The following is a 57,671-nucleotide window of genomic DNA, read 5'->3' on the forward strand; positions in this document are numbered from 1 at the left end:
CAGCGTCGGCGATCATGGTCGCGTTACGTCGACGTGCCCGATTTTCACAGTGAGATCAGTCCTGCCCCCGGCCGCCCGACGCGGCTTGTCCGGCCGGTCGGAGCCCGCCTAACCTGGTCCGGCGCTCACGGCCCTTCGGGGTGTGTCGGGGCGCGTCGGCGTTCGGCGGGTGAGCACCGTGGAGCTGAGTGCGGAGTGGCCGGCTCACCCCGTTGCGGCGCGTGACGTCGTGCCACGCCCGCGCGGCGGGGTGCCGGAGCTGTCCGCTCCTCCGCCGGACGGCCGAGGGTCAGGGCCGGGTAGTTGCGGACCCGGTCCTGACCCGCCCCGCGAATCGTTCGACACTGCCGAGCGGGGCACACCGCGCGTCGGTTCGACTGTCAGGATGGCGGCATGAAGCGCAGATCTCTCCTCCTCGGCGCGGCGGCCGGTCTGGCCGCCCCGGCCGTGCTCACCCCGGCCGCGCCCGCGCTCGGCGCGAGCGGGCCGCTGCGGCCGGGCTGGGGCACGGTCCCGATGCCGCGACCGTGGCCGGGGCGGCGCCAGAACCGGGCCAGCGAGTTGACCACGCTGCCGGCGGAGACGAAGCAGGTGATCATCGTCGGCGCCAGCAGCTACACCACCACCTACGCCACGCTGGAGGCGTACGTGCGGACCTGGAACGGCTGGCACCCCGCGTCGGCGTCGTTGCCCGCCCGGATCGGCTCGAAGGGCTTCAGCGACAACCACGTGGAGGGGGTGCCGACCACGCCGACAGGCGTCTACTCGATCGGCCCCACCATGTACGGCATCGCCGCCAACCCGGGCGTGCGATTCCCCTACCACCGGCTGGTCAGCGGTGACTGGTGGAACGAGAACCCGTCGTCGGCGTTGTACAACACCTTCCAACACAGTGCGACCAACCCGGGTGGGGCCAGCGAGGCACTGTGGAAGGAGGTCCCCGCGTACACGCACTTCGGGGTGATCACCTACAACATGGCGCCGAACGTGCCGAAGCCGGTGCCGAACGCGGGCAGCGGAATCTTCCTGCACCAGTTCAGCACCAGCGCCGGCAACGCCACCGCTGGCTGCGTCTCCCTCGCACACGGTCACCTGGTCGACGTGCTCACCTGGCTGGACCCGGCCCTGTCACCGCGCATCGTGCTCAGCCCGTACGCCCAGCTCGGCCGATACTGACAAGCGCTGCGGCTCAGCCGGCCTCGCGCCGGACGATCGCCACCGCCACCCGGCAGAACTCGTCCATGTCCGGGTTGAACCCGGCGGCGATGTCGGGATGCAACCCGGAGCGGGTCTCCTCCAACAGTCGCTGGCAGACCTGCTCGACAGGTTCGCCGGCGTAGTCGGCGCCGACCCGGTCGATGGCCGCCTGAAGCGCCGAGGTCAGCTGCTCCTCCAGCGGGCCGCGCAGCTTCTGCTGCACAGGGTCGAGCCCGCGGGGGTCGAGCGTGACATGTGGCTCCGACATCGGTGCTCCCTTCGTCGGCGTCCGCGATACCCCACCGCGGACGTCGGTCAAACCCCGGTCGGCACGGCGGCGACCCGCACCTGGTACGAGAACTCCTCGGCCGGTTCCTCGTGGTACGACAACCGGCGGATCTGCCGGTCGTCGTCGTAGAGGGCGACGTCCACCAGCACGCCGAGGTGCGCGAGGCCGATGGTCGACACCCGCTTCTTGTCCTGCAACACCGCGCAGACGCCGCCGAGCAGGGTGCTGGCGTCGGACGTACGGTGCCCGGGCGGGCAGCGCAACACCAGGTCCACCTCGATCGGCCCGGGCAACGGCGTCCAGCCGGTGCGCTGGGCCGCGGCGAGGGCGGCCTGGAGCAAAGTGCGGACCCTCGTCGCCTGCCGATGCCCGGCGGCGAAGATGGACAACGCTTCGGTTTTGACCGGTGGCAGGCCGCTCACCTCGAACGTCAGGGCGAGAGCGCGGGTGTCCTGCACGACGGCACCTCCTCGTTGGGACGATCCTGCCGAACCGAGGGAGCGGCGGTGGGACGTTCCCGCGATTACCAACCGATCGGACAGGCATGGGGTCGGCCGGAGGCGTGTCGACGGCAGCGGCGAACGCGCCGGCTACGGCGCTACGAAAACGCTAGCCGACGACGCCCGCGCTCGGTAGTCGGTCGTTCACCCGGTGGGGCGTGGTGCGAAGGCGCAGAACTCGTTGCCCTCCGGGTCGGCCAGCACCCACCACCAGTGCGCTTCGTCGAACGGCTCCCGCAGCAGTGTCGCGCCCGCCGCGATCAGCGCCATCGGCTCCGGGTCGACCAGGTCGACGTCCCAGTGCAGGCGATTCTTGACCGTCTTGGGCTCGGGCACCCCGACGAACACCCAGTAGTCCCAGGGGAACCCGGACGCGCCGACCACCGACGAGGTGGTCGACCCGTGCTCGACGGTGCCGCCGACCACCCCCGCCCACCAGGTCGCCTGCGCCGCCGGGTCGGTCGACTCGACGACCAGCGCGAACGGGCCGGGCTGGGTGCCCTCGCGGGCCGGGAACGCGCAGAACTCGTTGCCCTCCGGGTCGTCCAACACCCACCAGGTCCCGTCGCTGGCCGGCTCGCGGACCAGTCGGGCGCCGTCCGCGAGCAGCGCCGCCGGGTCCGCGTCGGCCAACCGCAGATCCAGGTGTACGCGGGTCTTGCCGACCCGCGGCTCCGGCACCTTGTTCACCCAGATCGACTCGGCGTTGGAGCGCGCCGAGCGCGGGTCCACCCGGGTGTCGTCGTCACCGGCATCGGCCACGTCAGCGTCGAGCATCCGGGCCCAGAAGGCGCCGAGCGCGAGCGGGTCGGTGGCGTCCAGACAGAGGTCCTTGAAACGCGCGATCATCGTCCCAGCATGCCTGGTCCGAGCGGGCCGCCCGTGGAACGAGCGCCGCGTGGCGGAGTCAGTGCCGCTCGGCGCCTGGTCGATCATGGAGTTGTGGTGGGCGACAAAGTCCGCGCCAAATCTGGCACCATAACTCCATGATCGGCCGGACCCGGCCGGTCGGGGCGTGTCTTCTCCGAGTTCCGCGTTCAGTGCTGTTTGGCGTACTCGACGAATGCCTTCCAGGCCGTCGGGTTGACGTGCAGGGTGCCGCCGTCGCGGTCCTTGGTGTCGCGTACCAGCACCACGCTCGGCAGGTTGTCGGCGACCTCGACGCAGGACCCGCCGTTGCCGCCGGACCGGGTCGACTTCCGCCACTGTGGGGTCAGCATGCCCATGACTTCGCCACTTCCTTGATCAGCTCGGTTGACTGCCGGCGGGGGAGCGCCTCGTTCCGCACGATCTCCCACGTCTTCGCCAGCTTAGCGACGTCGGTCGGCGCATCGACGAACTGCGCGGTGAGCTGGTTGTCGGCGTGAGCCACCCGCTCACCGTCCGGCATCTCGGCGATGATGAACTGACCGGCCAGCCCCAGGTACATCCCAGCATCCGTCGGGACGATGTGCACCTGGATATGCTCTGCCGCCGCCAACTCGGCCAGGTGCTCGCACTGCTCGACCATGAGGCCCGGCTGGTCGAGCACCGGCCGGCGCAGCACCGCCTCGTCCAGGACGGCGATGAGCTGCGGCGGGCGCGGGCGTTGCAGGATCGCCTGCCGCTCCAGCCGGGAGGCGACGATCCGGTCCACGTCCTCGGCGTCGAACCGGCCACCGGCCAGCGTCGCGCGGGCGTACCGCTCGGTCTGGAGCAGGCCCGGCACGTAGGCCAACTCCAACCAGCGCAGCCGGCCAAGCTCGCCCTGCTGACGGAGTACCGGACCAGCCGACCGCACTGCTGATCTACCTCGGCACTCTGATGCACGAGGCGACGAACCAGCTCACCCAGCTCCACCCGGATCATCCGCCGGCCCGGATGACCGAGCGCTTCCTCTCCTGGGCGAGGGCCCGGAGCTGACGCTCGGCCCGCCGTCGTTCATCCCGGAAAGTGGATCAGTGGCACCCCGTCGGAGTATCCGGGCCCCTCACTGGTCAGCACCGCGGCGTCGTGGGTCAGGCCCGCCACGGCGGCTGCGGCCAGGTCGAAACGGCGGGTCCTGCGCTGCCAGAAGGTCAGCTCCGGTAGATCCTCCGCCTGCTCGGGCAGCAGCGCGCAGGAAGTCAAGGCCAGCAGCTTGTGCAGCAGGGCCAGGTCCTTGCCGGTTGCCATGGTCAGCGCCTCAGTCGCTGCCACCACCGGCACTCCGAACTGCACCCCGTCCTCGATCACCTCGTGGACGGGCTCACCCACGTGCACGGTCCGGAGGACGGCGTATCCCAGCAGGGCCGACCGGTCCAGGATGAGCCGGACTGGTGGTGTTGTCGGCGATGTCATGCGGCGTCGGCGCGGGGTGCCGTGTCATCACCGTTCATCTCGGCCTCCATGGCGGCGCGGATCTTGGCGCGCTCCGCCTCGAACCGCTCCGAGGGCCACTCGGCCTCCACCGCCAGGCGGCGGGCTCGAGCCTCGGCGACACCCTGGTCAGTGACGTGAATGCCGGAGGCGAGCAACAACTCCTTGTGCTGTTCCACCCGCCTGCGCCGACGCACCGATTCGGTGACGTAGGCACTGGCCATGCGGTTGCCCTGACTCTCCAGGATCTGACTCACGTCCGGGGGGACGGAGATCGTGAAGCGACGCTGAGGCTCTGTCATACGGGCAGCTTATCCCTGTCATACTGTTGCCGTCGTCGGGGCTTGCGGTCACGCCTCCTCCAGGGGCGGCCAGACCAGGAGAGCGAGTCGATCACGCGCGTGGCGTCGGCGCAGGCGAAGGCGGCCGGTTGCTGCGCGCTCCCGTTGTGACGGCCAGGTTTCGCGGCTTCACGGGTGGGGCAGAGTAGCCGCTACAGAGCATCCGGGCCGGAGTTTCCGCAGCTTGCCGGCTCGGAATCGTCTCGCCGTGCGCCGGGGCACGGATGCCCTCCCCGGTCTTTCGCCGAGGAGAGGGGGAGGGCGATGACGGACCCCGAAACGGCTCGACACCGACGCCGGCCGGTTGTTCGGCTGGGGGCGGCGGCTGCCACGCTGGCGCTGGTCGCACCGCTGGCCGCGTGCGGCGCGGACGACGCTGGTGGCCCACCGACGATCAACCTGTACTACCCGCCCGAGCAGAACCTGCAGAAGGTCGTCGACGACTGCAACGCGCAGGCCCAGGGACGGTACGAGATCGCCTACCGGGTGCTGCCCCGGCAGGCCGACGACCAGCGGGTGCAGATGGTGCGCCGGCTGGCCGCCGAGGACAGCGGGATGGATCTGCTCGGGCTGGACGTCACTTGGACCCAGGAGTTCGCCAGCGCCGACTGGATTCGCGAGTGGACCGGTCAGGACAAGGCCGAGGTCGAGCAGGGCACCCTCGCCGGGCCGTTGGACACCGCCCGGTACGAGGACAAGTTGTACGCGGCGCCGAAGAACACGAACGTCCAGTTGCTCTGGTACCGCAAGGACCTGGTGCCGCAGCCGCCGACCACCTGGGACCAGATGATCGGCGCGGCCCAGCAGCTCAAGGACCAGGGTAAGCCGTACCAGGTGCTCACCATGGGCGCCCAGTACGAGGGCCTGGTCGTCCTCTACAACACGCTGGCCGAGAGCGCCGGTGGGAAGATCCTCAGCGACGACGGCAAGAAGGCCGTGATGGACGACGGCACGGTCCGGGCGTTGGAGCAGCTGAAGAAGTTCGCCACGTCGGGCGTGACCTCGCCGTCGTTCAGCAACGCCACCGAGGACCCGGTCCGGTTGGAGTTCCAGTCCGGCTCCGGCGCGTTCCAGGTGAACTGGCCGTTCGTCTACCCGGCACTGCAGGAGGCGAACCCGGAGCTGGCCAAGCAGGTCGGCTGGGCTCGAATCCCGGGCATCGACGAGGGCACCCCCAGCAAGGTCACCATCGGTGGGGTCAACCTGGCGGTCAGCTCCTACTCCAAGCACCCGGAGCAGACCTTCGAGGCGGCCCGGTGCATCCGCAGCGCCGAGCACCAGAAGTTCTCCGCCATCAACGACGGCGTGCCACCCACCATCGAGGCGGTCTTCGACGACCCGGAGATGACCGAGGCGTACCCGATGAAGGACACCATCCTGGAGGAGCTGAAGGAGCCGGCGACGCGTCCGCTGACCCCCGCCTACCAGAGCATCTCCACAGTGATGTCGGCGATCCTGTCGCCGCCGTCCGGGATCCGTCCGCAGCAGACCGCCGACGAGCTGCGCGGCGCCATCGCCGACGCCCTCCAGTCGAAGGGGGTCCTGCCATGACCCGGCCCGCCACCACCGAGACACCTGAGCAGACCGACGGCCAGCGCGCCACCGTGCCCACCCAGCGCGGCGGCCGGCGCAAGCCCCCACTGAGTGAGAACAAGAAGGCCGAACGCAAGCTCGGTCTGCTGCTGTGCGCGCCGGCGGCGCTGGTCATGATCGCGGTGACCGCGTACCCGATCATCTATTCGGTCTGGCTGTCGTTGCAGCGTTTCGACCTGCGCTTCCCCGACCAGCGTGAGTTCATCGGGTTGGAGAACTACGTCACAGTGCTCACCAACGAGTTCTGGTGGACGGCGTTCGGGGTGACCATGCTGATCACGGTGGTCACCGTGGCCGTCGAGCTGGTCCTCGGCATGGGCCTGGCGATCATCATGCACCGCACCATCATCGGCCGCGGCCTGGTCCGGACCTCGGCGCTCATCCCGTACGGGATCGTCACAGTGGTCGCCGCGTTCTCGTGGCGGTACGCCTGGACGCCCGGCACGGGCTACCTGGCCGACCTGTTCAGTGACGGCGCGCCGCTGACCGAGCGGGCCAGTTCCCTGGCGATCATCATGCTGGCGGAGATCTGGAAGACCACGCCGTTCATGGCGCTGCTGCTGATGGCCGGGCTGGCGCTGGTGCCGGAGGACCTGCTCAAGGCGGCCTCCACCGACGGCGCGACCGCCTGGCAGAAGTTCACGAAGGTGATGCTGCCGGTGATGAAGCCGGCGATCCTTGTCGCGTTGCTGTTCCGCACCCTGGACGCGTTCCGGGTCTTCGACAACATCTTCGTGTTGACCGCCGGCGGCAACGAGACGTCGTCGGTGTCGATGCTCGCCTACAACAACCTGATCCGGGGTCTCAACCTCGGCATCGGTTCGACGATGTCGGTGCTGATCTTCATCACCGTGGCGATCATCGCCTTCGTCTTCGTGAAGCTGTTCGGCACCGCTGCTCCGGGCAGCGACGACGGAGAGAGGCGCTGACATGGCTGTCGAAACCACTACCAGGGCAAAGCTGCGCTGGGGTCTGCTCGACGTCCTCGTGGTCGTCTTCGCACTGGTCCCGGTGCTGTGGATCGCGTCGCTGTCGTTCAAGACGCCGGCCACCCTCACCGACGGGAACTTCATCCCGCGGGAGTGGACGCTTGACAACTACCGGACCATCTTCGACACCGACCAGTTCGTCCGGGCACTGGTCAACTCGATCGGCGTCGCGCTGATCGCCACGCTGGTCGCTGTGGTGCTCGGCGCGATGGCCGCGTACGCGATCAGCCGGCTGGACTTCCCGGGCAAGAAGCTGCTGGTCGGCGTCTCCCTGCTGATCGCGATGTTCCCGCAGGTGTCACTTGTGTCGCCGCTGTTCGAGATCGAGCGTCAGCTCAAGATCTTCGACACCTGGCTCGGGTTGATCCTGCCGTACATCACCTTCGCGCTGCCGCTGGCGATCTACACGCTGTCGGCGTTCTTCAAGCAGATCCCGTGGGATCTGGAGAAGGCCGCGAAGATGGACGGCGCCACCCAGGGGCAGGCGTTCCGGCGGGTGATCGCGCCACTGGCCGCGCCGGGGCTGTTCACCACGGCGATCCTGGTCTTCATCTTCTGCTGGAACGACTTCCTGTTCGCCATCTCGCTGACCTCGACCGAGCGGTCCCGCACGGTGCCGGCGGCGTTGTCGTTCTTCACCGGCGCGTCGCAGTTCGAGGACCCCACCGGGGCGATCTGCGCCGCCGCCGTGGTGATCACCGTGCCGATCATCCTGTTCGTCCTCTTCTTCCAGCGTCGCATCGTGTCCGGTCTGACCTCCGGCGCAGTCAAGGGATAGGTGAGTAGTCATGGCTGACATCGTGCTGGACAAGGTGAGCAAGAGCTTCCCGGACGGGACCGTCGCCGTGCAGGACGTCGACCTGGAGATCGCCGACGGCGAGTTCGTGATCCTGGTCGGGCCCTCGGGCTGCGGAAAGTCCACCACCCTCAACATGATCGCCGGGCTGGAGGACATCAGCTCCGGTGAGCTGCGCATCGCCGGGCAGCGGGTCAACGACAAGGCCCCCCGGGACCGGGACATCGCCATGGTGTTCCAGTCGTACGCGCTGTACCCGAACATGACAGTGCGGGAGAACATGGCGTTCCCGTTGCGGCTGGCGAAGCTCGACAAGGAGACCATCGAGCGCAAGGTCGACGAGGCGGCGAAGGTGCTGGAGCTGACCTCGTTGCTGGACCGCAAGCCGGCGAACCTCTCCGGTGGCCAGCGTCAGCGGGTGGCGATGGGCCGGGCGATCGTCCGCCAGCCGAAGGCGTTCCTGATGGACGAGCCGTTGTCCAACCTCGACGCCAAGCTGCGGGTGCAGATGCGCACTGTGGTGTCCCGTCTGCAGAAGCAGCTCGGCACCACCACCGTCTACGTCACCCACGACCAGACCGAGGCGATGACCCTCGGCGACCGCGTGGTGATCATGCGCGGGGGCGCGGTGCAGCAGGTCGGGCCGCCGCAGGAGCTGTACGACCACCCGAAGAACCTCTTCGTGGCCGGCTTCATCGGCTCACCGTCGATGAACTTCCTGCATGCCGCCGTGCAGGACGGCGAGCTGCACACCGCCCTGGGCACGGTGCCGATCGGTGACCGGGTCCGCCGGGAGTTGGAGGCGGCCGACGCGCCCCGTGAGCTGATCCTCGGCATCCGCCCCGAGCACTTCGAGGACGCCGAACTGGTCGACGACGACACCCGTCGGCGGGGCATGGAGTTCGAGGCGCCGGTGGACATCGTCGAGTCGATGGGTTCGGACAAGTACGTCTACTTCACCGTCGAGGGTGAGAAGGCCAGCGCCGCCGAGTTGGAGGAGTTGGCCGCCGACGCGGGCGCCGCCGACTTCGCCGGCGCCGGCGGCAACCTGGTGACCCGGCTGTCCGCCGAGTCCCCGGTCGCCGAGGGGCAGACGCGCCGAGTCTGGTTCAACCTGGAGAAGATCCACCTGTTCGACCCGGCGAACGGTCGAAACCTGACCCTGCACGAGGGTCGGGCCGCCGGCGCGCTCGCCGACTGACAGCCCATTTCGCGCCGATCTTGCACTTTCGGTTGTCGACATGGGATGGATTGCCCCTTGTGTCGGGACAGAAAGTGCAAGATCGGCGCGGCGGGGGCGCGGGGGTGCGTGCCCTGCGGCGTGCGGGCGGGCGTGGCAGGGTGGTTGCAGGTTTCGTCGTGAAGCGGGGGGCCGGATGAACCGACGATTGGCCGCGCTGGCCAACGCGCACGGTGTTTCCACCTGGTACGAGGACTGGCGGCACCGCCGCGTCGCTGTCGCGCCGGAGACCGTGGTGGGCGTGCTGGGGCTGCTCGGCGTTGACGCCACCAGCCCGACGGCCATCGCCGACGCGCTCGCCGCCGCCCGCGCGGTCGACCGGGACGCGCTGCCGGAGACGGTCGTGCTCACCCACGGCCGCAGCCGGGCGCTACCCGGCCCGGGTGTGGTGACCCTGGAGGACGGTGGCCGCCGCGCGGTCGACGGTGAGCTACCGGCGGACCTGCCGCTGGGTTGGCACCGGCTGGCCTGCGCCGACCGGGAGGTGACACTGGTGGTGGTGCCGCGCCGGCTGCCGGTGCCGCCGCGGACCTGGGGGTGGATGCTCCAGCTCTACGCGCTCACCTCGGAGCGTTCCTGGGGCATGGGCGATCTCGGTGACCTCGCCGAGTTCACCGGGTGGGCCGGTGCCAACGGGGCGGGGCTGGTGCTGCTCAACCCGCTGCACGCGGTCGGGCCGGCGCACCCGGTGGCCACCTCCCCGTATTCGCCCGCCAGTCGACGCTTCGTCAACCCGCTCTACCTGCGGGTCGGTGACACCGCTGCCTATCGGGCGGCGGACCCGGCGACCCGTGCGGTGGTCGACGCGTTGCGTCCCGACCGTGGTCCCCTGATCGACTACGACGAGGTGTGGGCCGCCAAACGGCACGCCCTGGAGTTGCTGCACCCGTACGCCCAGCCGGTGGATCTCGCCGCGGACCCGGCGCTGACCAGCTTCGCGACCTGGTGCGCGCTCGCCGAACGGCACGGCAACGACTGGCGTGCCTGGCCGGCGGAGCTGCACCACCCCGACGCCCCGGCGGTCGCCGAGCAGCGTCGGCAGCTCGCCGACCGGGTCAGCTTCTACGCCTGGCTGCAACACCTCTGCGACGAGCAGCTCGACGCCGTCACGGCGGCGGCCCGCTCGGCGGGGATGCCGGTCGGTGTCGTGCACGACCTGGCCGTCGGCATCGACCCGGGCGGCGCGGACGGGTGGCAGCTCGCCGACGTGCTGGCCCAGGGCGTGCGGGTCGGCGCGCCACCTGACGACTTCAACCAGCTCGGCCAGGACTGGGGGCTCGCCGCGTGGCGCCCGGACCGGCTCGCCGCCACCGGCTACGCCGCCTACCGGGACATGCTGCGCCGGGCCCTGCGGCACGCGGGTGGCCTGCGGGTCGACCACGTCGCCGGCCTGTGGCGACTGTGGTGGGTGCCGCCGGGCGGCGGCGCGGCCGAGGGCACCTACGTGCGCTACGACGCCGAGGCGATGCTCGGCATCCTGGCCTTGGAGGCGCACCGGGCCGGCGCGGTGGTGGTCGGTGAGGATCTCGGCACGGTCCAACCGGCGGTGACCCGAGGGTTGCGGGGGCGCAACATGCTCGGCTCGACAGTGCTGTGGTTCGCGCGTGACGAGGCCGGGGACTTCGTTTCGCCGGCCCGGTGGCCGCGTAACGCCCTCGCCACGATCTCCACCCACGACCTGCCCACTGCTCCGGGCTTCCTGACCGGTGAGCACGTGCGGGTGCGTGACGAGTTGAAACTGCTGGGCACCGACGTGGCGGTGGAGCGGGCCCGCGCGGCTGCCGATCGGGACCGGCTGCTCACGATGTTGCGCGCCGAGAACCTGCTGCCCGAGCCGGCTGCGGGGTCTGAGTCGGCTGAACCGGCGGAGACGCCCGACGACGGCGAGGTGGTGGTGGCGATGCACGCCGCGCTCGCGGCCAGCCCGACCCGACTGCTCGGCGTCTCCCTCTACGACGTGCTCGGCGAGGTGCGCCAGCCCAACATGCCGGGCACTGTGGACGAGTACCCGAACTGGCGGCTGCCGCTGCCGGCCGGTGTGGCGCAGATCCGCGCGGACCCCCGGGTGACCCGGGTCGTCGACCTGCTCAGCGCCGCCCGCCCCCGGCCGGCCAACCGGAGACCGGCCGCCGAGGAGTGACGCGACCCGGTCAGGTCAGCCAGTCGAAGCGGGCCGGCAGCCCGAGGAAGTCGGCGTAGCGCCCGAGCGCCTGCTCCACCCGGGCCCGCGCGCCGACGTCGAGCGTCGTGAGCGGCTGGACCCTCACGGTGACGGCGGTGCGGCCGATCTTGCGCTTCCACACGCCCACCACCCGGCCGGCGCGCACCACTGTGGCCTGGAAGATGCCGTTGTTGCCCGGCACCACGGCCGCCTGGTGGGCGGGGTCGAGCATCAACGTGCGATCGCGGAAGCCGAGCAGGTATTCGTCGAAGCCGGGCAGCGCCAGCACGTCGTCCGGTGCGGTGCGCGGCGCGTCGGCCACTGCCGCGTCGACGTACATCGGTGTGCCGTCGACCCGTACGGTGCTCAGCGCGTCGTCGGCGGCGGCCAGGCCGCGTCGGGCGTCGGTGAGGGTGAGGCCGCTCCAACCGGCGAACTCACGGTCGGTGACCGGGCCGTGGCCGCGAACGTAGCGGTGGGCGAGCAGGGCCAGCGCCTCGTCCCGTTCCAGCCGGTGGGGTTCGGGCGCCCACTCGTCGAGCAGGGCGAAGGTCTGCTCGGTGCCGACGTTCGGCGCCACGCAGGTCACGCCGCGAACGCTCGAATACCACAGCAGGTGGTAGCCACGCTGCCCGTCGGTGCCCAGGCCGGCCGCCCGCAGAGTGGCCAGGCACTGCGCGCGGGTGAGGCGACCGCCGCCGGCCAACGCGGCACCGAGGACGTCCACCGCGCGGTCCGCGTCGGCCTCGGTGAGCCCGAGCTGCGCCCGCCGGGTCGCCACGCCGGCCAGCGATCGTACGCCGGTCAGCTCCAGCATCCAGCGGGCGTCGGCGGGCGGGACGAGGTGCACGGTGCCCCGCATCGGCCAGGTGCGCAGCGCCTCGCGCCGCTCCAACGCCGCCTGCACGTCGGTCATGCCGCGACCGGGCAGCCGGGCGCCCAGCGACCACAGCCCGCTGGCCAGGTCCTGTGCCTGCATCGCGCCGAACCACTCGACCACCTCGGCGACGGTGCCGGGTCGGGTGTTCGGGTGTGGGCGCAGCAGCAGGCTGGTCATCCGCAGCGCCAGCGCGTCGGCCGCGCTGAGGTCGACAGGCATCGGCAGCCCTTCCCGAGGAGAGGGCCCAGTTTAGGAGCCGTCCGCATCGCCAGGGCACACCGGCCGGTACGCGGGCCGACAGCCGGAGCACCGCGTACGCGGCGGCATGTTCGCGCGTCGGGCGGGCACGCGAGGGCTCAGTTGATGAGGTCGAGGCCGGTCAGGTCCGCCGACAGAGCCCAGAGGCGGGCTGCCGCGCTGTCGTCGGTGGGGCTGGTGTCGGTGCGGCGGCAGTCCACGCAGTAGTCGCCGCCGTTCGCGTCGAGGTGAGGTGACGTGGCGGCCCAGACCTGGGTGGCCGCGCCCTGCTCGACGGTCTTGAACAGGCCCGGAGCGGAATTGCCGTCCGCGTCGATCCAGCCCGCTGTGACCATCTCCTCGATGGCGAGGTGTCGTTGCAGAGGGGTGCGGATCCAGCCAGGGTTGACGGAGAAGGCCCGGACGCCGTGCGGTCTGCCGAGCAGGTCGAGGTGTCGGGCGAACAGGACGTTCGCGAGTTTGGACTGGGTGTAGGCCTCCCACTTGTCGTAGCCGCGCTCGAACTGCACGTCGTCCCACCGGATTCGCCACGCCGGGTCGCGCCCGGAGGCGACCGCGACGACACGAGCCGTGCCGGCGGCGGTGAGCGCGGGCCACAGCAGGTTCGCCAGCGCGTAGTGGCCGAGGTGGTTGATCGCGAACTGCGCTTCCCAGCCGGGTCCCACCCGTGTCTCCGGGCAGGCCATGACGCCGGCACTCGCGATCAGGATGTCGAGGGCGGGATGGCTGCTGAGGAATCGTTCGGTGAACGCGCGGACCGAGGCGAGGTCGGCGAGATCGATCTTGTCGACCTCGATCTCGACTCCGGCCGCGTCGGCGAGCGCCCGCTGCGCCGCGTCCGGCCGGAGAGCTGGGACGACGACCCGAGCCCCGGCCCGGGTGAGCGCGAGGGTCGTGGCGAGACCGAGGCCGGAGTAGCCGCCGGTGACGACAGCGGTCCTGCCGGTGAGGTCGATTCCGGTGAGGACGTCTCCGGTCGTGCTGTGGGCACCGAACGTGGTGTGGGTCGTGTCGCTGGTCATGCCGCGGACGCTAGGTGCTAGACCGAGGTCTAGGTCAACGGGTTACCGTCGACGCCATGGCGGACAGGGGCCTGAGCATCGGGCAGGTGGCGCAGCGCACGGGCTTGAGTGTGCACACCCTGCGGCTCTACGAGCGTGAGGGTCTGCTGGCCAGCGAGGTTCGGCGGGACGGGTCGGGCCGGCGCGTCTACAGCGCCTGGGACGTCGAGTGGCTGGCGAACTGCGTCAAGTTCCGGGCCTCCGGAATGCCGCTCACGACGATCAGCCGCCTGGCCCAGCTCGTGCGCGCGGGCAGCGGCAACGAGGCCGAACGGCTCGAACTGCTGCGTGCACACCAGCGCTACATCACCGACCAGCTCGCGCAGCTGCGCGACTGCCTCGACCTCGTCAACGTCAAGGTGGCCAGCTACGAACGACACCTCACCGCCGGCGCCTCCGGAGATCCCTGGCACCAGCAACGCCAGCCCGCACCGGAAGAGCACCGGGTCGACGGGGCATAACGGGCCGCGCACGGGGGATGCGGCGGCCGGAAGTGCGCGCGTCGCGCGTGCGGAAGGGAGCGTCATGACTGCCGCAAGCGAGCCGGCCCGAGGTGCCGGCGTAACGGCCGGATCCCGCAGCCATCGGGGGGACGCCCGCGCGAAGACGAGCGCGGCCGCGACCTTCGCCCTGGTGTTCGGAGTGGCCGGTCTGTTCAGTGTGCTGACGGCGATCCTCGCCTGGTTGGGGCTGGTGCTCGGCATCATCGGGATCATCCTCGGCATCGTCGGCCTCAAGATGGCGCGCCGACCCGGGGTCACCGGTCGCGGCGTGTCGATCGGCGGCCTGGTGCTCAGCATCCTGGCCGTGCTGATCGGCCTCGGTCTGGCCGCCGGAATCACCACGTTCGTCAACAACGAGAACGCGGTGGACCGCCTGCAGACCCAGGTCGACAAGCTGCGCGACAAGATCGACTGACCCACGCGTGCCGCTCTGGGCCGGCCCGTCACCCGTCCCGGCCGGCCACAGTAGGGTGGGCGGCGTGCTCCGCCAGGTCACCGCGATCCGCTACGTCACCCCGCTGCGCGAGGGTGGGTCGCTGCCGGGCGTGGTGGAGGCCGACGACCTGGGCACCTACGTGGCGAAGTTCCGCGGCGCCGGGCAGGGGCCCAAGGCGCTGATCGCCGAGGTGATCTGCGGTGAGCTGGCCCGCCGGCTGGGGTTGCGGGTGCCCCCGCTCGTGGTCCTCGACATCGACCCGGTCATCGGGCGGGCCGAGCCGGACCAGGAGGTGCAGGAGCTGCTGCGCGGCAGCGGTGGCACCAACCTCGGGATGGACTTCCTGCCCGGGGCGCTGGGCTTCGACCCGGTGGCGCACCCCGTCGGCGCGGCGCTGGCCTCCCGGGTGCTCTGGTTCGACGCGTACGTGGAGAACGTCGACCGGAGTTGGCGCAACCCGAACCTGCTCGTCTGGCACCGGGAGCTGTGGCTGATCGACCACGGCGCCTCGCTGTACTTCCACCACAACTGGCCGCGCGCCGAGTCCGCCGTGCACCGGGCCTACCGCGCGGAGGATCACGTGCTGGCGCCGTACGCGTCGCGGCTGGCCGAGGCCGACGCCGAGCTGGCCCCCCAGGTCACCCCGGAGCTGCTCACCGAGGTGTTGGCCCTGGTGCCGGGGGAGTGGTTGACCGCCGCCGACTTCGAGACGGCCGACGCGGCCCGCGACGCGTACCTGGACCACCTGACCCGCCGCGTCGCCCGCACGGCCGACTGGCTGCCACCGGGGAGCGCGGCATGAGGCAACCCTTCGAGTACGCGCTGATCCGGCTCGTGCCCCGCATCGAGCGCGGCGAGCAGATCAACGTCGGGGTGTTGCTCTACTGCCAGCAGCGCGACTTCCTGGCCGCCCGGACGCACCTGGACGCCGACCGGGTTCGCGCGCTGGCGCCCGACGTCGACCTGCCGGCGGTGGCCGCGGTGCTCGACTCCTGGGACCGGACCTGCTCCGGTGACGGGCCGGCGACCCGGATGCGGCTCGGTGAGCGGTTCCACTGGTTGGCCGCGCCACGCAGCACGATGATCCAGACGGGGCCGGTGCACACCGGCCTCACCGTCGACCCGGCGGCCGAGCTGGACCGGCTGATGGCGACCCTGGTCCGCTGAGCCGTGGCGCGGGCGAGGCGGGGCACGGGAGCGGTGATCGTCCCCTGATCGCGCTACGCCAGCGCCGTTGCCGGCGGAGCGCGATCCCCCGTTCAGGTGCCCGGTGCGGGGCGGCGGCTCGATCCCGCCGGCACCGATGGCATCAGGATCGCGGTCCGCGCGTGGCCTCGGGCCGGAACGACCGGGAAGTTGCGGAAAACTTGAGCCGGCGGACCGGAATGTGGGAGCGCCTGGCCTGTCGTTAGAGCGCGTCCGCAGCGGGTAGTCGCGGGAGCTGATCCGCGACGAGAAGGGGACACTCTGATGGCTGCCCAGACCAAGGTAGCGGTGATCTACTACAGCGCCACCGGCATCACGTACCAGATGGCGCAGGCCGTGTGTGAGGCTGCCGGGGATGCCGGCGCCGACGTGCGCCTGCGCAAGGTGCGCGAGTTGGCGCCGGACGAGGCGATCCGCTCCAACTCCGGCTGGCAGGCGCACCGCCTGGAGACCCAGGACGTGCCCGAGGCGATGGTCGACGACCTGGCCTGGGCCGACGTGGTGATCCTCGGCGCGCCGACCCGGTACGGCATGGTCGCGGCGCAGCTGAAGCAGTTCATCGACACCACCGGCCCGCTCTGGGCCCAGGGCGCGTTGGCCAACAAGGTCTACTCGGCCTTCACCTCGACGGCGACCTCGCACGGGGGTCAGGAGACCACGCTGACCTCGCTCTTCAACGTCTTCTACCACTGGGGCGGTGTCGTGGTCACCCCCGGTTACACCGACACCAGCCAGTTCATCGCCGGCAACCCGTACGGCCCCTCGCACACCAGCAACAACGGGGAGATCGCCCCGGACGCCGTGGCGCTCGAGGCCTGCGCGCTCACCGCCCGGCGCTCGGTGCAGCTGGGTGCCGCGCTGAAGGCGGGCCTGGCCGGCTGACCGACGGACGAGGGCGACCGGTGGCGCGGGCGGGGGCTCTCGGCCCGTCCGCGCCACCGGTCGATCCAGCCCTACCCCGGGGTCGGGGCGACTATGCGCCCCCGCGCGTCGCGGACAACTCGTCGGTGCGCGACGCGGGCAGCAGATCGGTCACCAGTTCGCTCAGCACGGCGAGCCCGTCCGGGCTGAGCACCGACTCCGCGTGGAACTGCACCCCGGCGAACCCGCGCCCCCGCAGGGCGTGCACGGCGCCGTCAGCCGGGTCCCGGGCCAGCTCCACCGGCCCGTACGCGGTGGCGAGCCGGTCGGCCCCGGCGCGGGCGGTGAACGTCGAGTAGAACCCGACCCGGCGGGGCCGGCCGAACACCGCCACCTCCCGCTGCAACCCCTGGTAGGGCGCCTCCCGGCGGTGCAGCGCCAGCCCCAGCAGCGCGGCCAGCACCTGATGGCTGAGGCAGACCGCGAGGGTGGGCCGGCCGGTCGCCAGCAGCCCGGTCAGCAGCGTCCGCAACGCCACCATCTTCGGTTCGTCGACGCTGCCCGGGTCGCCCGGTCCGGGACCGGCCACCACCAGGTCGTACTCGTCGACCGGGCCGATCGCGTGCCACGGCCGGGTGGTCACCGCGAGACCCAACGCGCCCAGTTGGTGGGCCAGCATGCCGGTGAAGGTGTCCTCGGCGTCCACGATCAACACCCGTCGGCCGACCAGGCCGGGTAGTCCGGGCGCGTCCGGTGACCGCTGGTCCAGCCAGAACCGCGCCAGCGGTGCGTTGCGCGCGGCCAGCGCGTCGCGTACCGCCGGGTCGTCGGCCAGCCGCGCGACCGGCCCGCGGTCGCCGACGGACGCCGCCGGCCCGAGGCCGAGCGCGGCCAGCACACCGGCGGCCTTGGCGTGCGTCTCGGCCACCTCGCCGGCCGTCGTCGAGTGCCGGACCAGGGTCGCGCCGACCGGCACCCGCAGGCGGCCGGTGGGGGAGATCTCGGCCGTCCGGATCAGGATCGGGGCGTCGAGCGTCTGCCGGCCGGCCTCGTCGTGGCCGAGCAGCGCCAGCACGCCCCCGTAGTAGCCCCGGCCCCGCCGCTCGTGCCGGGCGATCACCCGGCAGGCGTTCTCGATCGGGCTGCCCGTGACGGTGGGCGCGAACATCGTCTCGCGCAGCACCTCCCGCACGTCCCGGGTGCCCCGCCCGGCCAGCAGGTACTCGGTGTGCGCCAGGTGCGACATCTCCTTCAGGTACGGCCCGATCACCTGGCCACCGTGCTCGGCGACGGTGGCCATCATCTTCAGCTCCTCGTCGAGCACCATGTACAGCTCTTCGGTCTCCTTGGGGTCGGCCAGGAAGCGCAGCAGGGCCGTCCGGTCCGCGACGCCACCGGGGCAGCGGAAGGTGCCGCTGATCGGGTTCATCATCACCAGTCCGTCGTCGACGCTGACGTGCCGCTCCGGGCTGGCACCGACAAGCGTCCGGGTGCCGGTGTGCACCACGAACGTCCAGTACGCGCCACGCTCGGCGATCAGCAGCCGGCGCAGCGCCGCCAGCGCGGCCCCCAGCGGCGGGCCCTGCACGGTGGCGCGCAGGGCGCGGTGGATGACGAAGTTCGCGCCCTCGCCCCGGCCGATCTCCTCGGACAGCACCCGCTGCACGGTCCGCGCGTACTCCTCGTCGCTGACGTCGAAGCCGGCGTCGCTGGTGCGCACGGGTTCGTCGGGCAGCGCGGCGAGGGCGTCGGCCAGCGCGATCCGCTGGTGCTCGCGGATCTGGAGGAACTCCAGCGGGGCGCCGTCGTCGACGCAGGCGAAGCCGCGCTCGGTGATCTGCCGGTACGGCACCAGGGCCAGCGTCCGTGCCCCGGGAGTGCCGGGCGGCAGCGGAAGGTCGGTGAGCGCTTCGACGGTGTCGACCGGGCCGGTGAACAGGTCAAGTTCGTCGGCGCCGTCACGGCGCAGCAGCGCGAAGGGGCCGGGGTCGACGCCGTGGGCGACGGCGGCGAGCAGGTCGATCAGCTGGGTCATCGGGGTCTCCGTCGGGCTGGGCGCCGCCGTCAGGCGGCCCTGGAGCCGGGAGATCCGGCGACCGCCTCGATGGCGGCCGCGTGGATGGAGCTACGCGCGGGAGATGGCCGCCGGTTCGGCGGGCCACCAACTGGTCAGATGCGCGAGCATGTGATCCACCCTACGCGCCCGTCGGCCGGCTGGCACGGGGTAACTTGACCGGCGATGAACATTCTCGCGCTCGACCTGGGCACCTCCTCGGTACGCGGGCTGGTGCTGGACGCGGACACCCAGCCGCTGCCCGGCGCCCTGGCCCGCCGCAAGGTCGACCTCGCCATCGGCGACGACGGCACCGGCACGCTGTCCGGTCGGGACTATCTGGCGAACCTGGTCGAGTGCCTGGACGAGCTGGCCGACTCGGGGCACCTGCACGACGTCGGCCAGGTGGCGGTCTCCGCCCAGTGGCACTCGGTCCTGCCACTGGACCGCGCCGGCGCGCCAATGGGCCCGGTGGTCACCTGGCTGGACACCCGGCCCGTCCCGGCCGGTGGCACCGCCGGGCCGGCGGACCCGGACGGCTTCCACCAGCGCACCGGCTGCTGGTGGCACCGGTCGTACTGGTCGATGCGGTTGCCCTGGTTGCGCGAGCAGTCCGGTTCTCCGATCGCCCGGTTCGTCGGTCTGCCCGAGTACGTGCTGGGTGAGCTGCTCGAGACGGCGCCCATGTCGATCTCCCAGGCCTCCGGGACGGGTCTGCTGGATCTGCGCACCCTGCGGTGGGACGAGGAGGCGCTGACGCTGGCCGAGGCGCGACCAGATGAGCTGCCGGCCCTCGGCGAGCTGGACTGGCAGGGCCGGCTCCGAGACGACCTGGCTCGTCGGTGGCCGCAGTTGGCGCAGGCCCGGTGGTCACCGCCGGTGGGTGACGGTGGGGCGTCGAACGTCGGCTCGGGCTGCGTCGACCCGAGCCGGGCAGCCGTCACCGTGGGCACCTCCGCGGCCGTACGACTGATGCAGCGGATCCCGGCCGGCGAACAGATGCCCCGCCTCCCCGAGCGGCTGTGGCGTTACCGGGTCGACCACGACCACGTGGTGACCGGGGCCGCGTACGCCAACGGGGGCAACCTGTTCGCCTGGGCGGACCGGGAGTTGCGGTTGCCCCGGGGCGCCGAGCTGGACGCGGCGTTGGCGCTGGTGCCGGCGGGAGGTGGCCGACCGGCGGACCCCCGTTTCGGTGGCGACCGGGCACCCGGGCTGGCGCCGGCGGGCAGCGGTGAGCTGCGTGGTCTCAGCTTCGGCACCACCTCGGTCGACATCCTGGCCGGGCTGATGCAGGGGCTGTGTGAGCTGGTCGCCGAGGATCTCCGGGTGCTGGAGTCCACCATTGACAAACCGGTCGGGGTGGTGCTGGGCGGCGGCGCGGTGGCCGCCTCGGTGTGGTGGCGGCAGGCCTTCGCCACCGCGCTCGCGCCGCGACCGGTGTCGCATCAACGCAACCCGGAAATCGGCGCCACCGGTGCCGCGTTGGTGGCGCTGGGGCGCTTCGGTGACGCGATCGAGCTCGCCGACATCGGCCGGACGGACGAGCTGGTTTTACCGACCACGGCAGGACGTTCCCACCCGCAGTATCCTTCCTGAACCTTGGCCTCGCCCGGGCCGTTGACAGCGGTACCGAGCCTGGTTGGATGGACTGCGCTCCCCCGACCGCGGTGGACGCGGTAGGACGGAGGAGTCAGGGTGGCGGCAGGTCCCGACCCGGCGAACGGCGCGGTGTCGAACCATCGCCGACGCCGCTTCGACGTCCGAGTCGTTCCGCATCGACGGCGGTCGCCGTTCCGGCTGCGCGACTGGCGGATGAGCACGAAGCTCGCCACCGTGCTGGTGGTGCCGTCGATGGCGTTCCTGCTGCTCGCCGGTGTGCAGACCAGCACGCTGGTGGGGCGGACGACGGCGTTGAACGACTTCTCCAGTCAGGTCGGCATCGGCCGGCAGATCACCGCGGCGGTGCACCAGCTCCAGCAGGAGCGCGACCGCTCGGCGGGGGAGCTGGGTGAGCTGCGTAAGGGTGGTGACCGGCAGGCCGCCGCGAACAACCTGAAGCCGTTGCAGGCGGCGACCGACAAAGCCATCGTGGACCTCAGTCGGGCCGCCGAGCCACTGGCGGACGCGGACGCGTCCTGGCGGGTCGCCTTCTCCGAGGCGCTGGAGACGTACGACCAGGTGGTCGACATCCGCGCGGCGATTCCGCCGGCGGTGCTCAGCAGCGAGACGATCCTGTCCAACTACCACCGGGCCGTCGGGGCGTTGCTCGACCTGCTCGCCGAGCCGACGCCGGGTCAGAACCAGCCGGCGTTGAACGACGCGGTGCTGCGCTACGTCCAGCTGGCGCGGGTCAAGGAACTCTCCTCCCGGGTGCGGGCCCAGCTCTACGCCGCCGCCCGCGCCGGTGCGTACGGCACCGATGACCGGGTGGTCCTCGCCGACCTGCGCGGGCAGCAACTCACCGCGCTCGGCGCGTTCCGGGTGGCCGCGACCACGGAGCAGATCCGCCGCTACGACGAGACCTCGGTGTCGCCGAGGTTCCTGGTCGCCACCGGTCTGGAGGAGCGCAGCCTGTCCTCCGGCGCCGCGTCGCCGCAGGTGCTGCCGTCGGAGCAGTGGTGGTCGGCCAGTCAGCAGCGTCAGGAGTTGCTGCGCCAGCTTGAGGCGGGCGTGCTCGACGACGCCGTACACCAGGCCGAGGAGGCCAGCGACGACCAGCTGCGCACGACCCTGCTGGTCGTCGGCGGGGTCGTCACGGTCCTGCTGGCCGCCCTGCTGATCTCGTTGCTCATCGGGCGGTCGGTCGCCCGGTCGATGCGGCTGTTGCGCAGCCAGGCGCTGCGGATCGCCCAGGTCGAGTTGCCGGACGCCCTGGACCGGCTGAAGACCGTGACCGGCGGGGTGCCCCGCATCGACGTCGCGCCGGCGGTGGTCCGTTCGCTCGACGAGATCGGCGAGCTGGCCGAGGCGTTCGTGGCGGTGCACCGCAGCGCGGTCACGGTCGCCGTGGAGCAGGCGCTCATGCGGCGCAACGTCAACGCGATGTTCGTCAACCTGGCCCGCCGCAGCCAGGTGTTGGTGGAGCGCCAGCTGGAGCTGCTGGACGACCTGGAGCGCGAGGAGAGCGACCCGGACCAGCTGGAGAACCTGTTCAAGCTCGATCACCTGGCCGCCCGTATGCGCCGTAACGACGAGAGCCTGTTGGTGCTCGCCGGCACCGACTCCACCCGCAGGTGGAACCGCCCGGTCGGCCTCGGCGCCGTGTTGCTGGCCGCCGCCGCCGAGATCGAGCAGTACCAGCGGGTCCGGATCGAGTCGGTGGCCGACGTGCACGTGGTCGGGCACGCCGTCGGCGAGTTGGTGCACCTGCTGGCCGAGCTGCTGGAGAACGCCACGGCCTTCTCCCGCCCGGACACCGTCGTGGTGGTGACCGCCCGGGTCGAGGCGGGGGCTCCGCTGATCGAGATCGTCGACCGTGGTCTGGGCATGAGCCCGGCGGCGTTGGTCCAGGCGAACGAGGTGCTGGCCAGCCCTCCGGCCGCGGACGTCGCGGCGGTGGAACGGATGGGGCTCTTCGTGGTCAGCCACCTGGCGGCCCGGTTGGGCGTACGGGTGCGCCTGGACGGCGGCGAGGACGGCCTGGTCGCCCGGCTCGGCCTGCCCGAGATGTTGCTGGCTCCGGCGGGCAACGTGGAGCTGGATGCGCCACCGTCGGCGCGGATGCTGGCGGCGAGCGCGGCGCGGGGGGTGGCGTCGCCGTCCGGTTCCGTCCGGCAGGCCGCTGCCCCGATGCCGGGCGGCGCGGTACGCGACCTGCCGGTGGCCGGCCGCCCGCCGGGCGTCGGCGTGCCGCGTCAGGGCCGCCCGATGCCGGTGCGCGCCGAGGACGTGTTGACCCCGGTTGCTGCTCGCGGCAACGGCGGCGGCTGGTATTCGCGGCAGGGACCGACCGCGCCGACGGTGCCCGCACCGGCGGCGCCACCGGCAGTCCCGGTGACTGCCGGCACCAACGAGCGGGGATTGCCGGTGCGGGTGCCCATGGCGCAGTTGAGCGCTGTCACCCGTTCGGCACAACCGATGTCGGCACCGACCCGCACCGACCCGGACCCGGAGGCGGTCGGCGGCATGCTCTCGCGGCTCTACAGCGGAGTACGGCGCGCCGAGGCTGAGGACACCACCGAGATACCCGTGCCACCGTCCGGAGGGCACGACGAAGGGGGACGACGACAGTGACGACGTTGAGCCAGGAGGCGCGTGACCTGAGCTGGCTGGTGAGCGCGTTCGCGGAGCGGGTGCCCGGTGTGGCGCACGCGGTGGTGGTCTCTTCTGACGGGCTGCTGGTGGCGATCTCCGATCACCTGCCCCGGGACAACGCGGACAAGCTCGCCGCGGTGACCTCCGGGCTGATGAGCATCACCGCCGGCGCAGCCTCGATGTTCGACGGCGATGTCGTCAAGCAGACGGTGGTCGAGATGGGCCGGGGTTATTTCCTGGTGATGCAGATCCGCGACGGTTCGATTCTGGCCACGCTGGCCGCCGGTGACGCGGACATCGGTGTGGTGGGCTACGAGATGGCCCGGTTGGCCAAGCAGGCGGGGGAGATGCTCACCCCGGCCCTGCGGGCGGAGTTGCAGCAGGCGCTGCCCCGCTGAGTGAGCTGGCCGAGGCCCGGACGGTCACCGGCTCACCCGAGCCGAGCCGTCCGGGCCCGGCCGTCCGGGTGGCGGCGCGTTCAGAAGCCGCCGGCGGCGATGACGGAGCGGTACCAGGTGGCGCTGCTCTTGAGCACTCGCCGCTGGGTGGGGTAGTCGACGTAGACCAGGCCCCAGCGCTGCTCGTAGCCCTGGTCCCATTCGAAGTTGTCCAGCAGTGACCAGACGTGGAAGCTCTCCAGCGGCACCCCGTCGGCGATGGCCCGGTGCGCGGCGGTGAGGTGGTCGCGAAGGAAGCTGATCCGACCCGTGTCCTGGACGGTGTCGTCCGCGGTCAGCGTGTCCGGTGTGGGCAGTCCGTTCTCGGTGATGGTGAGCGGGATGGGCCCGTAGTCGCGGGTGACCCGGGTCAGCAGGTCGTACATCCCCTCGGGGTAGATCTGCTGCCACTCGGCCTCGGAGGTCGCCCAGCGGTGTGCGGTGCCGCCGTCGGCGGTGACGTAGATCGGGGTGTAGTACTGCACGGCCAGCAGGTCGACCGGCGCGGAGATGATCTTCAGGTCGCCGTCGCGGATGCCCTGGACCATCCGGCTGTGCGGGCCCAGGTCGGCCAGCAGGTCCTCCGGGTAGCTGCCCCGGAACAGGGAGTCGAGGTAGAGGCGGTTCTCGTAGCCGTCGTAGAGGTGGGCGGCCGCGGCGGCCTGCGGGGAGTCGTCGGCGGGGTAGCAGGGGTGCAGGTTGAGTGCGGGGCCGATCCGGCTGTCGCTGCCGCTGGCTCGCAGCGCGCCGACGGCGAACCCGTGCGCGAGCTGCAGGTGGTGGGCCACCAGGTACGCGGCGTCCGGGTCCTGCCGGCCGGGGGCGTGGTGGCCGGTGAGGTAGCCGTTCTGCACGACGGTCTTGGGCTCGTTGATGGTGAGCCAGGCCGGCACCCGGTCGCCGAGGGCGCGGAAGACCACATCGGCGTAGTCGGCGAAGCGGTGGGCGGTGTCGCGCGACTCCCAGCCGCCGGCGTCCTGTAGCGCCTGGGGAAGGTCCCAGTGGAACAGGGTTGCCATCGGGGTGATTCCGCGCTCGTGCAGACCGTCGAGGAGTCGACGGTAGAAGTCGAGGCCGCGCTGGTTGGGCGTGCCGGTGCCGTCGGGCTGGATCCGGGGCCAGGAGATGGAGAAGCGGTAGCTGCGCAACCCGAGGTCGCGCATGAGGTCGAGGTCCTCGGCGTACCGGTGGTAGTGGTCGATGGCCACGTCGCCGGTGTCGCCGTTGCGGGTGCGCCCCGGGACGCGGCTGAAGGTGTCCCAGACCGACTCGCCGCGCCCGTCCTCCTTGGCGGCGCCCTCGATCTGGTACGCGGAGGTGGCCGCGCCCCAGCCGAAGTTGTCCGGAAAGCGCAGCGGGCCGGCGGGCCCAATAGGTATCGACATGGATTCTCCTCATGGATACGGGGCCACCGCCGAAAGATTCGGGAGCGCTCCCATGATAGGGCAGGCGCTGCCGGCCGGTCAGCCGGCCGTCAGAACGGCCGGGGGCTGGCGGGTGGGAGACGGGTGTGGCCCCGAGCAGCGAACGAGGCCGTCCGGGCGGCGCGGCGCGCCTGTCCCGTCGGCCTCTTTTCCTATCGTGTACGGGGGTTTAGTGTGGGGACGGGGGAGGGCAACCCCCGTCCCCACCGTAACTGCACACACACGGGCGAGATTTGGGTCCTGCCGTGCGTGTCGCGCGGGAGCCGGGCCACGCGAGTGGCTCTGGTTCCACCTCCCTCCCTGTGGCGGGACGATGGCTGACGACGGCGTCCGGGCTGGCCCGTCGTCGGCCCTCGGTTCGGTTCACTGGGCTCGTCAGAGACGACCCCAGCGATCTTCTTGTTGGAACCTTGTCGATGGAAGCGCTCCCATCGACCGATGTTGCGACTGTAACGCCCGTCACGCCTTTGTGAAAGCCCCAAAACGAGATCGAAACAAGGAGCTGATCCGCCGCTCCGTGCGCTTGTTGTGGGAGCGCTTCCATGGCACACTGTCGATTCGACGCGACAGGAGCCACATCGCGTGAGTGCGGGTCCACCGAGGGCAGCCGGCAGCACCAGCTCCGGTCACGGTCACCCGATCAGCCGGCGGGACCCCCTCCCGTGCGGGCCGCATCGCCCCAACCCCGGCCGGGCCCGGGGAAGACCACCTTCCCGGCGCCTCGACATCCCCGCGGACCACCACCCTCGCGGGCAGGCGCCTCGCCGGGGACCATCCCGGCCTGGTCCGAGGAGACACCGCGCACATGAGACAACTGGCAATACGCCGCCGCGTGGCGCTCGCCGCCGCCGCGCTGCTCGCCATCGGCGGGGTGACCCTGCCTGCGGGCGCCGCACAGGCCGCACCCGCCTGCGACGTGGTCTACGCGACCAACGACTGGAACACCGGCTTCACCGCCAACGTCACCATCAAGAACCTGGGCGACCCGGTGAGCAACTGGACGCTCAAGTGGACCTTCCCGACCAGCGGTCAGCGGGTCACCCAGGGCTGGTCGGCCCGGTTCAGCCAGTCCGGCAGCGAGGTCACCGCGACCAACGAGTCGTACAACGGCAACCTCGGCACCGGGGCCTCCACCACCATCGGCTTCAACGGCGCCCACACGGGCAGCAACCCGAAGCCCACCTCGTTCACAGTGAACGGCACCCCCTGCAACGGCACCCCGGCCAACCAGCCGCCGACTGTCTCGCTCGGCCTGCCGAGCGGGCCGTTCACCGCGCCGGCCGACGTGCCGCTGACCGCCACCGCCAGCGACCCGGACGGGACGATCAGCAAGGTCGAGTTCTACCGCAACGGCCTGCTGATCAACACCGACACCAGCGCTCCGTACTCCTACACGCAGGAGGACCTGCCGGCCGGCAGCTACACGGTGCAGGCCAAGGCGTACGACAACGCCAACGGCATCGGGGTCGACGAGAAGGCGTTCACCGTCGGGGCCGCCAACGGCCCGACGCTTGTCGCCACGCCGTCCGCGCTGAGCGTCGCCGAGGGTGGCACCGCCACCTTCAACCTGAAGCTCAGCGCCGCGCCGACGGCCAACGTGCCGGTCACCCTCACCCGCACCGGCGACGCCGATGTCACGGTCTCGCCGAGCACCGCCACGCTGACCCCGAGCAACTGGAACACCGGGGTCACCGTCACGGTCGCCGCGGCGGAGGACACCGACACCGCCGGCGGCGCCGCCACCATCACCGCCTCCGCCACCGGTCTCGCTTCGCTGGCGGTCAGCGCCACCGAGATCGACAACGACACCCCCGGCGGCGACAACGCCTACACCGCCAAGTTCCTCGAGCAGTACGGCAAGATCAAGAACTCGGGCTACTTCAGCCCCGAGGGCGTGCCGTACCACTCGGTGGAGACGCTGATCGTCGAGGCGCCCGACCACGGTCACGAGACCACCTCGGAGGCGTTCAGCTTCTGGCTCTGGCTGGAGGCCTACTACGGCAAGGTCACCCAGAACTGGGCCCCGTTCAACAACGCCTGGACGGTGATGGAGAAGTACATCATCCCCACGCACGCCGACCAGCCGACCGCCGGCTCCGCGGGCACCCCCCAGTACGCCGCTGAGTACAACCTGCCCAGCCAGTACCCGTCGGCGCTGAACCCGAACGTCTCGGTCGGCCAGGACCCGCTGCGCTCGGAGTTGCAGTCCACCTACGGCACCGGCGACATCTACGGCATGCACTGGCTGATGGACGTCGACAACACCTACGGCTTCGGCCGCTGCGGTGACGGCACCACCAAACCGGCCTACATCAACACCTTCCAGCGGGGCACCCAGGAGTCGGTGTGGGAGACCGTTCCGCAGCCCTCCTGCGACACCTTCGAGCACGGCGGTCAGTACGGCTACCTCGACCTGTTCGTCAAGGACACCGGCGCCCCCGCCAAGCAGTGGAAGTACACGAACGCCCCGGACGCCGACGCCCGCGCCGTGCAGGCCGCGTACTGGGCGCTGACCTGGTCCAAGGCGCAGAACAAGCAGGCCGACGTCGCGGCCACCATCACCAAGGCCGCCAAGATGGGCGACTACCTGCGGTACGCGATGTTCGACAAGTACTTCAAGAAGATCGGCAACTGCGTCGGGGCGAGCACCTGCGCCGCCGGCAGCGGCAAGGACTCGGCGCACTACCTGCTGTCCTGGTACTACGCCTGGGGCGGCGCGTACGACGCCAGCCAGAACTGGTCCTGGCGGATCGGCTCCAGCCACAACCACTTCGGCTACCAGAACCCGTTCGCGGCCTGGGCGCTGACCAACACCCCGGAGCTCAAGCCGCAGTCGTCGACAGCGGTCGCCGACTGGACCAAGAGCTTCGAGCGGCAGCTGGAGTTCTACACCTGGTTGCAGTCCGCCGAGGGCGGCATCGCCGGTGGCGCCACCAACAGCTGGGACGGTAGCTACGCCCAGCCGCCGGCCGGCACCAGCACCTTCTACGGCATGTTCTACGACGTCGACCCGGTCTACAACGACCCGCCGTCGAACCAGTGGTTCGGTATGCAGGCCTGGTCGATGCAGCGCATCGCCGAGCTGTACCAGCAGACCGGCAACGCGAAGGCCAAGGCGCTGCTGGACAAGTGGGTTCCCTGGGCGATCGCCAACACCACCCTCGGCACCAACTGGTCGATCCCGTCGGACATGGCGTGGACCGGTCAGCCGACCACCTGGAACCCGTCCAACCCGCAGCCCAACACCGGCCTGCACGTCGAGGTGATCAGCAAGGGTCAGGACGTCGGTGTCACCGCCGCCTACGCCCGGATCCTGATCGCGTACGCGGCCAAGTCGGGCAACGTGGCGGCGAAGGACACCGCCAAGGGGCTGCTCGACGCGTTGTCGGCCGCCAGCGACGCCAAGGGTGTCTCCACGACCGAGAAGCGTGGCGACTACCGGCGCTTCGACGACGTCTACAACGCGTCCACCGGGCAGGGCCTCTACGTCCCGTCGGGCTGGACCGGGACGATGCCGAACGGCGACGCCATCGCCGCCGGCAAGAGCTTCCTCGACATCCGGTCCTTCTACAAGAACGACCCGGACTGGCCCAAGGTGCAGGCGTACCTGGACGGCGGTGCGGAGCCGAGCTTCAACTACCACCGGTTCTGGGCGCAGGCTGACGTCGCCATGGCGTACGCCGACTACGGCAGCATGTTCCCGAACGGCTGAGACGACCCGGGGTGGGTGGCGTGGACCGCCCACCCCGGGGTCCGGCCCGGGTCCGGGGAACGACGGACCGGGGCTGGCGGGACGGCCTGACACCCACGGTCAGGCCGGGGTGGGCCGGCCATCTGGCCGACGCAGCGGATCGGTCGGCCCACCCCACCGCCCGGACTGAAGCCAACCGCGAAAAAGCCCAGAAATTCGGGCCGCTGCGGGATCACACCGAGGTCCGTGACGGAGTAACGTACGTCACCGGAGAGGCCGCTCCCCCCGTGGCGGCCTCTCCACTTTTTTGCCCCGAGTCCGGCCGCCTTTCCGCCCCAGGTTCGGCCGCGTTCGGCCGGTCAGCGCGGCGGCGCGACCGGGTGGCGCAGACCCGGGTGCCCGGCCGGCAGCGAGTGCCGCAGCACCACCCAGCTCAGCGCCAGCGCCGCGGCGACCAGCGGCCAGGTCAGCGCCACCCGGGCCACCACCAGCGCGAGCACCTGCCCACCCAGGTAGAGCGGCACGAACACGGCGAGCCGCAGCAGGTAGGTAGCGGTCCACACCCAACTGGCCCGGCCGTACCCCCGCAGCAGCGCCGGGTCGCGCCGCCACCGGGCGCGCTGGCCCAGCACCCCGCCGACCAGCACGCCGAGCAGTGGCCAGCGGATCAGGATGCTGACCGTCCACGCCAGAGCGCTCGCGGCGTTGGACAGCACCTGGATCAGAAAGAAGTTCTCGGCCCGGCCGGTGCGCACCGCGATCAACGCCGCGACACAGACGGCCAGCAGCCCGATCAGCACCGAGCGCGGCCGGTCACCCCGACGCAGCCGTACGCCGGCCACCACCGCGCCGACGGCCAGCGCCGCGCCGACCCCGCCCCACAGCGACTCGCCGCCCAGCAGCCAGCCCGCGGCGAACGCCAGCGGCGGCAGGGTCGCGTCGACGGCACCGCGTCGCCCGCCGAGCAGATCCGCCAGCGACTCGGTCCGCGCCGGCTCTCCCGGACCGGTGGCGGCGCCGGCCGAGGTGGGCAGTCCCGACCCCCGGTCGTCGCCCCCGCCCTGCTCCGAACCGGGTTCGGCCGGGCCGCTGTCGCGCTCCGGTGTTCCGTTCACCACCGCCTCCTCGCCTCCGGCACAACCTAACCGGCCATTGGCGGCGGGCCACCGCTTGGACCTCCGACACCTGCCGCTACGGTGTGCGGATGCGCGCGACGGCACGGGGTTGGACCGCGGTCTGGTTGGTCGTACTGGCCCTTGTCCAGGCGGCCGCCTTCCTTGCCGTGTGGCGGGTGGCCGTGCACTTTGAGATCGGCCAGTGGGTGGACACTGTCGCCCTCACCGGCAACCGGATCGGACAGGACACCATCGACGGTCCGGTGGACCGGATCCTCAACGCGATGTCGGTGGTTTCGCTGCTGGCGGCCACCGCGATGATCGGGTTCATCGCGCTGATTCGGGGGCGGATCGCCCTGGCGATCACCGCGACCCTGCTGATCGCCGGAGCGAACGTCACGACCCAACTGCTCAAGTACGGGCTGAACCGGCCCGACTACGGTCTCGACCCGGAGCGCGCCGCGGTGGGCAACAGCCTGCCCAGCGGGCACACCACTGTTGCCGCCTCGGTGGCGGTCGCGCTGATGCTCGTGCTGCCGCGCAAGGTGCGGGCCGCCGGCGCCTTCATCGGTGCCGGCTACGCCGCCGTCGCCGGGGTCGCCACCCTCTCGGCCGGCTGGCACCGGCCCAGTGACGCGGTCGCCGCGTACCTCGTGGTGGGCGTGTGGGCGGCGTTGGCCGGGCTGCTCCTGTTGGTGGCCCAGCGGGAGCAGGCCGAGATCGCCCCCGGCGACGCGCACCGGACCGCGGCTCTGGTGCTCGGGCTCGGCGGTGTGCTCGCCCTGGTCGCCTGCGGGCTCGCCCTGTCCTGGCTGATCGACCTGCGCGACACCGGGCCGGAGGAGCTGACCCGCCGCCCCCTGTTCGTCGGGTACGCGGGCAGCGCCGCCGGGATCGCCGGCACGATGGCCGTGGTGATGGCGCTGGTGCTCACCGTCGTGCACCGGTTGGTGCCTCGGGTCAAGGGCTGAGCCGTCCGGTGCGGCCGGTCCGGGCGGCGTTCTCCGCCGAATGCGGGCGGCTCAGCGAGATCCTGACCGAGCTGACCGACGATGATCTCGTCCGGCCCACCGACTGCCCTCCGTGGAACGTCCAGGACCTGATCGCGCACATCCGCACCGGGGTCGGCCGGCTGACCGACATGCTCGCCGCGCCGGCTCCGCCACGCGCCGAGGTGGACGCCGCCGGCTACTTCGGTACGGCGAAGTTCACCGCGGAGGTCGACGCCGACCGGATCGCCGGCGGCCAGCGGGAGGCGCTACGGGTGGGCCGGGCGGCGCTGGCGACCGAGTTCGACAGGGCATGGCGGGCCACCGAGGCGGCGATCGCCGCCGCGCCGCCCGACCGGGTGGTGCGAACCCGGCACGGCGACGCGATGCGCCTCGGCGAGTTCCTGCGGACCCGGGTCGTCGAGGTGGGTGTGCACGGGTTGGATCTGGCCGCCGCGCTGGGCCGGCCGCCATGGCTCACCCCACCGGCGGCCGTGGTCATCGGTGACCTGCTCACCGGCGGGCGACCGACACCGGCCGGGTTGAGTTGGGACCGGCTGACCCTGATCCGTAAGGCCACCGGCCGGGCGGTGCTGACCGCCCCGGAACGGACCGTGATCGACGCCGCCGGCTTCCGTTGGCTCGCCTTCGGCCGCTGACCCCGGCTCTTCGCGGGACCGCAGCCGTTCGGGGGCGCCGGTCCCTTGCGGCTGGCGCTGACCGATCAGGTCGCGGAACGTGGCGCGGGGACGTGCGGCGCGACACCGCGCAGGTGCGTCAGCACCACCGGGTCGATCCGCCCCGGCACCAGCCGCTCCTCCAGGTTCTCCAACCCGGCCCAGGAGACCAACGCCGCTTCCGTGCCGTCCTCGTGCACCGAATGGCCCAGCGCGCCGAGCAACGCCGCCACCTCGGCGGCCACCGCGCCGCTCAGGTCGAGCAGGGTCGCCGGGTCGGGCCGGCCGAACAGCATGGTGTGCACAGTGAGCAGGCGACCCAGCTCGGCGACCGGGTCCGGGTGGTCGTCCACGCGAAGGTCCACCACCACGTCGCTGGTGCCGCCGTACCCGCCGCCGCGCTCGACCACCAGCAGGCCGGCGCTCTGCCGGCCACGCCGGTCCCCGCCGGCCTCGTCGCCGGCCCGCAGCGCGGCGACCAGCCGCTCGGCGAACGGCAGCGCCGTTCCCGACTGCCAGGCCGCACCGAGGGCGTCGACGACCTCCGGGCCGGTGAGCACGTTGCCCTGTGCGGCCCAGCCGTCGCCGGTCCGCCCGCCGGCCCACGGATGGCAGGCCGGCCCGGTCCAGTTGGCGCCCGTTCCGCTGGCCCCCACGACGCCGAGCTGGCGGTGCTCCCGCTCGGGGTCGGCGGCGATCAGCCCGGCCACCACGTCGGCGGCGGCCACGCCGGTGCGCAGCAGGCTGAGGCCCTGCGGGCGGTAGGCGACGTTGACGTGCGCCTGGGTGGCCAGCGCGCCCACCTCGGCGGCGGCGGCCGGCACCAGCGCCCCAGCGGCGAGGAACTTGCTGGCGACGGCCACGCCGTGCAGGCGGCCGTCGGCGGAGCGGGCGACGAGCGAGAATGTCACCGGCCGAGAGTAACCGTCCACGCCGACGCGACAACGACGCGCGAGGCTCAGAACGGTGGCGCTGCGGCCTCCGGTGGGGCGCCGTGGGCGCGGCGGGCGTCGACCACCGCGACCGCGGCCAGCACCACCACCCCGACCGCGGTCGCGATCACACCGGGCAGGAACAGCAGCGGCACCGACGACGCCACCAGCACCGCGAGGGCGATCCACCGGGACGGGGAGACCCGCCCGAACACCTCGTACTCCAGGCGGGCCCGGCCGGCCAGGAACAGGGCCGGGCCCCCGAGCACCATGGCCAGCCACGGCCCAGGGATGCGCTCCAGCGGATGATTGATGATCAGCTCGTAGCCGATCGCGGTGGCGGCGAGACCGATCACCATCAGCAGGTGGGTGTCGGCCGCCGACCGGCCGATCGTGGCGGGGTGGCGGGCCTTCATCACCGCCTCGCCCAGGATCCGTCCGGCCCGCTGCACGTAGATGCGCCACAGCATGATCGAGGTGGCCAGCGCCAGCGCGAACGCCCATACGTGTCCTGCCTCGTACGGGCCCGCGCTGTACGCGAAACCGGCCACCAGGATCGTCTCGCCCAGCGCGACGAGGAAGAACTGCTGGTACCGCTCGGCCAGGTGTTCCCCGGCGATCTCCCACTTGGAGATCGTCGACCGACCCAGGCCGGGCACCGGCCAGCCACAGCGGGCGGCCAGGTACTCGAAGGCCAGCGCCGCCGACCAGAGCACCACCTGCGCGTTGGTGGGCAGCATCGCGCCACCGATCCAGAGCACCCCACTGACGGCGTAGATCACCGCCATGCGCACCTTCAACCGGCGGTACGGGTGCGCTCCCAGCGCGACCGACAGGATCAGTGGCCGGGTCAGCTGCGCGACGACGTACGCCACCGCGAACATCAGCGCGGTCTCGCTGAACGCCCGGGGGACCGCCACCCCCATCACCATGCTGCCCACCAACGCGGTGAGCACCACGGTCTGCAACGGCACCCGGTACGGGTCGTAGCGGCTGGTCGTCCACGCGGTGCCCTGCCAGACCGCCCAGAGCGCCAGCAGCAACAGCAGTGTCTTGCCGCCGCCGGTGACCGTCCCCCAACCGTGCTCCCGGCCCGGTTCCCGGGTCAGATCCTCGAACGCGCGCGCCGAGATCCGCGTGAGCGCGAAGACGTACACCAGGTCGAAGAAGAGTTCCAGGAACGTCGCCCGGCCGGGCGTGGCCGCCGCCGGGACCGGCTCCAGGTGTCCCGCCGCCCTGGAACCCATGGTCAGCGGCCTGCGCCGTCGGTCCGGTCCACCTCGAAGAGGTAGCACTTCCCGCCGGACCGCACGCCCGGAAACCGGCGATTCTGCCCAACCCGGGGATCTTGCTCGAGCCCCCGTCAACGGGCACGATCGATCGGTGACGAATCGATGGGGCATGACGGTGCCGCTGGGCGGGATCGCGCTTTCGCAGCACGACGCGGCCTACGCGGCCCTCGACCGGGCCGGGTTCACCGACGTCTGGTCGTCCGAGGTCGCCGGGACCGACGCGTTCACCCCGCTGGCGCTCGCCGCGGCCTGGCAGCCCGCGCTGCGGCTCGGCACCGCGATCACGCCGGTCTTCACCCGGGGCCCCGGGCTGCTGGCGATGAGCGCGGCAGCGCTGGCCGAGGCCGCGCCGGGCAGGTTCTCGCTCGGCATCGGCGCGTCCTCACCCGTGCTCGTCCGGGACTGGAACGCGGTGCCGTTCGACGAGCCGTTCCGCCGCACCCGCGACGTCCTGCGCTTCCTGCACGCCGCGCTGCGCGGCGAGACCGTCGACGAGGTCTACGACACGTTCGCCGTCCGCCGGTTCACGCTGGAACGACCGCCGGCGGTGCCGCCACCGATCCTGCTCGCCGCGCTGCGCCCGGGGATGCTCCGGCTCGCCGGGGCGGAGGCCGACGGGGTCATCCTCAACTGGCTCGGCGCCGACGACGTGCCGCGTGCCCTCGCCGAGTTGGGCGAGCGTCGCAACGGCTTCGAGGTCGCCGCCCGGATCTTCGTCTGCCCCACCGAGGACACCGCGTACGCGCGGGCGCTGGGCCGCCGGCTCATCACCAGCTACCTCACCGTCGGGGCGTACGCCGAGTTCCACCGCTGGCTCGGCCGCGACGAGACGCTCGCGCCCATGTGGGCGGCCTGGGCCGCCGGTGACCGGCGCGGCGCCAACGCGGCGGTGCCGGACGACGTGGTCGACGCCCTGGTGCTGCACGGCTCACCGGAGCGGTGCCGCGCCGAGGTGCGCCGCTACGCCGACAACGGTGTGGACGTGCCGATCCTCGCGCTGCTGCCCACCCCCGAGGTCACCGCCGGCGGCGCGACCGCGCTGCTCAGCCTCATCGCCCGGTTGGGCACCAACCTCGTGGAGGCGTCCGCGTGAACCTCACCGACCGGATCGTGGTGGTCACCGGCGGGGCCGGCGGCATCGGGGCGGCGCTGTCGCGCCGGTTCGCCGCCGAGGGGGCCGCCGCCGTGGTGGTCGCCGACCTGGACGCCGAGGCGGCACGCGCGGTGGCCGAGGGCATCGGCCCGGTCGCGCACGCCCGCGCCCTCGACGTCACCGACGAGGAGCAGGTCCGCGCGCTGGTCGCCGACACCGAGCAGCGGTACGGCCGGATCGACCTGTTCTGCGCCAACGCGGGGGTGACCACCGGCGGGGGAGTGGAGGTCGACGACGCCGGCTGGGACCGCGCCTGGCGGGTCAACGTGCTCGCCCACGTCTACTCGGCCCGCGCGGTGCTGCCCGGAATGCTCGCCCGCGGCGGTGGGCACCTGCTGCACACCTGCTCGGCGGCCGGTGTGCTGACCGCGGTGGGCGACGCCGCGTACACCGCGACGAAGCACGCCTCGGTGGGGTTCGCGGAGTGGCTGGCCATCACCTACCGGGACCGGGGCATCCGGGTCAGCGCGCTCTGCCCGCAGGGGGTGGACACCCCGATGCTCGCCGACGGGCTCGCCGACGGTCACCTGGGCGCCCGGGTGGTCGCCGCGTCCGGTGCGGTGCTCACCCCGGACCAGGTCGCCGACGCGGCCGTCGCCGGGCTGGCCGAGGAACGTTTCCTGATCCTGCCGCACCCGGAGGTCGCCGACTACGCGCGCCGCCGCGCCGAGGACCCGGACGGTTGGCAGGCCGGCATGCGCAAACTCATCCGCCGGCTGACCGCCTGACCCGCTACCGGACCGGAACACGCCCGACGGCCAGGAGATGGGCGCTCGAACTGATCAGCGCCGGCTCGCTGCTGTACAGCCGGGCGAGGTCCAACGCCCCGGCGAAGACCGCGTCCTGCGCCGGCCCGTTCGCCGCCGCCTCCGCTGCCGTCCAGGCCGGGCCCTCCACCCCGTGTACGACGACATCGGTCAGCCCCGCGGCCGCGCACTCGTCGGTGATCTCCTCAACCCGGTGGAAGTAAGCGTGGGTGAAACCGATTCGCGGATCGTTGACGCCGTCGCTGAGCAGTGCCCTGGCCTCGTCGAGCACTCTCTCGTCGAGTCGTCCGGTGGCCGCGAAGTCCAACGGGCCGGCGAAGCGGGAGATGACGGCGGCCACGACGAGACCGCCGGGGCGGGTGACCCGGGCCGCCTCGCGGAGAGCCTGTAACCGATCGGCACGGCGTACCAGGTGGTAGAGCGGGCCCAGGAGCAGCGCGGCGTCATACCCGTTGTCGGCGTCGGGAAGCGCACGCGCGTCGCCCACCTGTGACTCGACCGGAGGGTGCCCACTGGCGGCCTGCGCGACGTGACTCGGCACCAGGTCGACGAGGCGGACCTCATAGCCGGCCACGACGAGGGCCCGCGCGTACTCGCCGGTGCCGCCACCGATGTCCAGCACCCTGGCACCTGGACCGGGCAGGAGATCCCGCAGCAACTGCGTCGTGCGGATCCATTCCAGTCGCGCCTGCGGCCTGCCGGTGAGCCGCCGGTCCTCGCGGTAGCGCTGCGTGTAGTAGTCGACGATGTCGCTCGAATGCTGATCCACGCTCCGATGGTCACCGGTGCGCGGTGCGAGGGCCAACGGATTTCACCGCCGTGTGGCGGTCACTCCCGTGCTCCTGCTCATCGCGGGGAGCGGCGGGCGCGGCGCAGGGGAGACGGGTGGATGGACCAGAGCAGGCGGCGCCACCAGGGGCGGGCAGCGCGCAGGGTGGCCACGTAGGCGGTGGCCACGTCGGCGGCCCGGCCCGCCTGGTCGGGCGTTGCGGCGCCGGGGGCGAAGCCCACCTGATTCAGCAGGGCCGCCAACTCGTCGACCGCCGGGCTGGCCGCGTCTGGCGCGGCCGTGCCGCCGGCGGGCGCGACGGCGTCCGGGTCGGTCGCGTCGCCGCCGGTCGTGCCCGCGCGGGCGTCGGCGAGGGCCTGGCGGGCGTGCCCGGCGACCTCGGTGGCGGCCAGGTCGTCCCCGACCGGTTTCCCGGCCAGCCGGAGCGCGTCGGTGACCTCCCGCCAGGCGCCGGCGATGCGCTGGCCGGGGTCGCCCCGCACGAGTCGGCTGCGGGTGAGGGAGCGGCGCATCGCCAACAGGGTGAGCAGGAGCGCCCCCACCACCAGCAGCAGGCCGCCGCTGCCGCCGGCGACAAGCACCGGTGTGGACACCCCGTCCGGGCCGGGCGGGGCGTCGGCGGCGGCCACCGGCTCCGGCGAGGCGCTCGGCTCGGCTGTCGGTGCCGGCGCCTCCGACGGCGGCGGGTCCTCCGGCGTCGGGCGGAAATCCTCCTCCACGGGTCTCGGCTCGTCGTTCGGGCGGGGCAGCGGGTCGAACGACACCCAGCCCAGCCCGTCGAAGAGCACCTCCGGCCAGGCGTACGCGTCGCCGGCCAGCACCGGGCCCTGCCCGCTGGTCCGGAAGCCCACCACCACCCGCGTGGGCAGCCCGGAAAGCCGGCCGAGGACCGCGAAGGCCGCCGCGAACTGCTCCGAGGTGCCCTCCTGGCCGCCGCCGTTGCGGGGCCCGAACAGGAAGAAACCCAGATTCGGGTACGCGTGCCCGCTCGGCGCGTCGGCCACCACCCGGTAGTGCTCGGCCAGGAACTGCTCGATAGCCGACGCCCGTGCGAACGGCGCGCCGTTCTCCTCGGCGAGTTGGGTGGCCAGCCGGCGCATCGGGTCGGGCACCCCGTCCGCGACCCGCAGCACCCGGGCCACCTCGTCGCCGGCGGGCACGTTCGCGGTGGCCAACAGGTTGGAGTCCGGGCGTTCCTCGGCGGAGGTCACCGTGTACCGCAGCCCCGGTGTCAGCCCCTCCGGGCGGATCAGCGTGCCGCTCGCCGGGTCGTACGCCACCCGCGCCCCACTGACCTCCCGGGGCGTCGCCACGGCGGGCAGCAGTCGACCGCTCAACTCGGCCACGCTGATCTGCTGTCGGACCGTCTGCACCGTGCTGTCCCGGGCCGTAGTCGCGGCCGGCAGGATCCGACCGGCGTTGCGGTACGTCGCGCCGACCCGCCAGGTCACCCCGTCGTAGTCGCTGAGCACCGCCAACCGGATCCGTGTACTGCGCGCGGTCTCCGCCGCCGGGTCAGCCTCGGGCTGTGCGTCGGGGCGTTCCGTGCTCACGTCGAGGAGTTTCTGCTCCGGGTGCAGCGCCCAGCCGGAGATCCGGATCAACGGGTTCTCGTCGAGTGTCTGCACCTGCGGCGGCTCCACGTACCGGCGCGGGTCCACCGGCCGGCCGTCCACCTGCTCGGCGACGATCGGGCCGAGCAACGCCACCAACCCGACCACCAGCGCCACCCCGAGCGCCGCGCTGGTGGCCAACCGCAGCCGCACCGCCGCGCGTACCCGGGGGGTCAGTTCGGCGGTCGGATCGCCGCCGCCGGGCGCGGACCTGGTGGGGGTCGCCAGGCCGAGGGCCGCGACCGCGACGAACGCCAGCGTCGACCCGACTGCCGGCTCGGCGTTCGGGCCGACCACGTAGAGGGCGGCGGCGTAGAGCCCCGCCGCCGGCAGGTAACCCAGCAGCACCCGGCCGGTGCGCAGCGCCACCTCCGCGCCGGTCAGCCCGGCCAGCCACGCGGCGACGACAGGCACCAGCACCGTGTCCGGGGTGGGCTCCACCGGGATCATCGCGGTGAGCAGCCGGGGGATGCCGTTGCGGGCGGCGTCTGCGGTGACCTCCAGCAGGCCGCCGGGCAGCTCCGCGCGGGTGGCGGCCAGCCGCAGCGACCACAGTGTCCAACCGGCCATCGCGGCGACCGACACCGGTGCCACCAGCCAGGACGGCAGCCGCCGGGCGGCCACGCTGACCAGCACCGAACCCGCCGCCGCGCCGATGACCAGCCAGGTCAGCAGGCCACCGGCGTACACCCGGCCGAGCACCACCCCGGCGAGCGCCGTCAGCCCGATCAGCGCCAGCGGGAGGACCGCCGCCCGCAGCACCCGCACGGCGCCCGTCACCACCGGCGTACCCCGTCCCACTCGGCGGCGAACTGCGCGCCGTCCGCCGCGTCGACGACCACCAGCCCGGCGGTGCCCGGCGGTGTCGGCTCGGCCGCGCCGAACACCCCGACCACCACCGACGGGTACGCCCCGCGCAGCGCCCCGACGTGCCCCAGCTCGTCGCGGCCACCCGGCCCGGTCAGGAAGATCAGCGTGTCGCCGAGCCGGTCCTGCCGCAGCCGGGTGGTGGCCGCCCGCACCGCGTCACCATCGTCGGACAGCTCGGCGGCGGCGAGCCGGTCCAGCGGCCCGAGCGCACCGTCGGCCCCGCCATCGGGCGTGGTGACGTCGGCTGGCTCCGCCGGCCCCGCCAGCTTTGTCGGCTCCGCCGGCCCCGCCAGCTTTGTCGGCTCCGCCGGCCCCGCGGCGACCAACAGCAACAGCACAGGCACGTCGGCGCGGTGCGCGGCGGTGACGATCGACGCCGCCGCCTCACAGGCCGACTCGAACGACTCCGCCACCCCGCCGACCCGCTGCGGGTGCCCGGCGACGCGGTTGTCCAACAGGACGACCAGGCGCGGCATGCTGGTGTCCACGTTCTCCCGCACCATCAGCTCACCCACCCGGGCGCTGGTGCGCCAGTGCACCCGGCGCAACTCGTCGCCGACCACGTACTCCCGCAGCGAGTCGAACGTGATCGACCCGTGCGGGACCCCGTCCACCCGGCCGTCGAGGCTGCGCCCCGCACCTCTGGGCACCGCCGTCAGCGGATGAATCCGGGGGTGCACCCAGACCGGCACCGCCGCACCGTACGGGCGGGCCAGCGCCACCAACCCCAGTGGGTCGCGCCGGGTCACCCGCAGCGGACCGACCGGCACCACCCCGCGACGGTCGGTCGGCACGTCGTAGCGGACCTCGGTGTCCCGGCCGGGCCGCAGGCGCAACACCGGCACCGGCACGGTCCGCTCCCCGCACCGGTCCTCGGCCAGCAGGTTCGCCGACCGCAGCCGCCCGGTGTTGCGCACTGTCAACGTCATGCTCGCCGGCTCACCGCGCGCCACCCGGTCCGGGTCCGCGCGGCGGGTCACCACCAGCCGGGGCCGCCAGAGCGCGACCAGCGCCGCGTAGCCGACGGCCGTGCCGGCCGCCGCGCCGAGCAGCGTCAACTCGGGGTACGCGAACCGGAAACCCACAGCCAGCAGCACCACGGCGGCGACGAGCAGCCCGACCCCACGGGCGGTGATCCCCATCGCGCTGCTGCCGGTCAGCCCTGCACCGGAGCGGGTTGCCCCGACGGCAGCGGCACCGGCACCGACGCGACGGCCTGGCGCAACACCTCCGCGGGGGTCATCCCGCGCACCTGGGCGTCCGGGGTGAGCAGCAGCCGGTGCGCGAACACCGCCTCGACGAGCGCCTTCAGGTCCTCCGGCATGATCCAGCCCCGCCCGTCGATCAACGCGTACGCGCAGGCCGCGCGGGTCAACGCGATCACGCCCCGGGGGCTGACCCCGACGCGCACCTGCGGGTGGGTGCGGGTGGCTGCGGCCAACCGGACCGCGTACGCGTAGAGCGGCTCGGCGATGTGCACCCGGCGGGCCATCCGGACCATCTCGCCGACGGTGGCGGTGTCGGTGACCGGGGCGAGCGCCTCCGGGGACCGCACTGTCGCGCCGCGCAGCACCTCGACCTCGACCGCCTCGTCCGGGTACCCAACGGAGAGCTTCACCAGGAACCGGTCCAACTGCGCCTCGGGCAGCCGGTAGGTGCCGTCCATCTCCACCGGATTCTGCGTGGCCACCACCAGGAACGGCGACGGCACCGGATGCCGGACCCCGTCCACAGTGACCGTCCGTTCTTCCATCACCTCCAGCAACGCCGACTGGGTCTTCGGCGACGCCCGGTTGATCTCGTCGGCGATGACGATGTTGGCGAAGACCGGCCCCGGATGGAACTCGAAGTCCCGGGTCGCCTGGTTGAAGATCGTCACGCCGGACACGTCCGAGGGGAGCAGGTCGGGCGTGAACTGGATACGCCGCCACTCACCCTTCACCGTGGCGGCGATGGCCCGCGCCAGGGTCGTCTTACCGACCCCGGGCACGTCCTCCAGCAGCACATGACCCTGGGCGAAGAGCGCGGTCAGCGCCAGCCGCACCACCTGCGGCTTGCCGAGCACCACCGCGTTGACGTTCTCGGCCAGCCGGGCGGCCAGGGCGGCGAAACCCTGCACCTCCGGCTGGGTGAGCGGCTCGTGGGTGTTCACGGTCGGTGGTGCTCCTCGCCTGGTGTCCTCAGCAGGTGGGCAGGACGTTGATGGTGTCGCCGCCCTCCAGGTTGAGCCAGGCCCACGGGATGTAGTTCTTCCCGCTGAACTCGACCTGCACCCACCAGTTGCTCTGCTTCTGGTTGTTGTAGATCCACGAGTCGACGTTCTCGCCCGACTTCTTGCAGTACGCCTTCAGTCGGCTGCCCGGCTTCGCCCAGCCGGCCTGCTGGTCGTTGTCCTGCCGGGTGACCTTGAAGACCTCGTTGCCGTTACGGGCGCCGGGAATCTCCTTGTTGCAGTAGGTCCGCTGGTCGCCGTCCGGCCCGTTCTTACAGGTCGCGATTCCGTACAGCGACTGGGTGGCCTGGGCCTTCTTCGCGGTGCCCTTGCCGGCGGCGTTGCTCGCCGTCACCGTGAACGTGTAGTTGGTGCCCGGCGTCAGGCCCGTCATCGTGATGCTGGAGCACGCCCCGGCCTTCGCCGGCTCGCCCGCCGTGCTCAGCGCGCAGGTGGCCTGACCGCCGCCGGCGTCCACCGTGAACGTGACAGTCGCCCCGGTGACCGTCGACGACGAGCCGGTCACCGTGACCCGCGGCTCGGCCACCGTGCGGGCGGTGGCGGTGGCCTCCGGGCCCGGCCCCGCCTCGTTGACCGCCTTCACCTTGACCGTGACGTTCTGGCCATTGCCCAGCCCGGTGACTGTCGTGCGGGTGTCGGTCACCTCGCTGACCCGCCCACCGACGTCCACCAGGTACTTCGTCACCGGCCGACCGTTGGCCTCGGCCGGCGCCCACTGCACCGTCACCGCACCCGGCTGGTTGGCGACCGTGCCGGCACGCAGGTCGAGCGGCCGACCGGGCGCCGCGAAGGGCACCACCGTGTTGCTGACCGGGGACGCCGCCGACCCGGCGCCCTTGCTGTTGACCGCCACCACTGTGAACGCGTACTGGGTGCCGAACTCCAGCTCACCGGAGGGCACCACCAGCTCCGTCCTGGTTGACTCGCCGGCCGGCGCGTTCGTCCCCGCCGAGCTGGCCGTCACCGCGTACCTCGCGATGGTGTTGCCCTGCCCGTTCGCCGCCGGCCACTTGACGAGGACCGTGCCGTCGGGCCGTTCCTGCGCGGTGACGCTCGCCGGCGGGTCGGGCACCGCGGCGGTCGGCGTCACCGGGTTGCTGTTGCGCGGCGGGCCGTCGCCCTTGGCGTTGACGGCGTGCACCGCGAACCGGTACGTCTCGCCGTTGGTCAGACCCTTGACCTCCACCGCACGCTGGTTGGCGCCCACCTCCAGACGTTGGCCGGCGCCCTCCACCACGTACTTGATGATCTCGGCGCCGTTGGCGGCGGCCGGCCGCCAACTCACCCGCGCCTGGGCGTTGCCGGCGGCGGCGGTGACACTGCGCGGCGCGCTCGGCTTGCCCACCCGCGGCTTCTTCGGCGGAGGCGGCGGCGGGGGAACCGGCGGCGGGTCACCACCGAGCACGTCGTTGGCGTACTTGTTGACCTCGCGCACCTGGTGCTTGTCGTCCACCACCCGGGCGGTCGCCGAGTCGGGGGAGTTGATGAACAGGTGATTCTCCCGGACCTCCAACTCCAGCGGCCCGTTGGCCCGCCCACGAATGGTCTCGACCAGCTGACCGGCCGCGTCGAAGGAGTAGATGGTGCCGGTGGCCTCGTCGGCGCAGTAGAACCGGTTCGCCCAGGCCACCGCCGGGCTGAGCCGGTCCCCCTCACCCGGCACGGTGAACGCGTTCTCCTGCCCACCGTCACCCACCAGCAGCACCCGCCGCTCGGCGGTCACCGTGACCGGCACCCGTGGCCCGCTGGTGCGCGCGGGCAGCGCCGCCGGGCCGGACAGCGTCAGCGGCGTCGGGTGAACCTCGCCGTGCTGCACCCGCACCAGCTTCCCGGCCGTGCGGTCGAGCACCGCCACCCCGTCGTCCAGGGTGGAGACCACCAGCTCGTGGCTGGCGTCGGCGACGTCGTACGACTCGACGCGCTGCGGGCTGAGCCCGGCGCCCGCCGGAGCGGCCGACGCCGGCGCGGACGGCAGCTTGGCGGCGGTGATCGCCGAGACGGTGCCCTCGCTGGGCACCGCGATCCAGAGTCGACCCTTACCGTCGAAGGTGCCGCCGGTGATGCCCGGCGGATAGCGCACCGGCTCACCGACCGGGGTCAGCGATCGCGGGTCGAGCTGCCGGACGATGCCCTGCACGGCGTCGACGACGAACGCCGCGTCCTCGTGCAGGGCGACACTCACACCCAGACCAGGAGTGGTCCGAGTGGTCGCGCTGAGCTGGAGGGTGGCCAGGTCCAGGGAGCTGACCTGCCCGGTCTGCAGGTCACGCAGGAGCAGCAACCTGTCGGTCTGGGTGATCTGCATCGGATGCTGCCGGGCACCGGGGATCTCGGTGCGAGTGTCCACCCGGGCGGTGACCCCGTTGACCCGGGCCAGCTCGCTGCGCGCCGCGCTCCACAACCAGGAACTCGCGTCGTAGTTGGCCACCGCGTTGTCCGCCGCGCCCAACCCGAGGACGGTAAGCCCCATGGCGGCCAGCAGCGCGGCCACCGTGCCCACGGTCACCAGCCCGCCGCGCAGCCGGGACCGGGAGCGGGGGGCCTCGGTCCGTACGGCGTCGTCGATGCTGGCCACAGCCGGCTGCCTCCCCTGAGTCGTGGCAGGTGGCGCGCCTCGCGGCGACCCCTCCCCTGAGCCGGGTGCCATCATATGGCGCTGGTGATGGCGGGGGAACCCGCAGTGTCACCCCTGTGGATACCGAGCGTGTGCGTTGTGGACGTCCAGCTCAGCCCGCTGTCTGCTCGACTCGGCGCGGTTCCGGCGCGGTTTCCGCGCGACTCAGCGCGGCGACGGTCGGCCCGAGGGTGCCCCGCTCGGCGTGGCTTTGCGCTCGCGCGCGGTGCAGACCTGTCCCGAAGTCGCAAAGCTGTCAGTGGAGTAGACCGCCAACACGGTGAAACAGTGATCCACTCGGGAGTTCAACCCGTTGATCGTGTAACTGGTCCGGCCCGGGTCCACGGTGGCGATCACGCCCAGGGCCTGCCCGGCTCGGCCGGCGGCGACCATGAACGGCACCGCACCGCCGGTCGGATCCGTCCACGTCAACGTGATCGTGGTCGAATCGTCGCGCAGCTTCAGGTCACCCGGCGCGGGCCCGGCCGCCGTCGGTGCCGGCGCCGCGGCCGTCGGCGCGGTCCCCGTCGGCGGCGGGTCGTCGCGGGTCAGCACCACCGCGCCCAGGCCCGCCACCGCCACGACGGCAACCCCGGCCGCCACGACCGCGCCGATCAGCGCCGCCCGGTTGCGGCCCGTCGACCCACCGTCATCGGCGTACGCCGGCCGGTGCGCGTCCGGCGCCGGGTGGTACTGGTGACCCGGGTACGGCGCCTGGTGCTGGCCCTGGGTCGGGTACGGCGGCTGGGGCGGCTGGTGGTGGTACTGCTGGACCGGTGGCGGTGCGGCTGGCGGTGCCGGGTCGGTGCCGACCCCCGGTGACCAGGCCGGCTGCGCAACGGGGTTGGGCTGCCCGGCGAAGGGGCTTGCCTGAGTGATGCTCGGGTATGCCTGGGCGGTCGTGGGGTTGGCCTGCGCGGCGGTGGGGTTGGCCTGCGCGGCGGTGGGGTTGGCCTGCGCTGCGGTGGAGGCGGGCTGGGCGGCGGTGGGCCAGCCCGGACTGGTCTCAACCCCGGCCGGGCCGACATGCGACGGCACGGGCCGGAGCACCACGGTCTGGTCGGACAGCGCGTCACGGCCCTGCCGGGTCGGCGCCACCGGGGCGTCGAGGATGCCCAGCCCGGAGTCACCGTCGGCACCGCCGCCCGCGTCCATCGTGGTCTGCCCAGCGGTCGTTGTGCCCGTAGCGGTCACGTCCTGCGCAGCCGTCGCGGTCTGCGTGGGCATCGTGGCCTGCGTAGGCGTCGTGGTCTGGGCGGTGGGGTCGGCACCTGGAGTGGCCAGGGGCTGCGGTGGGGCGCTGCTGCTCCAGGGCGGTGCGGTCAACCCCCAGGGCGGTACGGGCGGTGCGCTCACCGGAGGCGCGGAGACGGGTGGTCCGTACGGCGGCGCTGAGACGGGCGACCCGAAATCGGGCGGTGCGGAAACCGGGTAGGTGTGCCCGGGTGGCGTGGAAACGGATTGGCCGTAGCCGGGTGGTGCGGACACCGGGTATGGCTGGGCCGGTGGTCCGGAGACCGGGTACGAATGGCTGGGGGGCGCGGAAATCGGATGCGGGGTCACCGGCGGTGCGCTGATGGGCTGGGCCGGTGGTCCGCTCATCGGGTACGCCGGCCCTGGGTGGTCGACGGTCGGGGAGGGCCTGCCCGGTGATGTCGGCTCAACGACGGACACCTTGTGCGATTCGCGCGGCGTGCTCGGCCTGCTTTGCGCGGTTGGCCGGGCGGCGGCTCGGGCGGCCTCTTCGGCGAGCAGCGGCTCGATCTGCCGTACCCGGATCGTGGGGTCGTCCCAGCGAGGTGCCGGCAGCGCCGGTGTTGCCGGCGGGGCGGTCGGGGCCGAGGCGGTTGGAGTCGACGGCTGGGGTGGCATGTCGACCACCGGCGGGGTGGCCTGGCCGCCCACCCGCTGACGTGGTGCCACGGCTGGCCCGGACGGCGGTCGGCGTGGTGGCTGCTGCGCGGCCGTCGTCGTTGGCGGGCCCTCAGCCTTCGGCCGCGGCGTCGGGTGCGCGGCCGTCGTTGTCTGCGGACCCTCGGCGCTCGGCCGGGGCATCGGGCCGACCGCTGGCCGGGACGGCCCGGACGGTTGCCCGTCGGGGCGCTGGCCGGGCGGCGTCGCGGGCTCGGGCTGCAGCTGGTCGAGGCCCGGGCGCGTTGGTCCGGGTGGTTGCTCGCTGGCGCGTTGACGGGGTGGCATCGCGTTCGCCAGCGGTGGCGCTTCGGCGCGCGGGGGCGGCGGCGTCGCAGGTCTGGGTGCGGCCGTCGACGGGCCCGACTGCGCCGGCGCGACCGAGGAAGCTGCCGGCTGAACGGGCGTCGCCCGAGGGGCGGGAACCGGTGCCGCGGTGGCGTTGCCGGGTGACGTGGGTGTCGCTGGTGCGCGTACCGCTGGAGGGGTTGGTTGGGGTGTGGCCGGCGGTTGCGGCGGCGCCCAGGGTGAGACGGCGGGCGGCGGGCCACCGGCGGAGGGCCGCATCGCGGCGAGGGTCGCCAGCGACAGGGTCGGGCCGGACAGCGCCGACCGGGCACCCGGGTCGGTGACCGGGGCCGGACCGGTCGTCGGCGCGCGGTGCTGCTCGCCTGGCGTCGACGCGGGTGGGCCGAGGTAGTCGCGGGCTGCGCGTACCGCCGGGTGGTTCTCACCGAGCGCGGCGGGCCCGGCGGTGGCAACCCGGGTGTAGTTGCGGCGGGCCTCGTGCCGGTTGCCCAGTTCCTCCGCCACCTCGGCAAGCTCGAAGGCGAGCGCGAGCATCAGTGGGTCGGAATGCTCCCAGCGCCGCTCGCCCGCCGCGAACGCCTCCTCCAACACCCGGCGAGCGGCGAGCGGGTCGTCCCCCTCCCGGTGCAGCCGCGCCAGCAGATGCGCGGTGTGCAGCACCTCGGGATGGTCGTCACCGTACGGCGGGGGAGCGGATTCGACGGCCTCCGCGAGCAGTTGCCGGGCGGCGCTGAGGTCGCCCGCGGCGCGCAGGGCGAGGGCTCGGTGCTGGGCGGCTGCCAAGGGGGAGGGATGGGACACGTGGCAATGCTGCCGTCAGATGGCCGCCGGACGCTACCCGGACACGCTCCGACGGTGTGTCGGGGCGGCCGTTTGGGGCGGCCTGAGCAGCGGCGCAAGCGCCGGGACAGAGGCGCCGGAAGGCGATGTGCATGATCCACGAGCGGCGTGTACAGTAACTCCCCGTGCGGCCCGCCGTGCCGACCACCGGATCGAAAGATCATCTGGTCGGCGAGGTAGGCTGAACGTGTAGGTCCGGGTGGCGGAATGGCAGACGCGCTAGCTTGAGGTGCTAGTACCCGTATAGGGTGTGGGGGTTCAAGTCCCCCCTCGGACACCAAATTTCGTGGAAAATCACGATAAATAGGACAGGCTGGCTGTCCTATTTGGGATTACTTAGAACCAAATGTGGTAAATCTCGGGAGCGGCTGCCCCGCTATGATTGGCCGCATCTGTCCAATTCGGTGACAGGAAATGGCGTCTCTTCGGCGCGCAGACGTCGCAGATTTACGGTGGTGAGCATGCCGGAGCTGCGGCTCACCGTCGGTACGGGTCGATGATTTCCTTTGGGCGCAGCGCGGGGGCTGCGAGGTCGCGCAGTATCGGCGAGGTGAGGTAGAACCTGCCTCGGGTTTCGCCGTGCTGTTCGAGCATGCCTGCCCGGACGAGGGCGCGAAGGTCACGGGTTGCTTGGTCGTCGGTGAGGCTCTCATCGCGCTGATAGACAGTGCGGCGCACTCGACCGCCGGTGGCGGCCAGGTAGAGGGCGCTGACCACCCGCTCGGGTAGGCCTGCGCGTCGGACCCAGGTGTCGAGCAGTTCCCAGAGCTGCGCGGCCTGATCGAGGCGTTGTCGGACCAGTTGGGCTTGTTGGTGATGAGCGCTTAGGCAGAATCGGACCCACCTGCTGGTGTCGTTGTCAGGCTGCCAGGTCGGACCGCCCACCTCGCCGAGCGCGTCGTAGTAGGCGTAGGTGTTCCGACCGACGCCGAGCCACTCCTCAATGGAGGAGAACTCCGGGGCGAGGACACCATCGCGGGCGAGCACGAGGGTGTGTAGACAGCGCGACATCCGACCATTCCCGTCCCGCCAGGGATGGATCTTGACCAGGTTCAGTTGAGCCATGGAGGCCTGCACGAGCACCTCTTCGACCTTGTCCAAGGCGATTGACGGGGGCCGGCCAGGACGCTGCTCATCGATCAACCCGTCGAGGCGTTCGACCACGAACCGACGCCGCCATTTACCCACTGTGGACAGATGAACATCCAGAGCCGCTGCCACATCAGTGTTCGAAGCGCCTTCGGCGCACGCCAGAATGATCCGGGACCGCATCGCGAGAACCTGCGAAGACTTCGCCCGACGCGACCAGCGGATCAGCGTCGCGCGTTCCTCGTCGGTCAACACCAGCGGTGCGGTAGGGCGCCCGGTCCGTGCCATCACCGCACCCTGCACCAACTTATCAGGCGAATTTCCGGCGCAGGACACTAGTGCGCTGACCAAGAACGTTTACCTTGGTGAGTGGGGCGTTGGTATTAGCTAGTCCTCCTTGAAGGCGGCGCACAGCGTGTCGCGGTGCGCCCGTATGTAGCGGATGTCCGCCTCGTACAGATCGGTGTGCCCTTCCGCAATGTGCTGCTGGAACGCTTCGTTGCCCTGGCCGGCCTGATCCCGCATGAAGTCGATAAGCGCCTGCAGCCGGTCCGGGACGACGTCGACGACCTCGACTCCCACTTCCGGCCCGTACGTACGGCAGAATTCTGCGACCCGGCGCCCCTGCTCCTGCGGTGTGCCGAAGCTCTCCGGGTTTTCCGGCCCCTGCAATGGCGCGACCGGTAGACGGCGTAGGCGACGTCCCAGACGCGCGGCCCGGGGTGGGCCGCGTCGAAGTCGATGAAACCGACTGCCAGGCCGTCCTTGACGACACTGTTGTACTGGGCGGCGTCACCGTGGCACATGACCTCGGCCGGCTGTCGGACAGGGAAGAGCCAGGGGTCGTCGGGGCGCGGCTGGAACGTGACGCTCGCGTCGTGAAGACCGCGCAACAGTGCGGCCGCGGTGGCGAGGAACTCGGGCGTACGCAGCTCAGGCGTTAGCACGTCGGGCACCTCGCCGTCGAGGAACGTGAGTATCTCGTTGCCCTCGCTGTCGAAGCCACGTGGCTCCGGCGCGCCGTGGAATCCGTGGTCGTGGAGGTGCCGCAGGAGCCGGTGGATCGCCGGCGCCGCCGGTGACGCCGGCCGGTGGACGACGTCACCATAGCGGCGCACGACGTTCACTCCGCCACGGAGTTCCTGCTGTTCAGTCATGCGCTGCTCGCTTTCCACAGGACCGGAGTCCGGCTGTCGCCGACCGTTTCTAGAGGCAACACCGTTCGGTTAAGTGAACTGGTGGCCTGCGGGCGCGGTGGTGCCGACCTGTCGCGGCATGGCTAGGTCTATGAACGTCAACGGTTCTGAGCGTCAGGCAGCCTTGGCCCGTGGTCGGCCCCAGCGTTGCCGGCGTTCACTGCGGATGCGGGCTCGTTCCCGCCGTTGCGCGGCGAGGACGTCGGGGTGGCGGGCGTTGACGTTGCGCCAACGCAGGTACTGCTGCAGCTCACGGGCCATGACGGTGTGGTTAGGGTAGTTGGAGTTAGCCAGGGTGAACGCGCGTAGCGGCCCGAACTGGGCCTCGATCGGGTTGGCCCAGGACGCCTGGGTGGGGGTGAAGCAGAGCTCAACTTCGTTGCGGGCAGCCCACGCCCGGATCGCTGGGGTCTTGTTCGCCGACAGGTTGTCGAGGATCACGTAGATCGGGGCGCCGTCCGGGCGGGCGGCGCGGATCGACTTGAGCGCGGTCAGAGTGTGGTCGCCGCCTTTGCGCCAGCGCATCACGCCCCAGAGCTGGTCATCGCCGAGGCTGTAGCAGCCGTGGAAGTAGCGGATGCCATGCGTACGCGTGTAGGTCGCCGGCAGCCGGTTCGGTCTGCCGGCCGGCGCCCACCCGACGCCGTGTTGCGGGCGGATCGACAGCGGCCCGAACTGGTCGAAGGCGAAACACCGATCCGGGAACCGGTGGGTCACCTCCTCGATGCGGTCGAGCTTGGCGTCTTTGTCCGGGTCGCGGGATTCCTTCCACGTGCGGGTGCGCTGGAAGGACACGTCGTGACGGCGCAGGATCTGTCGCAGTCGTTCTCGACCGATGGTCACTCGCCTGACCCGGTTGGTGGCCAGGTAGTCAGCGAGCTTGCGGATACTCCAATGCGTGAAGGGGCGACCCAGACTCTTCGGCCGGGTCGTGGCCGTCGCGACGATGAATCGCTGGTCATCATCAGTGATCAGGCGGGGACGGCCTCCCGCCCACTGAGGGTCCACCGCGCGTAGTCCGATCTCGTTGAACCGGTGGACCACGTCCCGGACGGTGTCCTCGTGCGCGGCGACCAGTCGGGCGATCGCCGGCACCGGGGTACCCGACGCCGACGCCATGATGATCAACGCCCGGCGAACCCGGATCGACTCGTGCTTGCCCCGCCGCACGAGCTGCTGCAGCCCGCGGCCCTCCTCATCGCTCAACCGCCGCGCCCTCACCGGCTCGGCCATCCCACACCTCACTTCCGATAGCGATCACGATTGCCATCGAGCCTGAGACCCATCCGACCCGATTCCATGCACCCCGCCCGGAGTGTCATCAACACGGTGAACGTTCTTGGTCAGCGCACTAGCCGGGATGGGGCACGAATTCACCGGGGCCATCCCTGCGGCATCCTCGTTAATGCAGCTCAGAATTGCCCGCCGTCAGGACTTGCCGGCGTCCGGGCGGAGCAGCGGCCCATGCGGATGCGGCCGGTGGCGGTCCGGGCTAGTATGGGTAGCGGGCAGTGCGCCTGCCCGTGCCCAGTGTGGTGACCCACGCAGGACCACACGATGGGCCAAGAGGCTCCGACTCAGCGTAATCAACCGTCTGGCGTTCTTATGCGCCCTGCAACTGGCGGATGCGTGGGGTCTCGCCGGGAGTGTGGGTTGTCATGTTCGAGCGGTTCACCGACCGAGCGCGACGGGTTGTCGTCCTGGCCCAAGAAGAGGCCCGGATGCTCAACCACAACTACATCGGTACGGAACACATCCTGCTGGGCCTGATCCACGAAGGTGAAGGCGTCGCGGCAAAGGCCCTGGAGAGCCTCGGCATCTCCCTGGAGGGCGTCCGCCAGCAGGTCGAGGAGATCATCGGCCAGGGTCAGCAGGCGCCGAGCGGGCACATCCCGTTCACGCCGCGGGCCAAGAAGGTGCTGGAGCTGTCGCTGCGCGAGGCGCTGCAGCTCGGCCACAACTACATCGGCACGGAGCACATCCTGCTCGGGCTGATCCGTGAGGGCGAGGGCGTTGCCGCCCAGGTGCTGGTCAAGCTCGGCGCCGATCTCAACCGGGTCCGCCAGCAGGTGATCCAGCTGCTCTCCGGCTACCAGGGCAAGGAGCCTGCTGCGGCGGGTGCCGCGCCGGGTGAGGCCGCGCCGTCGACCAGCCTGGTGCTGGACCAGTTCGGCCGCAACCTGACTCAGGCCGCCCGCGAGGGCAAGCTCGACCCGGTCATCGGGCGCGAGAAGGAAATCGAGCGGGTCATGCAGGTGCTCTCCCGCCGTACCAAGAACAACCCGGTCCTGATCGGTGAGCCTGGCGTCGGTAAGACCGCCGTGGTGGAGGGGCTTTCCCAGAAGATCATCAAGGGCGAGGTGCCCGAGACTCTCAAGGACAAGCAGCTCTACACGCTCGACCTGGGTGCGCTCGTCGCCGGTTCCCGCTACCGCGGTGACTTCGAGGAGCGCCTCAAGAAGGTGCTCAAGGAGATCCGCACCCGCGGCGACATCATCCTGTTCATCGACGAGATCCACACCCTGGTGGGTGCGGGTGCCGCCGAGGGCGCGATCGACGCCGCGAGCATCCTCAAGCCGATGCTGGCCCGTGGTGAGCTGCAGACCATCGGTGCCACCACGAGCGATGAGTACCGGAAATACGTTGAGAAGGACGCGGCCTTGGAACGGCGGTTCCAGCCAGTACGCGTCGAGGAGCCGAGTCTCGACATGACGATTCAGATCCTCAAGGGTCTCCGGGACCGTTACGAGGCTCACCACCGCGTCTCGATCACGGATGCCGCCCTGGTGGCTGCCGCGACCCTGGCCGATCGGTACATCTCCGACCGCTTCCTGCCGGACAAGGCGATCGACCTGATCGACGAGGCCGGTGCGCGGATGCGGATCCGTCGGATGACCGCGCCGCCAGACCTGCGTGACTTCGACGAGCGGATCGCCCAGGTGCGTCGCGACAAGGAGTCCGCGATCGACGCGCAGGACTTCGAGCGCGCCGCCCAGCTGCGCGACAAGGAGAAGCAGCTCCTCGGGCAGAAGGCTCAGCGGGAGAAGGAGTGGAAGGCCGGTGACCTGGACGTCGTCAGCGAGGTTGACGACGAGCAGATCGCCGAGGTGCTCGGCAACTGGACCGGCATCCCGGTCTACAAGCTGACCGAGGAGGAGACCTCGCGCCTGCTGCGCATGGAGGACGAGCTGCACAAGCGCGTCATCGGCCAGGAGGACGCAGTCAAGGCGGTCTCGAAGGCGATCCGGCGTACCCGGGCCGGCCTGAAGGACCCGAAGCGCCCGTCGGGCTCGTTCATCTTCGCCGGCCCGTCCGGCGTCGGTAAGACCGAGCTGTCCAAGGCGCTCGCCGAGTTCCTCTTCGGCAGCGAGGACTCCCTCATCCAGCTGGACATGTCCGAGTTCCACGACCGTTACACGGTCTCCCGGCTCGTGGGTGCCCCTCCCGGCTACGTCGGCTACGACGAGGGCGGGCAGCTGACCGAGAAGGTGCGGCGTCGGCCGTTCTCGGTGGTCCTCTTCGACGAGATCGAGAAGGCCCACCCGGACGTGTTCAACACGCTCCTGCAGATCCTCGAAGACGGTCGGCTCACCGACGGTCAGGGTCGAATCGTGGACTTCAAGAACACGGTCATCATCCTGACCACCAACCTGGGCACCCGAGACGTCGCCAAGGCGGTGTCGCTGGGCTTCCAGCAGTCGGAGGACTCCGAGTCCAACTACGACCGGATGAAGCAGAAGGTCAACGACGAGCTCAAGCAGCACTTCCGGCCTGAGTTCCTCAACCGGATCGACGACACCATCGTCTTCCACCAGCTGCGTCAGACCGAGATCCTCTCGATCGTGGACATCATGATCCAGCGGATCGAGGGCCAGCTGCGCAACAAGGACATGGGTCTGGAGCTGACCGACAACGCCAAGAAGTACCTGGCCGCGAAGGGCTTCGACCCGGTGCTCGGTGCCCGTCCGCTTCGTCGCACGATCCAGCGCGACATCGAGGACAACCTCTCCGAGCGGATCCTGTTCAACGAGCTGACCCCGGGTCAGATCGTCGTGGTGGACTGCGAGGGCGACCCGGACGACATCGACAAGTCCAAGCTCGTCTTCCGCGCGGCCGACCACGGAGCTTCGGTGCCTGACACAACGCCGGCCCTGTGACCTGCGGAGACCGGCGGAGGTCTCTCGCACCAGCCAGGCCCCCGACGAAGTCACGAGTCAACGGAGACCGATATGTCTGACCCGCCCACCGGCAAGAGGAAGGCCGCACCCGACCGGGCCCGCAAACGTGCCGTGCGCGACTATGCGGCGCAGGCGGACGTGCCGTACTCGGTCGCTGCGCGGCAACTGGCCACGCCCCCAGCCTCGGCGGACCGAACGATCTACCCGCCCGGCGGCGATGCTCACCGAGCCTGGCTCATCGAGTGCCGCGGACGCCGGACCGCGGAGCAACGCGTTGCCGACACCCGGCTGAGCGCCGACCTGCCGTTCGGGCGTGCTCAGCACCTCGTCGAACGGTTCCCACCGAGCCGGGGTATGCGCGGCACCGGTGTAGGCCAGCTGTATCACGGGACCGGCCGGGTCGAGACCCTGGCATTGCTCTACCACGTCGTCGCCCTCGAGTCTCCGCAGGTGTTGCCGAACGCCGGCGAACTGGCCTGGACGGCGGAGATGGGCGAGGAGACGGCGATGGACACCGTTTGCGCGGTCCTCGACCGGGCCGCGCGGCTGCTGCTCGATGACGATGACATGAGCCTGCGGACCCGAATCCGGGCCGCACTCGATGCCGGTGCCGCACACCACCAGGTGCAGGTACGGAATGACAGCGCCCGCCTGGACGCAGTATTTCGTGCCGCGGACACGGTGGTCGACCAAGAGGGCGTCTGGGAGTCGCGGATGGGACTCCCCCTGACCGGCGTCAGTCACATACTCGACGCGGTCCTCGTGGTGAATGAGGACGGTCACGCACCCGGTACCCGGGTGCTCCTGGACGGCCGTCGGGCCACCATCGTCAGCGCGGTGTGGGCCACCAGCGGCCCGCCCCGGCGCTACGTCGTGGCGGTGGACGCTTCCTTGCGAACCACCGTTCACCAGCCAGGCGAACTGACCGTGCTGCCCGGGCAGGCGCCCTGTTGACGGCAGTGGTGGCGGACGTTTCTGTTAGCGAGTAACATTTACACAGATCAACAGATGGGACTTCGATGGACGAGGCTCGCAACCGGCGGCGCTGGTGGGTTCTCGCCGTGCTCTGCCTGGCCGTGTTCCTGGTCAGCCTCGACGTGACCGTGCTGAACATCGCACTGCCGGAGATCTCCGGCGCCCTCGGCGCCACTACCGCGCAGCTGCAGTGGATCGTCAACGCATACACGTTGTCCTACGCGGCCTCCATGCTGCCCGCAGGACTGCTCGGAGATCGCCTCGGCACCAAGCGAGTGATCCTCGCCGGCATGGTGCTGTTCGGCGCCGCCTCGGCCCTGGCGGCGGTCTCGCCTTCGGTCGGGGTCCTGATCGCCGCGCGCGCCCTGCAGGGGATCGGCGCGGCGATCCTGCTCTCGTTGAGTTTGGCGATCGTCACCACCACGTTCGCGGCACACGAGCGAGTCCGGGCGATTGGCGTGTTCACGGCTGCGGTGGCCGCCGGCATGCCGCTCGGCCCGCTGGCCGGCGGCCTGTTGTTGGAGAACTATTCATGGAGTTCGGTCTTCTGGATCAACGTGCCCCTCGTGGCGATGTGCCTGGCGATCGGTGTGTTCCTGCTGCGGGAGCAGGAGGAACGGACGCGGGCGCCGATCGATTTTCTCGGTGCGGTCCTCTCCGTGTTTTCGATCGTCGTTCTGATCTACGCCTTCATCGAGGCGCCGGAGAGAGGTTGGTGGTCAGGGCGGACCTTGACTCTGACGGTAGTGGCTCTGGTCGCCTTCGCCTGCTTCATTTGGTGGGAGCGCCGTGTGCTGCATCCGCTGGTGCCCGGCTCCCTGTTCCGCGACCGGCGGTTCACCGGGGGCAGCGTCGCCGCAGTGATCACCACGGTGGCGCTGATCGGCATCCTCTTCGCCATCCCCCAGTACTTTCAGGCGGTGCTCGACGAGGGAGCACTCGAAGCGGGCCTGCGGCTGACCCCGATGATGGGTGGATTGCTGGTGGGCGGGGCGCTCAGCTCTCGGCTCGACGGATGGCTTGGCAGCAAACCCACCATCCTGTCCGGCCTGATTCTCAACGCCGCGGGATTGTTCGCGCTGGGTTCAATCACCGTCGACCGGGGTTATGCGGTGGTCGTGATCGGTCTCATCGCCGTCGGCCTCGGTTTCGGCATCACGACAGCGGCGGCGATCTCGACTGCCACCGCGGCGGTGGGCAACCGTTCGGCGGGCCTCGGCTCCGCCGTCATCAACACGTTGCGCCAGTTCGGCGGGGCGTTTGCGGTCGCGGTCTTGGGCAGCCTGCTGTCGGCGACCTACGCCGACCGGCTGGCACCGGCGCTACGTGGCCTTCCGCCAGCGGCGGCGGCCACGGCACGCGGATCGATCGTCGGCGCCAACGAGGTGGCCGGCGACGGCCTGCGGCAAGCCGCAGGGGTTGCGTTCGCCGCAGGGGTGGCCGAGGTGATGGTGGCGTGTGCCGTCGTAGCGCTTGCCGGGGGGGTGTTGTGCGCGTGGCTGCTACCGGGCGGGCGTCACCCACTGCCGGAGGAGACGACCCAGCACGCGACTCCGGACGAGCCGGCAGCCGCTGACATGCGGTGATGCGCAGATGAGGTCCCACTCACCCGCCACCGACGTGCGCACCCGTAAACGGGAAACCCGCGACCGACTGCGACAGGTCGCGATGATGATGTTCCGGGAGCGCGGATACGAGGCCACGACGGTCAGGGAAATCGCGGCGGCGGCCGGCGTGTCGCAAATGACGTTCTTCCGCTACTTCGGCAGCAAGGAGGAAGTCGTCTTCGCCGGCGAGCACAAGTCGACGGTCGCCGCCCACCTACTGGCCAGGCCCGCGGACGAGCCGCCGGTCGAGAAGATCTGCAATGCGCTGATCGCCGGACTGTTGGCATTGAGCGGCGAGGAACGGCAGGATCTGCTGGAGCGGACCCGGCTGGTGTTCGCGACCCCGGCGCTGCACGCGGGATACCTGCAGCGACAGCCCGACGATCAGCGCATGATCGTGAAGGCGCTCCAAGCCGAATCCGCAGCCGGGGCACCGGGGATGGCGCTTTGGGTCCTTGCCGGCGCGTGCGTGGCCGCAGCGGCCACTGCTGTCCGATTCTGGGTGGAGGCGGACGGTTCCACGGACCTGGTGGAGTTGGTGAGGCAGGCATTTTCGGACCTGCGTGAGGGATTTATCATCGTGGATTGCGTTGATTGATGCGTTACGATCGTAATCCGCAGTTGCCTTCATTGACGGGGGAGAAGATTGAGGATCCTGATTGTTGATTCTGATGCCGCGGTAACACATTGGATCACTCGCCTGCTGGGTGAAACGCACGGGCACGAGGTGGTCGGCATGATCGCGGATGTCCGTCACGTGGCGACGGAATGCCGGCGGACGCGCCCGCATGCGGTGATAGTCAGTGGCCCGCATTCCATCGAGCACTCGGCCAAGATTGATGAGGTCGCCGCCACGGCCGCTGTCATCATGGTGTGGAGCGCGACGTCCGGTTCGTCGATCTGGGCGAGTCTCGATCATGGCGTCAGCGCGGAGGTGATGCGCGACCGGCTAGTACTGCAACGGCAGTAGGCGAATCGAGTTCGGCTCGCGTTCGTTGGTCTGCCTGTGACGGACGTTGATGTCGATCGTTGGCACGGGGAGTTGGACCGGTTGCATGTCCGGATCGGGCCCAGGTTTCGGCGGTCGGAGCCGCGGCGGCGGGTGCGTCAGTACCTGTGCGGCCTGGTGTCGGGCCTGGGCCGGAAGAATGGCTGGACCCTGGCTGAGCAGGCCGGGGATGTGTCGCCGGACGGTATGCAGCGGTTGCTGCGGTGGGCGGACTGGGACGTCGACGCGGTCCGTGACGACGTGCGGGACTACGTCGTCGAGCACCTCGGCGACCCGAACGGTGTGTTGATCGTCGACGACACCGGGTTCCTGAAGAAGGGCACCCGGTCGGCCGGGGTGCAGCGCCAGTATTCGGGCACCGCTGGTCGGACGGAGAACTGCCAGGTCGGGACGTTCCTGGCCTACCGGTCGGCGAAGGGACACGCGCTGATCGACCGGCAGCTCTACCTCCCGGCGTCGTGGACCGATGACCGGGATCGGTGCCGGGACGCGGGGATCCCGGACGAGGTGCAGTTCGCCACGAAGGTCCAGATGGCCCGGGAGATGCTGGCCCGAGCCTTGGATGCCGGGGTGCCCGTCGGGTGGGTGACGATGGACGAGGCCTACGGCCAGTCGAAATCCCTGCGGGTCTGGTTGGAACACCGGGATGTGGGTTATGTGGTCGCGACCCGCCGCAACGACGACATGATCACCACCACGATGGGTCAGGCCCGCGCGGACGATCTGATCGCTGCTCTGCCAGCGCGGGCGTGGTGCCGGCTGTCCGCCGGCGCCGGTGCGCACGGCCCGCGCGAATACTGGTGGGCGCGGGTGCCGGTGCGTATCTGCTGGCAACCGGGCCGGGGGCATTGGCTGCTCGCCCGGCGCAGCATGACGACCGGGGAGATCGCGTACTACGTCTGTTACGGGCCCCGCCGCACCCGCCTGGTCGACCTGGCCCGCATCGCGGGGGCACGGTGGGCGATCGAGGAGTGCTTCCAACAGGCCAAGAACGAAGCCGGC

Annotated in this window: 48 protein-coding genes, 1 tRNA gene and 1 pseudogene (1 of these 50 running past the window's edge); 26 read left to right on the forward strand and 24 right to left on the reverse strand. The window is 71.4% G+C overall.

The genetic code is table 11. The features are described from left to right. Window positions 1–393: 393 nt before the first annotated feature. Entirely contained in the window at window positions 394–1,176 is a 783-nt protein-coding gene (locus IW248_RS03400; RefSeq protein ID WP_196925604.1) for a L,D-transpeptidase family protein, read from the forward strand. Window positions 1,177–1,189: 13 nt separating this feature from the next. Here the strand turns inward: IW248_RS03400 and IW248_RS03405 are convergent, their stop codons facing one another. The 7 genes from IW248_RS03405 to IW248_RS03435 all read right to left on the reverse strand — a co-directional run bounded on the left by IW248_RS03405 (window position 1,190) and on the right by IW248_RS03435 (window position 4,625). Further along, window positions 1,190–1,465 (reverse strand): hypothetical protein, encoded by a 276-nt coding sequence (locus IW248_RS03405; RefSeq protein WP_124816228.1) that lies wholly within the window; start codon window positions 1,463–1,465, stop codon window positions 1,190–1,192. Window positions 1,466–1,512: 47 nt separating this feature from the next. Further along, window positions 1,513–1,944, reverse strand: coding sequence for a RusA family crossover junction endodeoxyribonuclease (locus tag IW248_RS03410; RefSeq protein WP_124816226.1), 432 nt, complete (start codon window positions 1,942–1,944; stop codon window positions 1,513–1,515). A gap of 186 nt (window positions 1,945–2,130) precedes the next feature. Continuing rightward, window positions 2,131–2,835 carry a VOC family protein gene (locus tag IW248_RS03415; RefSeq protein ID WP_196925605.1) on the reverse strand — a complete coding sequence of 235 codons (705 nt, stop codon included), beginning with the start codon at window positions 2,833–2,835 and terminating at the stop codon, window positions 2,131–2,133. A 188-nt stretch (window positions 2,836–3,023) separates the two neighbouring features. After that, window positions 3,024–3,206, reverse strand: a complete 183-nt coding sequence (locus tag IW248_RS03420; protein WP_196930022.1) for a DUF397 domain-containing protein — start codon at window positions 3,204–3,206, stop codon at window positions 3,024–3,026. Beyond that, complete coding sequence (locus IW248_RS03425; RefSeq protein WP_196925606.1) at window positions 3,200–3,766, reverse strand: DUF5753 domain-containing protein; 567 nt, start codon at window positions 3,764–3,766, stop codon at window positions 3,200–3,202. The genes IW248_RS03420 and IW248_RS03425 overlap by 7 nt, the downstream gene beginning before the upstream one ends. Before the next feature lie 140 nt (window positions 3,767–3,906). Then, entirely contained in the window at window positions 3,907–4,305 is a 399-nt protein-coding gene (locus IW248_RS03430; protein ID WP_196925607.1) for a hypothetical protein, read from the reverse strand. Then, complete coding sequence (locus tag IW248_RS03435) at window positions 4,302–4,625, reverse strand: hypothetical protein (RefSeq protein ID WP_196925608.1); 324 nt, start codon at window positions 4,623–4,625, stop codon at window positions 4,302–4,304. Before IW248_RS03435 ends, IW248_RS03430 begins: the two co-directional genes overlap by 4 nt. Window positions 4,626–4,928: 303 nt before the next feature. Here IW248_RS03435 and IW248_RS03440 point away from each other — a divergent pair, with 303 nt between their 5' ends. From IW248_RS03440 to malQ, 5 genes are all read left to right on the forward strand, one after another. Then, entirely contained in the window at window positions 4,929–6,215 is a 1,287-nt protein-coding gene (locus tag IW248_RS03440; RefSeq protein WP_196925609.1) for an ABC transporter substrate-binding protein, read from the forward strand. After that, window positions 6,212–7,186 (forward strand): carbohydrate ABC transporter permease, encoded by a 975-nt coding sequence (locus IW248_RS03445; protein WP_124816210.1) that lies wholly within the window; start codon window positions 6,212–6,214, stop codon window positions 7,184–7,186. Before IW248_RS03440 ends, IW248_RS03445 begins: the two co-directional genes overlap by 4 nt. Window position 7,187: 1 nt before the next feature. After that, window positions 7,188–8,024: a carbohydrate ABC transporter permease gene (locus IW248_RS03450; RefSeq protein WP_124816208.1), complete on the forward strand. Its 837-nt coding sequence runs from the start codon at window positions 7,188–7,190 to the stop codon at window positions 8,022–8,024. Between the two features lie 10 nt (window positions 8,025–8,034). Next, the gene (locus tag IW248_RS03455) at window positions 8,035–9,243 is read left to right on the forward strand and encodes an ABC transporter ATP-binding protein (protein WP_124816206.1); all 1,209 of its coding nucleotides are present in this window, start codon (window positions 8,035–8,037) and stop codon (window positions 9,241–9,243) included. A gap of 175 nt (window positions 9,244–9,418) precedes the next feature. Further along, window positions 9,419–11,422, forward strand: a complete 2,004-nt coding sequence (malQ, locus tag IW248_RS03460) for a 4-alpha-glucanotransferase (protein ID WP_196925610.1) — start codon at window positions 9,419–9,421, stop codon at window positions 11,420–11,422. A 10-nt stretch (window positions 11,423–11,432) separates the two neighbouring features. On the opposite strand, the gene IW248_RS03465 is transcribed toward malQ, so the two are convergent. Then, window positions 11,433–12,542 carry a winged helix DNA-binding domain-containing protein gene (locus IW248_RS03465; RefSeq protein WP_196925611.1) on the reverse strand — a complete coding sequence of 370 codons (1,110 nt, stop codon included), beginning with the start codon at window positions 12,540–12,542 and terminating at the stop codon, window positions 11,433–11,435. A 137-nt stretch (window positions 12,543–12,679) separates the two neighbouring features. Then, window positions 12,680–13,603 (reverse strand): SDR family NAD(P)-dependent oxidoreductase, encoded by a 924-nt coding sequence (locus tag IW248_RS03470; protein WP_196925612.1) that lies wholly within the window; start codon window positions 13,601–13,603, stop codon window positions 12,680–12,682. A gap of 56 nt (window positions 13,604–13,659) precedes the next feature. Between IW248_RS03470 and IW248_RS03475 the strand changes: the two genes are divergently transcribed. The 5 genes from IW248_RS03475 to wrbA all read left to right on the forward strand — a co-directional run bounded on the left by IW248_RS03475 (window position 13,660) and on the right by wrbA (window position 16,669). Further along, on the forward strand, window positions 13,660–14,103 hold the full coding sequence (locus IW248_RS03475; protein ID WP_196925613.1) for a MerR family transcriptional regulator: 444 nt from the start codon (window positions 13,660–13,662) through the stop codon (window positions 14,101–14,103). A 64-nt stretch (window positions 14,104–14,167) separates the two neighbouring features. Further along, on the forward strand, window positions 14,168–14,560 hold the full coding sequence (locus IW248_RS03480; protein ID WP_124821535.1) for a hypothetical protein: 393 nt from the start codon (window positions 14,168–14,170) through the stop codon (window positions 14,558–14,560). Between the two features lie 64 nt (window positions 14,561–14,624). Continuing rightward, complete coding sequence (locus IW248_RS03485; RefSeq protein WP_196925614.1) at window positions 14,625–15,383, forward strand: HipA family kinase; 759 nt, start codon at window positions 14,625–14,627, stop codon at window positions 15,381–15,383. Then, window positions 15,380–15,748 (forward strand): DUF3037 domain-containing protein, encoded by a 369-nt coding sequence (locus IW248_RS03490; RefSeq protein ID WP_091404117.1) that lies wholly within the window; start codon window positions 15,380–15,382, stop codon window positions 15,746–15,748. Before IW248_RS03485 ends, IW248_RS03490 begins: the two co-directional genes overlap by 4 nt. Window positions 15,749–16,051: 303 nt before the next feature. Continuing rightward, on the forward strand, window positions 16,052–16,669 hold the full coding sequence (wrbA, locus tag IW248_RS03495) for an NAD(P)H:quinone oxidoreductase (RefSeq protein ID WP_196925615.1): 618 nt from the start codon (window positions 16,052–16,054) through the stop codon (window positions 16,667–16,669). Between the two features lie 91 nt (window positions 16,670–16,760). On the opposite strand, the gene IW248_RS03500 is transcribed toward wrbA, so the two are convergent. Beyond that, a complete protein-coding gene (locus tag IW248_RS03500; RefSeq protein WP_196925616.1) occupies window positions 16,761–18,683 on the reverse strand; it encodes an anthranilate synthase family protein in 1,923 nt (640 codons plus the stop codon). A 204-nt stretch (window positions 18,684–18,887) separates the two neighbouring features. Here IW248_RS03500 and IW248_RS03505 point away from each other — a divergent pair, with 204 nt between their 5' ends. The 3 genes from IW248_RS03505 (at window position 18,888) to IW248_RS03515 (ending at window position 23,356) form a co-directional block, all read left to right on the forward strand. Continuing rightward, on the forward strand, window positions 18,888–20,300 hold the full coding sequence (locus IW248_RS03505) for an FGGY family carbohydrate kinase (protein ID WP_196925617.1): 1,413 nt from the start codon (window positions 18,888–18,890) through the stop codon (window positions 20,298–20,300). Between the two features lie 99 nt (window positions 20,301–20,399). After that, window positions 20,400–22,937, forward strand: coding sequence for a sensor histidine kinase (locus IW248_RS03510; RefSeq protein ID WP_196925618.1), 2,538 nt, complete (start codon window positions 20,400–20,402; stop codon window positions 22,935–22,937). Beyond that, window positions 22,934–23,356, forward strand: a complete 423-nt coding sequence (locus IW248_RS03515; protein ID WP_088988684.1) for a roadblock/LC7 domain-containing protein — start codon at window positions 22,934–22,936, stop codon at window positions 23,354–23,356. The genes IW248_RS03510 and IW248_RS03515 overlap by 4 nt, the downstream gene beginning before the upstream one ends. A gap of 80 nt (window positions 23,357–23,436) precedes the next feature. On the opposite strand, the gene IW248_RS03520 is transcribed toward IW248_RS03515, so the two are convergent. Then, window positions 23,437–24,780 carry a GH1 family beta-glucosidase gene (locus tag IW248_RS03520; protein WP_196925619.1) on the reverse strand — a complete coding sequence of 448 codons (1,344 nt, stop codon included), beginning with the start codon at window positions 24,778–24,780 and terminating at the stop codon, window positions 23,437–23,439. A gap of 844 nt (window positions 24,781–25,624) precedes the next feature. On the opposite strand from IW248_RS03520, the gene IW248_RS03525 reads away from it, so the two are divergent. After that, the gene (locus IW248_RS03525) at window positions 25,625–28,531 is read left to right on the forward strand and encodes a glycoside hydrolase family 48 protein (protein WP_196925620.1); all 2,907 of its coding nucleotides are present in this window, start codon (window positions 25,625–25,627) and stop codon (window positions 28,529–28,531) included. Between the two features lie 338 nt (window positions 28,532–28,869). On the opposite strand, the gene IW248_RS03530 is transcribed toward IW248_RS03525, so the two are convergent. Further along, the gene (locus IW248_RS03530) at window positions 28,870–29,544 is read right to left on the reverse strand and encodes a DUF3159 domain-containing protein (protein WP_196930024.1); all 675 of its coding nucleotides are present in this window, start codon (window positions 29,542–29,544) and stop codon (window positions 28,870–28,872) included. Window positions 29,545–29,708: 164 nt separating this feature from the next. On the opposite strand from IW248_RS03530, the gene IW248_RS03535 reads away from it, so the two are divergent. Both IW248_RS03535 and IW248_RS03540 read left to right on the forward strand, forming a co-directional pair. Next, entirely contained in the window at window positions 29,709–30,596 is an 888-nt protein-coding gene (locus IW248_RS03535) for a phosphatase PAP2 family protein (protein ID WP_196925621.1), read from the forward strand. Between the two features lie 8 nt (window positions 30,597–30,604). After that, window positions 30,605–31,273 carry a maleylpyruvate isomerase N-terminal domain-containing protein gene (locus IW248_RS03540; RefSeq protein ID WP_307787686.1) on the forward strand — a complete coding sequence of 223 codons (669 nt, stop codon included), beginning with the start codon at window positions 30,605–30,607 and terminating at the stop codon, window positions 31,271–31,273. Window positions 31,274–31,338: 65 nt separating this feature from the next. On the opposite strand, the gene IW248_RS03545 is transcribed toward IW248_RS03540, so the two are convergent. Together IW248_RS03545 and IW248_RS03550 are read right to left on the reverse strand one after the other, a co-directional pair. After that, window positions 31,339–32,202: a DUF1028 domain-containing protein gene (locus tag IW248_RS03545; protein ID WP_196925622.1), complete on the reverse strand. Its 864-nt coding sequence runs from the start codon at window positions 32,200–32,202 to the stop codon at window positions 31,339–31,341. A 47-nt stretch (window positions 32,203–32,249) separates the two neighbouring features. Then, window positions 32,250–33,470: a low temperature requirement protein A gene (locus IW248_RS03550; RefSeq protein WP_196925623.1), complete on the reverse strand. Its 1,221-nt coding sequence runs from the start codon at window positions 33,468–33,470 to the stop codon at window positions 32,250–32,252. A 154-nt stretch (window positions 33,471–33,624) separates the two neighbouring features. Between IW248_RS03550 and IW248_RS03555 the strand changes: the two genes are divergently transcribed. Both IW248_RS03555 and IW248_RS03560 read left to right on the forward strand, forming a co-directional pair. After that, entirely contained in the window at window positions 33,625–34,608 is a 984-nt protein-coding gene (locus IW248_RS03555; protein ID WP_196930026.1) for an LLM class F420-dependent oxidoreductase, read from the forward strand. Further along, window positions 34,605–35,396, forward strand: coding sequence for an SDR family oxidoreductase (locus IW248_RS03560; RefSeq protein ID WP_196925624.1), 792 nt, complete (start codon window positions 34,605–34,607; stop codon window positions 35,394–35,396). The genes IW248_RS03555 and IW248_RS03560 overlap by 4 nt, the downstream gene beginning before the upstream one ends. A gap of 4 nt (window positions 35,397–35,400) precedes the next feature. Here IW248_RS03560 and IW248_RS03565 read toward each other — a convergent pair whose 3' ends face one another. From IW248_RS03565 to IW248_RS33840, 6 genes are all read right to left on the reverse strand, one after another. Then, on the reverse strand, window positions 35,401–36,204 hold the full coding sequence (locus tag IW248_RS03565; protein ID WP_196925625.1) for a class I SAM-dependent methyltransferase: 804 nt from the start codon (window positions 36,202–36,204) through the stop codon (window positions 35,401–35,403). 77 nt (window positions 36,205–36,281) lie between these two features. Next, complete coding sequence (locus IW248_RS03570; protein WP_372431792.1) at window positions 36,282–38,618, reverse strand: transglutaminaseTgpA domain-containing protein; 2,337 nt, start codon at window positions 38,616–38,618, stop codon at window positions 36,282–36,284. Next, a complete protein-coding gene (locus tag IW248_RS03575) occupies window positions 38,615–39,850 on the reverse strand; it encodes a DUF58 domain-containing protein (protein WP_196925627.1) in 1,236 nt (411 codons plus the stop codon). The genes IW248_RS03570 and IW248_RS03575 overlap by 4 nt, the downstream gene beginning before the upstream one ends. A 14-nt stretch (window positions 39,851–39,864) precedes the next feature. Continuing rightward, the gene (locus IW248_RS03580) at window positions 39,865–40,860 is read right to left on the reverse strand and encodes an AAA family ATPase (RefSeq protein WP_112583044.1); all 996 of its coding nucleotides are present in this window, start codon (window positions 40,858–40,860) and stop codon (window positions 39,865–39,867) included. A 28-nt stretch (window positions 40,861–40,888) separates the two neighbouring features. Next, a complete protein-coding gene (locus tag IW248_RS03585) occupies window positions 40,889–43,516 on the reverse strand; it encodes a fibronectin type III domain-containing protein (protein ID WP_307787688.1) in 2,628 nt (875 codons plus the stop codon). A gap of 204 nt (window positions 43,517–43,720) precedes the next feature. Then, on the reverse strand, window positions 43,721–46,576 hold the full coding sequence (locus tag IW248_RS33840; RefSeq protein ID WP_372431795.1) for a tetratricopeptide repeat protein: 2,856 nt from the start codon (window positions 46,574–46,576) through the stop codon (window positions 43,721–43,723). Between the two features lie 232 nt (window positions 46,577–46,808). On the opposite strand from IW248_RS33840, the gene IW248_RS03595 reads away from it, so the two are divergent. After that, window positions 46,809–46,895: transfer RNA gene (locus tag IW248_RS03595), tRNA-Leu, on the forward strand. A 197-nt stretch (window positions 46,896–47,092) separates the two neighbouring features. Here the strand turns inward: IW248_RS03595 and IW248_RS03600 are convergent. The 4 genes and pseudogenes from IW248_RS03600 to IW248_RS03610 form a co-directional block, all read right to left on the reverse strand. Next, window positions 47,093–47,959, reverse strand: a complete 867-nt coding sequence (locus tag IW248_RS03600) for a helix-turn-helix domain-containing protein (RefSeq protein WP_307788359.1) — start codon at window positions 47,957–47,959, stop codon at window positions 47,093–47,095. A gap of 132 nt (window positions 47,960–48,091) precedes the next feature. After that, complete coding sequence (locus tag IW248_RS33620; protein ID WP_307788415.1) at window positions 48,092–48,286, reverse strand: hypothetical protein; 195 nt, start codon at window positions 48,284–48,286, stop codon at window positions 48,092–48,094. A gap of 140 nt (window positions 48,287–48,426) precedes the next feature. Further along, a pseudogene (locus IW248_RS33625) lies at window positions 48,427–48,861 on the reverse strand (phosphotransferase); the annotation flags it as partial. 153 nt (window positions 48,862–49,014) lie between these two features. Next, window positions 49,015–50,133 carry an IS630 family transposase gene (locus IW248_RS03610; protein ID WP_196925629.1) on the reverse strand — a complete coding sequence of 373 codons (1,119 nt, stop codon included), beginning with the start codon at window positions 50,131–50,133 and terminating at the stop codon, window positions 49,015–49,017. A 425-nt stretch (window positions 50,134–50,558) separates the two neighbouring features. Here IW248_RS03610 and IW248_RS03615 point away from each other — a divergent pair, with 425 nt between their 5' ends. From IW248_RS03615 to IW248_RS03640, 6 genes are all read left to right on the forward strand, one after another. Further along, on the forward strand, window positions 50,559–53,057 hold the full coding sequence (locus IW248_RS03615; RefSeq protein ID WP_196925630.1) for an ATP-dependent Clp protease ATP-binding subunit: 2,499 nt from the start codon (window positions 50,559–50,561) through the stop codon (window positions 53,055–53,057). A 72-nt stretch (window positions 53,058–53,129) separates the two neighbouring features. Beyond that, window positions 53,130–54,032 (forward strand): hypothetical protein, encoded by a 903-nt coding sequence (locus IW248_RS03620; RefSeq protein ID WP_196925631.1) that lies wholly within the window; start codon window positions 53,130–53,132, stop codon window positions 54,030–54,032. 65 nt (window positions 54,033–54,097) lie between these two features. Beyond that, the gene (locus IW248_RS03625; RefSeq protein ID WP_196925632.1) at window positions 54,098–55,639 is read left to right on the forward strand and encodes an MFS transporter; all 1,542 of its coding nucleotides are present in this window, start codon (window positions 54,098–54,100) and stop codon (window positions 55,637–55,639) included. A gap of 34 nt (window positions 55,640–55,673) precedes the next feature. Next, the gene (locus IW248_RS03630) at window positions 55,674–56,258 is read left to right on the forward strand and encodes a TetR family transcriptional regulator (RefSeq protein WP_196925633.1); all 585 of its coding nucleotides are present in this window, start codon (window positions 55,674–55,676) and stop codon (window positions 56,256–56,258) included. Window positions 56,259–56,306: 48 nt separating this feature from the next. After that, entirely contained in the window at window positions 56,307–56,630 is a 324-nt protein-coding gene (locus IW248_RS03635) for an ANTAR domain-containing protein (RefSeq protein ID WP_196925634.1), read from the forward strand. A gap of 36 nt (window positions 56,631–56,666) precedes the next feature. Then, window positions 56,667–57,671, forward strand: partial view of an IS701 family transposase gene (locus tag IW248_RS03640; protein WP_196925635.1) — the 5' portion only. Its footprint extends 132 nt past the window's final position; only the first 1,005 of its 1,137 coding nucleotides appear in the window; its start codon is at window positions 56,667–56,669; its stop codon lies beyond the right edge, outside the window.

Origin of the sequence: Micromonospora ureilytica (assembly GCF_015751765.1) — a bacterium.
Classification (GTDB): Bacteria; Actinomycetota; Actinomycetes; order Mycobacteriales; family Micromonosporaceae; genus Micromonospora; species Micromonospora ureilytica.

Excerpts from the sequence above, each read along its gene's own strand:
- IW248_RS03615 (WP_196925630.1), top strand. The coding sequence starts at position 50,559 with ATGTTCGAGCGGTTCACCGACCGAGCGCGACGGGTTGTCGTCCTGGCC.
- IW248_RS03480 (WP_124821535.1), top strand. The coding sequence starts at position 14,168 with ATGACTGCCGCAAGCGAGCCGGCCCGAGGTGCCGGCGTAACGGCCGGA.
- IW248_RS03525 (WP_196925620.1), top strand. The coding sequence starts at position 25,625 with ATGAGACAACTGGCAATACGCCGCCGCGTGGCGCTCGCCGCCGCCGCG.
- IW248_RS03625 (WP_196925632.1), top strand. The coding sequence starts at position 54,098 with ATGGACGAGGCTCGCAACCGGCGGCGCTGGTGGGTTCTCGCCGTGCTC.
- IW248_RS03420 (WP_196930022.1), bottom strand. The coding sequence starts at position 3,206 with ATGCTGACCCCACAGTGGCGGAAGTCGACCCGGTCCGGCGGCAACGGC.
- IW248_RS03440 (WP_196925609.1), top strand. The coding sequence starts at position 4,929 with ATGACGGACCCCGAAACGGCTCGACACCGACGCCGGCCGGTTGTTCGG.
- malQ (WP_196925610.1), top strand. The coding sequence starts at position 9,419 with ATGAACCGACGATTGGCCGCGCTGGCCAACGCGCACGGTGTTTCCACC.
- IW248_RS03620 (WP_196925631.1), top strand. The coding sequence starts at position 53,130 with ATGTCTGACCCGCCCACCGGCAAGAGGAAGGCCGCACCCGACCGGGCC.
- IW248_RS03520 (WP_196925619.1), bottom strand. The coding sequence starts at position 24,780 with ATGTCGATACCTATTGGGCCCGCCGGCCCGCTGCGCTTTCCGGACAAC.
- IW248_RS03470 (WP_196925612.1), bottom strand. The coding sequence starts at position 13,603 with ATGACCAGCGACACGACCCACACCACGTTCGGTGCCCACAGCACGACC.
- IW248_RS03500 (WP_196925616.1), bottom strand. The coding sequence starts at position 18,683 with ATGACCCAGCTGATCGACCTGCTCGCCGCCGTCGCCCACGGCGTCGAC.
- IW248_RS03555 (WP_196930026.1), top strand. The coding sequence starts at position 33,625 with ATGACGGTGCCGCTGGGCGGGATCGCGCTTTCGCAGCACGACGCGGCC.
- IW248_RS03575 (WP_196925627.1), bottom strand. The coding sequence starts at position 39,850 with ATGGGGATCACCGCCCGTGGGGTCGGGCTGCTCGTCGCCGCCGTGGTG.
- IW248_RS03465 (WP_196925611.1), bottom strand. The coding sequence starts at position 12,542 with ATGCCTGTCGACCTCAGCGCGGCCGACGCGCTGGCGCTGCGGATGACC.
- IW248_RS03430 (WP_196925607.1), bottom strand. The coding sequence starts at position 4,305 with ATGACATCGCCGACAACACCACCAGTCCGGCTCATCCTGGACCGGTCG.
- IW248_RS03435 (WP_196925608.1), bottom strand. The coding sequence starts at position 4,625 with ATGACAGAGCCTCAGCGTCGCTTCACGATCTCCGTCCCCCCGGACGTG.
- IW248_RS03455 (WP_124816206.1), top strand. The coding sequence starts at position 8,035 with ATGGCTGACATCGTGCTGGACAAGGTGAGCAAGAGCTTCCCGGACGGG.
- IW248_RS03415 (WP_196925605.1), bottom strand. The coding sequence starts at position 2,835 with ATGATCGCGCGTTTCAAGGACCTCTGTCTGGACGCCACCGACCCGCTC.
- IW248_RS03400 (WP_196925604.1), top strand. The coding sequence starts at position 394 with ATGAAGCGCAGATCTCTCCTCCTCGGCGCGGCGGCCGGTCTGGCCGCC.
- IW248_RS03490 (WP_091404117.1), top strand. The coding sequence starts at position 15,380 with ATGAGGCAACCCTTCGAGTACGCGCTGATCCGGCTCGTGCCCCGCATC.
- wrbA (WP_196925615.1), top strand. The coding sequence starts at position 16,052 with ATGGCTGCCCAGACCAAGGTAGCGGTGATCTACTACAGCGCCACCGGC.
- IW248_RS03505 (WP_196925617.1), top strand. The coding sequence starts at position 18,888 with ATGAACATTCTCGCGCTCGACCTGGGCACCTCCTCGGTACGCGGGCTG.
- IW248_RS03610 (WP_196925629.1), bottom strand. The coding sequence starts at position 50,133 with ATGGCCGAGCCGGTGAGGGCGCGGCGGTTGAGCGATGAGGAGGGCCGC.
- IW248_RS03550 (WP_196925623.1), bottom strand. The coding sequence starts at position 33,470 with ATGGGTTCCAGGGCGGCGGGACACCTGGAGCCGGTCCCGGCGGCGGCC.
- IW248_RS03450 (WP_124816208.1), top strand. The coding sequence starts at position 7,188 with ATGGCTGTCGAAACCACTACCAGGGCAAAGCTGCGCTGGGGTCTGCTC.
- IW248_RS03405 (WP_124816228.1), bottom strand. The coding sequence starts at position 1,465 with ATGTCGGAGCCACATGTCACGCTCGACCCCCGCGGGCTCGACCCTGTG.
- IW248_RS03445 (WP_124816210.1), top strand. The coding sequence starts at position 6,212 with ATGACCCGGCCCGCCACCACCGAGACACCTGAGCAGACCGACGGCCAG.
- IW248_RS03475 (WP_196925613.1), top strand. The coding sequence starts at position 13,660 with ATGGCGGACAGGGGCCTGAGCATCGGGCAGGTGGCGCAGCGCACGGGC.